We start from the raw sequence: 52841 nt of genomic DNA, 5'->3' as shown, positions 1-52841 counted from the left end.
GGGGCGTTGTAGTTGACCGGCACGTCGTCGAGATAGGTGCCGACCGTCGACTGGGTGCGGCCGGTGAAGGTGCCGTCCGACAGGCCGCGCAGCAGGATCTTGTTGCGCGCCGCGCCCAGGTTGGTGGTGATGAAGCCGGCGGTCTGGCGAGCCACCGAGCCGGTCTCGCCGACGCCGGTGTCCTGCAGCTGCGGCGAGCCGATGACGCTGACCCCGCCGGGCAGGCTGCCCAGCCGCAGGGGGCGCTTGCCGGCGTTGATGATCAGGGGCGCCAGGGGCGCGACCGGCTCGGGCGTGGTGACCGTGGCGCGGGCCGTGACGACGGGCCGGGGCGGCGGTGGGACGGGACGGATAGGCGACAGGCGGACGGTCTGGCTGTCGATGAAGCTATAGGCGCAGCCCTTGCCGGCGATGGTGCGATCCAGGGCCTGGCGCAGGTCGAAAGTCCCCACCAGCGGAACGCCGGGACCCTTGCAGGCCTCGACCCCGCCGATCGTGACGCCCATGCGCACGCCTAGCTCGATCAGGGTCTCGGCGACGGTTGGTTTGCGGATGTCCAGGCGCGCGCGCGTCGGTGCGGCGGTCGCGGCTTGCGCGCTGACGCCTAGACCCAGAATGCTGGCGGCAAGAAGATGCGAAGCCCGTCTCAGGATCGGGCTCGCGGACGAACGTCAATTCGGCGTGGAGGCTTTTCCGCGCAGGACAATCGAATCATCAGTCGGCGTCGCCGAAATCGGCATGAGGCTGGTCAGGCGGCGGACCATCGCATCCTGCCCATCCACGATCAATACGCCGGAGAACTTGAGATTCGCCGTGTTTTCACCTTCGAGGCGAAGCGGACGCTCGAAGTAGTGGTTCATGTCGCTGACGATGCGACCCAGCGACTGGTCGCGATAGACCAGACGGCCCGAGCGCCAGCCTACCTGATCCTCGGCCGCGACGTTGCGGACGACGATGCCGTTGGCGCCTTCGACGTGCTCGAGCATCTGGCCGGGACGCAGGCGCACCGGTGATTCCTCGCCGTCGGTCGAGACCTCGACCAGGCCGCGCAGCACGGTGACGGTCAGCTGGCCGTCGCGGCGGCGGACGTCGAACTTGGTGCCGACCACGCGCACGGTCTCGTCGCCGGCGGTGATCAGGAAGGGGCGGGCCGTGTCATGGGCCACGTCGAACAGGGCCTGGCCGTCGTGCACGGTGACGCGGCGGGCTTCCTTGTCGAAGCGGACCGACAGGTGCGAGTCGGTGTTCAGGTCGATGTGGCTGCCGTCCGCCAGCTGGACCGCGCGGTTCTCGCCCTTGCCCGTAGTGTACAGCGTGTCGGGCTGGGGCAGCAGTTCGCCCCAGGGTGCGACGACGATGGCGACGGCCGCCGCGGCGGCCGCGGCGCCCAGACCGCCCAGCCAACGCCAGTCGATCGTGAAAGCTCGCTTGGCCGCCACGGCGCGCCTCGGTACGGCCAATTCCCCCCGGACGGCCGAACCTCGCTGGAAGATCTCCTCGTCGACGGCCTGGATGGCGTCATACGCCTCCTGCGCGCCGGGCTCATTGAGCCAGGCGTCAAACGCCAGCCAGTCGGTCTCATCGACCTCCGGCCGCTGCAGTCGGGTCAGCCAATCGGCCGCCTCTTGCAGATGTTGCGCTGACCGGCTCATCCGGCGTTGCTCCGACGAGGATCCATCATCCCCCAGACCGTAGACGGCGCCGATGAGCATCGTCCCCCATGTGCGAATGCATAAATCACCGGAGGCGCCTCGTCAGGGTCTTTAAGGCCGAGCTTATGTGTTTTTCGACCGTGCTGACACTGATGCCCATGCGCTTGGCGGTTTCCACGTGGCTGTGGCCATCCAGCTTATGCAGCTGGAAGGCCTGGCGGGTCTTCTCGGGCAGGTCCTCGACCGCCTCGACCAGGGCCTTCAGCCGCTGACGGCCGGCGACGACCTCGTCGGCCGCTGGTTCGTCGGCGACCTCCTGGCCGGCGAAGCTCGTCGTATTGACGCTGCGCCAGTCATTGTCGCGCGTCCCCGACCGCTTCTGGCTGCGCAGGCGGTCCAGCATCAGGTTCTGGCCCATGCGGTGCAGCAGGGCCGAGGGATTGTCGATCGGACCCACGGCCTCCATGCCGCTGATCTTGAGATACAGGTCCTGGATCAGGTCCTCGGCCTCGGCGCGCGAGCCCAGGCGCGCGGCGAAGAAGCGCACCAGATTGGCGCGCTTTTCCTCGTACAGGCCCAGCAGTGCGGCCTTGTCCGAGTCCGCTACGCTCAAAAGATCACCCACATCCGCCAGTTCGCCGCCCCTCAGGGCGCAGCACTATCCATCTTTTCGGCGGAAAGACGATCGTTTGTTCGACCATCCGTCCCCACACCCGGAACGCTGGAATAAGCCACGGCGCGGGCGGGGAAAAGGCGCTTGCGTGGTCCAATGGCGGCGTTTTCCTACCGAAGCTTCGAATTATTTCAGCGCGCGGCAAGGAGGCGCCTCGACGGGCGGCGGATGTCGTGTGGCGAAATGCCGCGGCGGCAGGGCGCGACGGGCGGCGTCTCGCGCGAAGCCTTTGTTAAGGGCCAAATGTCCGAGTTCGGCGCGTCTAGATAATGTAATCCATTGTAAAAACAGGGCCGCAACCTCTGGCCGCGCTTCCCATCCTGCTCTTTAACCTTGTTCAACGCGATTGGGAGCGCGGAACAAGAATGAGCCGGACCAGCGTCATGTCGCAGCCCCCGGGCCGTCGCCGCCGCCTGGCGCCGCTGTTCCTGGCCTTCGCCTTGGCGGCCTTCTTCTGGCTGGTCATCGCCGCGCTCCTGGGCGCCTGGCTAGCGTGACCGGGCGGCCAAGCCGCGCTATCTTCTGAACGATCGTGGTTTTCGGGGGCGAAAAGATCATGCGCGCACCTAAGCTTGTCCTGGCCGGAGCGGCGCTCCTGGCGCTGAGCGCCTGCGCCACGCCGCATGCGGTGGGGCAGGGCGATGTGTCCGCCGTGAAGGGCGCGGCGGTCGCCGCCTTCGCCAGCCAGGCCGACGGCGATGACGCCGCCTTCGCAAAGGCCGTGCAGGCCCAGGCCATCGGTCGCCTTGGCGGGGTGACCGGCGGCTCGCCGGCTTATCTTGTCCAGGTCGGAGTCGCGGTCGCGCCGCCGGCCATGGGCGTCTCCTCCGCCGCTGGCGCCCTGGATACGACCGCGTGGCGCAGCCAGGCCGAGAAGCGGCGCTGGTGGCAGTTCTGGGGCGGCAAGGGTCCGGCGCGCACGGTCACCCTGGCGGTCGTGGACGCCAAGACCGGCAAGACCACGGCCTGGTCGTCGATCCGCGTCCGCAAGGGCGAGGCCGCCGAGGTCGCCGACCTGCTGGTCTACGCCCTACAGGCGCCCGCCAAGAGCTGAGGCCGGTTCCACGCTGAGGCCGTGACGCGGCAGGCGCACGGTGAATTCCGCGCCGACGCCCGGTTCGCTGCGGCACGAGACCTCGCCGCCGTGGCGGGCGACGGCGGCGTGCACGAAGGCCAGGCCCAGACCCACGCCATTGGTCGCGAAGTCGTGGCCGGGGCGCTCGAAACGCTCGAAGGGCCTGAAAGCGGTCGCCGCTTCTTCGCGTGAAAAGCCTGGTCCCTGGTCGGCGATGGCCACATTGGCGGTCGGACCGTTGGGCGATGGCTCTTCGGACAGGGTGACGGTGATGGTCGAGCCCTCGGGGCTGTACTTCACCGCATTGCCCAGCAGGTTGACCAGGGTGCGGGCCAGGACGCTGCGGTCGCCCAGCACCATCAGCGGGATGTCATCGCCGACCTGCTTGATCTTGATCTTGCGCTGCGCCGACTGGGGCCAGACTTCGTCGATGGCCTCGATGGCGACGTCGGACAGGTCGACCGGCTCGAGCGACACCGGCGTCACCTCGGCCCGGGCCAGCTGCACGAAGCCGTCGGCCAGGGCCAGGGTGCGCTTGGCATAGGCCGACACGCGCTGAGCCAGTTCGGGGGGCGCGTCGGGCGTGGTGGCCAGCAGGGCCAGGATCGAGGTCTGCGGCGAGCGCATGTCGTGGGTCAGCAGCTGCAGGGCCTGCTCGCGCTGGCGCATGGCCGCCGTCAGGATCGAGATGTCGGCCAGGCGTACGATCCAGCCGGCCCCGGCGCCGACCTCGTTGGTGCGGAACACGGTCTGCAGCTGGTAGGCGCGGCCGTCGGGCAGGTGCAGATCGATCGGCTCGTGGCGCTCGGTCTCCTGCGGCCAGTCCAGCTCGAAACGGCGCCCCAGCGGCTCCAGGGTGTTGATCAGGTCGGCCAGGGACGCGCCGTGCAGTACGACCTGCGAAGGGCGAAACAGCGTCTGGGCGGCGGCGTTGGCGGCGATCACCCGGCCGCGCGCGTCGGCGACCAGGGTGGCGTCGGGCAGGCTGAACAAGGCGTCGGCCGAGAAGCGACGCAGATCGTCGATGCGGGTGATCGCCTCGCCCAGGTCCAGCGCCTGGCGGGCGACGACGTCGCTCTCGAACTCCTTGGCGGTCTCGCGAGCAGGCGCGCCCCGACCCCGCACGATGCCGCGCACCCGGGCCAGCTCGCGACCCAGGAGATCGTTGACCCGACCCAGCTGCATCCAGCCCCAGACCAGGGCGACCAGCTTCAGGCCGATGACGGTGGTGATCGGCGACAGCCAGAAGTGGCCCAGCCAGAACATCGCCGCCGAATAGGCCAGGCCCAGCAGGCACAGGCCGATGGTCAGCACCAGGTTGGCGCGGGGCGGCAGGACCAGGAAGCCCACCATCAGCAGCCAAAGCAGGGTGAGGCTGAAGGCCACGCGGCCCCACGGTCCGGCCGGCTTGACCATCAGGCCGCTGCGCAGGCCGTCCAGGATCGAGGCCTGCAGCTGCACGCCGGTCATGCTGGCGGCGTCGGGGGTCACCGGGGTCGGGAAGGCGGGGCCCAGGCCCGGCGCGGTCAGGCCGACAAAGACGGTGCGGCCGGCGATCAGCGAGGGCGGCACCTCGCCCTCCAGCACGCTGGCGAAGCTGACATGGCGATAGATCGACGGCGGGCCGGCGAAGGGGATCAGCAGGGTCTGGTCCAGGCCGCGGGTCGGGTCGCGGTCGCTCGGCGCACGGGTGGCGCGGTGGACCACGGTCATGAGGTCGGGGCTGAGATTGGGGCCGTTGGCCTCGAACGGGGCCATGCGGCGCACCACGCCGTCGTCGTCGAACCGCACGTGGGCCAGGCCGACCCCGGCCGCGCCATGGGCGATCTCCTGCGTCGAGCCGACGATGCGCGGCGGCGCGTCCGCCCCGGCGTCCTGCAGGAACTGGGGCAGATAGACCTTGCCCGAGCGGGCGATCGCCTCGCCCAGGGCGCGGTCGTGGGATGCATCGGGCGAGGGCTGGCTGAACAGCACGTCGTAGACGATGGTCTTGGCGCCCGCCTCGTTCAGCCGGTCGACCATCGCGCCATGGACGTCGCGCGACCACGGCCAGGCGCCCAACTCGGCCAGGCTGCGGTCGTCGATGTCGACGATCAGGATCGAGGCGTCGGGTACGCGGCCGTTGGAGCGGGCCAGCACGTCGTACAGCACGTCGTCCACCCGCTTGGGCGGCGAGACGGCGAAGACGGCGAACACCAGGCTGGAGACGATCGCCAGCAGCAGCCACGACAGCAGCCTACCGCCGCCGCGCTGGGCCCTGGCGCCGCTCAGTGTCACTTGCCGATCTGCAGGGTTTGCAGCGCTCCGACCTTCTCGGTCGTCGTCCCGTTCTTGAAGCGGACGGCGACGACGCGCCAGGCATAGGCGCCCGGCGGCAGGTCGGTCAGGGTCACTTGCGGTTCCGACAGGCCCGGCTGGTCGACTAGCGGAACCTTCCGGCCCTCATTGAACAGCTGGAAGCGGTACACCCGCACGCCGTCGCCGGCCGAGCTCCAGCGGAACAGGAACTTGCGGTGCTTGCCCTCGCTGCTGGAGGCGGGCGCGCCGGCGTCCAGGGTGTCGAGGTCGCGGTCGAAGCTGTAGTCGGCCGGGAAGCCTTCCAGCCCGCCGCCGTCCAGGGCGGTCAGGCGGACGAAATAGGTGCCGTTGGCCACCTCGCCGAAGTCGGCGGCCGGCTCCTTGGTCGTGGCCTCGGCGAAGATGTCGACGAAGCCGGCGTCGCGCGACAACTGCAAGCGATAGGACGCCGCGCCCGTAAGGGGCTCGACGGTGAAGTGGACGGTCTTGTCGCCCTGGGTCTGGCCGCCGGCGCCCAGCTTCGGCGCGGGCAGCAGCTTGACGGGCGCGCTGACGCCGCCCGCCGTGGCGCTGACGCCAAAGCCCGCCGGCACGGGCGGATTGGCCGAAGCCACCGCGCCCGGATCGACGCCCACCGCGCCCTTCAGAACCTCGGTCTGGGCCTTGTCGCCATCAGCGCCGACGCGGAACTCGGTGCCGCGCACGGCCGAGACCGACACCGGGGTGCGGACCTCGAACTGGCCGGCCGGATTGGTGGTCGGGGTGGCCGAGATCGTGCCGCGGCCCTGGTCCAGCTGGAACACGCGCTGCGGGGCGTTGTTGATCAGCACCTGGCGCAGCTTGGCGATGCGCACGCGGGTGTTGGACGGCAGGGTGACGCGCGAGGCGTCTTCCAACTCGAAGGTGGCGAAGGCATTGGCGCCGGTGATCACCACCTGGCCCTCGGTCAGGGCCATGCCGACGCGGGCGGGCGCGCGCTGGCCATTGGTCTCGATGAACACCGGACCGGTGAAGGCCGACAGGCTGGCGGCGATCGGCGTCGACTTCAAAAGGTTCGGATCGATGTTAAGCTGCGAGCCGGGGCGCAGGCGCTTGGGCTGCTGCACCTTGTTGGCCTTTTGCACGGCCCGATAGTCGCCGGGCTTGTTCAGATAGGTCCGGCCCAGGCCGATCAGGGTGTCGCCCGGCTTGACCACATAGGCCACCGGCGCTTCGCCGGCCGTCCCCGCCGGATTGGGCCGCGCCTGCGCAGCCGCGCTCGACGCCCCCAGCACCGACGCCAGAAGGATGAGGCTCGCCCCCGCAGCCTTGTTCATAGTCTCAGTCCCCTCCGCCGGCGCCTGCTTCCGCCGTTTCGGGATCGCAGGCCTCCAGACGATAGCCGAAACCGTAGACCGTGCTCAGCCTGAAACCGTTGCTGGGTCTCAGATGCAGCTTGGCGCGCAGGCGCGAGACGTGCGCGTCCAGGGTCCGGGTCTCGAGATCGGGCCGCTGTCCCCAGATCCGGCGCAGCAGATATTCGCGCGACAGCGGACGGGACAGGTTGTTGAACAGCAGGGATGCCAGCTGGAATTCCTTGGGCGTCAGGGCCTCGACGTGACCGTTCCAGCTGGCGGTCTGGGCGCCGGGGTCCAGGCGATACTGGCCGTGCTGCTCGGTCTGCGGCTGGACCGGCGGACGGTGGATGCGGCGCACCACGGCGTTAACCCGGGCTAGCAGCACCTGAGGTTGCAGCGGCTTGACGATGTAGTCGTCGGCGCCGGCGTTCAGACCCGCGACCAGGTCGGCCTCGATCGAGCGGCTGGTCAGCAGCAGCACGGGAGGCGCGGTGGCCGGATCCTCACGCAGCAGCTTCAGTGTCTCCACGCCCGACAGCTCGGGCATGTTCCAGTCCAGGATCACCAGGTCGAACGTCTGCTTGCGCAGTTCGGCCAGGAAACGCGACGGTTGGGTGAAGCTGGTGCAGGTGAAACCCGCAGGATCGAGCACAGAGGCGACAAGCGCATTGTGGCTTTGATCGTCGTCGAGCAGGGCGACTTTCATCTGGTCCATTAAGCTGGGAGGTGGCGCGCCTCGCGGGGGAGCGAGACGCGCCGCGGTCAGCTCACTGTCGGTGGGGCGACGAGAAGGCGACCAGCCATCCATCTGTACCTTGCCCCGCTGCCTGTTGCTCGACTTTGAGCAGCATTTTTACAATGCTTTACAGTCAGGTCGAGGTCTCTTTCACGTCCCTGAGCGGACGATTGAACCCAGATCGAGCGCGAGATCGCCCGTGGGGCGAACTTCCACGCCGGAAAGCCCCAGCCAGGACGCCATAAGGGCTAGCTCGCCCGCCAGCCTGTTAGCGGTCTCACCGTTGGCGTCCGGTTCGGCATGGGCGGCCAGCACCAGCAGCTTGCCGGCCTTGCGGTCGGCTTTCAGGTCCACGCGAGCGGTGATCGCCTCGTCCTGAAGAAAAGGCAGAACATAGTAGCCGTGGGTGCGCTTGTGGGCCGGGGTATAGATCTCCAGTCGCACGCGGACGCCAAACATTCGCTCGGTTCGCTCCCGAAACCAGATCAGGTTGTCGAACGGCGAGAGTAGGGCGCTGGCCTTCACGCGCCGGGGCGCGGGCATGTAGGGCCAAAGATAGGCCGGCTGATCCCAGCCCTCAACTTTGACGGGCGTTAGAATCGTTTCCTCGACCAGCTCAGCCACGGCCTTGCGGGTGTCGGCCACGCCGAGGCGGAAATAGTCGCGCAGGTCCCGTTCGGTAGACACCCCCATCGCCTTGCCGGCAGTCGCGAGCAGGGAACGATGAGCCTCGCCACGATCCGGCGTCGGCGTCTCGCTGACCGCCCACAGCACGCGATCGGGCAAATCATAGACCCGTTCGAAGCTGCCCCGGCGCGTGGCGGTGGTCAGGCGGCCGGTCCAGAACAGGCATTCCATGGCCCGCTTGCCTTCGCTCCAGCCCCACCAGCCGCCAGCGCCCTTCGCGCCCAGTTCCAGCTCCGAAGCCGCCATCGGACCGCGCTCGGTGATGGCCGCCAAGGCCTGCTCGATGAAGTCGGCGTGGCTGTGCAGGAAGGCCGAGACGTTTTTCCAGACACCGACGCCCTGAGCGGCGTCCTCCATGCGCCAGCGCAGCTGCGGATGGATCCACAGCGGCGTCAGCGAGGCCTCGTGCGCCCAGTACTCGGCCAGCGCGCGCTTCTTCCCCCAAGCCAGGTCGTCCAGCAGGGTCCGGTCGTAGGAACCCAGGCGCGAGAAGAACGGCAGGTAGTGCGAGCGCGAGAGAACATTGACCGAGTCGATCTGCACGACGCCCAGGGCCTCGATCGTGGAGAGCAGGTGGCGCCTGCCGGGCGCGGCCGGGCGGGGGCGTCCGAAGCCCTGGGCCGCCAGGGCGATGCGCCGCGCGTCCTTGGCGGAAAGGGTCTCGACCATGCGGGCAGTTGAGCTTGCGTCGAGACGGGGCGCAAGGCAGTGAGACCGCTAACAATCGGGAGCCAGATCATGACCGCCATCGAAAAGGGCCAGGCCCGCCTCGTGCTCGCCCCTGAGGTCGGCGGCGCGATCGCCGCCTTCACGATCGGCGGCCGTGACGTGCTGCGGCCGATGGCGGCCGGCGCGACCGACGCCCTGCTGGCGTCGAGCTTCCCGCTGGTCCCGTTCTGCAATCGCATCCCGAATGGCCGCTTCACCTTCGAAGGCCGCGAGGTCGTGCTGCCGCCGAACCTGGCCGGCCACCCGCACACGCTCCACGGCCAGGGCTGGCGCGCGGCCTGGACGGTCGATAAGGCTGAAGGCGGAGAAGCGGTCCTGTCCTACGACCACGCGCCCGGCGACTGGCCGTGGGCCTACCGCGCCGAGCAGCGCATCGTGCTGTCCGAGACCGGTTTCCGCGCCGAACTGACCGTTAGCAACACGGGTGATACCGCCATGCTGGCCGGCCTGGGCTTCCACCCCTATTTCCCGCGCCGCGACGGCGAGGTGCTGACGGCGGCCAATGACGGGGTCTGGATGATCGACGCCGATGTCCTGCCGACCGTCCACCACGCGGGCCCGTGGGAAGCCGACTGGGCCGCCGGCGCGGCGGTCGAGGGCCATGGCCTGATCGACCACTGCTACACCGGCTGGAACCAGCGGGCGGTGCTGAGCGCGCCGGGGCAGCCGGACACGATCGTCACGGCTTCTCCGGAATGCCGCTGGTTGCACGTCTACGTGCCGCCGGGCGAGGATCACTACTGCGTCGAACCCTGCGCCAGCCGCCCCAACCCGTTCGGGGAAGGGGAGACCGGCATGGTGACGCTTCAGCCGGGCGAGAGCCACAGCATCTGGATGGAAGTCCGCGCCTAAACCCCTCTCTCATGGAGAGAGGGAGGGGCCCGCCGCGTAGCGGTGGGAGGGTGAGTGGGTACGCCGGTCGACGGCGTGCCGGCACTCCGTCGTGCTCCGTAACCACTCACCCCAACCCTCTCTCTAAGAGAGAGGGAGCTTCTTTACGGCGTAATGCCCGCCTGCGCTTTTAGCCTCGCCACCATGTCGCTGGACAGGTAGCCGTCGGCCGGCAGCTGCTGGCTCTGCTGCCAGGCGCGCAGGGCCTTGCGGGTGCCGGCGCCGATGACGCCGTCGGCCGGGCCGGGATTGAAGCCGACGCGGGCCAGGGCGATCTGGGCGGCCATGCGGTCGGCCAGGGCCAGGGGCGTCTCGACCGGCCAGGCGGTGACCAGCGGCCCGCCGCCGCCGAAGCGGTCGGCCAGCAGGCCGATGCCCAGGGCGTAGGACGTCGAGTTGTTGTAGGTGCGGATCGCGAAGTGGTTCGGCAGGGCCAGGAAGGCCGGACCAGACGCGCCCGAGGGCAGGATCAGCACGGCCGGCGAGGCCGCGTCTGCCGCGGTCCAGGGCAGGCCGTCGGCGCGGCGCACGCCCCGGGCTTCCCACCAGGCGGGGATCTGCTTTTCGACCTCGGTGACCGAATAGTCGAAGCCGGCCGGCAGGATCACTTCCTTGGCCCAGCCCACGCCGGGCTTCCAGCCGCCCTTGGCCAGCAGGTTGGCGGCCGAGGCGAGGGAGTCGGCGTCCGAGCCCCAGATGTCGCGCTTGCCGTCGCCGTCGAAGTCGACGGCCGTGGCGCGGTAGCTGGACGGAATGAACTGGGTCTGGCCCATGGCCCCGGCCCACGAGCCCTTGAGCTGGGCGCGGGTGACCTCGCCCGAATCGATGATCTTCAAGGCCGCGATCAACTCGCCCTCGGCCCAGGCGCGGCGGCGGCCGTCGGCGGCCAGGCTGACCATCGAGCGGACGACGTCGAAATTGCCCTGCAGCTGGCCGAACGCCGACTCCATGGCCCAGACGGCCAGCAGGATGTCGCGCGGCACACCGTAGCGGGCCTCGATGATCGGCAGGAAGGCCAGTTCGTCGCGCTTGCGGCGGCCCACGGCGACACGATCGTCGCTGATCACCCCGGCGATATAGGCGCCGACCGGCTTGGAGAACTCCGGCTGGCGGCTGTCCAGGCTGATGACCTTGGGATCGGGGGTGACGCCCGACAGCTCGCGGTCCAGCAGCTGCGGCGACAGGCCTGCGGCCAGGGCGCGACGGCGGAAGTCCATCAGCCAGGTGTCGAAGGCCAGCTCTCCGGCCGGCACGGGCGTGGCCGGAACCTGGGCCGGCGCGCTGGGCTGCGGCTTGGGCGCGGGCGGCGGCGGGGGGCTGACGGCGGTCAGTGGTCCCTGCGGAGAGGTGTCCGCGCAGCCGGCGAGTAAGAGGACGAGAAAGACGCGACGATCCATGGCCATGAGGCGGAAGCTACCGGGGTTCGAGTAAAAGCTTCAATCACAAGCGCGCCAGACGGGTGAAGTTCCGTCGCGGGAATGGCCAAGCTCGTCGCGCTCACGTTATCTGGACGCATGACGGCTATCGACATGACCCCGCCTGGGCGGACGATCAGCGGCGCTCTGTTGCGCGGCGCGGGCGCGATCCTGGTCGCGATCACCTGGATCAGCGCCATGATCTTCGGCGCCTATATCCTGGCCCACTACGGCGGAGCCGTGCAGGACGGAGCCATGGACCGCTGGAACAAGGTCCTGCCGCGCCTGTACGAGCCCGGCGCGGTGGCGGCCATGCTGGGCATTGGCCTGCACTTCGCCGCCGGCGCGGTGCTTTTGCTGGCTGGACCGGTGCAACTGCTGTCAGCGATCCGGGATCGGGCGCCGGCCCTGCACCGCTGGACCGGCCGGATCTACGTGACCTGCGCCCTGGTCGCCGGTCTGGGCGGCCTGTCCTTCATCCTGCTGAAGGGCACGATCGGCGGGATGGCGATGAACATCGGCTTCGGGCTCTACGGCTCCCTGATGGCGATCTGTGCGGCCCAGACCCTGCGCTACGCCCTGGCGCGGGACCTGGACACGCACCGGGCCTGGGCGGTCCGGCTGTTCGCCCTGGCGATCGGCTCGTGGCTCTACCGCATGGACTATGGCTTCTGGTCGCTGCTGGCCAACGACGCCGGCCACACCAAGGACTTCCACGGCTGGTTCGACGTGGTGATGGCCTTCTTCTTCTATGTGCCGAATCTGCTGGTGGCGGAGCTGTTCATCCGCAGCCGAGGCGCTCAGGCCAACGCCTGGGCGAAGGGTTTCGCGGCGCTGGTGCTGCTGGCCGCCGCCGGCTTCGTGGGGCTGGGCACCTATTATTTCACGCTCTATGCGTGGGGACCCGGCATCCTGGCCCGGTTTTCATAAGGGGCGAGGGCGCTCGCGCATTGACTCCTGGCCGCGCCCCACTTATACGCACCGCCTCCGAAACACCCCGGATGTTCCGGCCGTCATCTTGTACGCGCCCGAACCTCTCCGCCGAAGTACAGAGACGGTCATGAAGGTTCGCAGCTCGCTGAAGTCGCTGAAGGGTCGCCACCGCGACTGCAAGATGGTTCGTCGTAAGGGCGTCATCTACATCATCAACAAGACCGACCCGCGCTTCAAAGCCAAGCAAGGCTAATGACGACTGCTGGTCCCAGAGCCGTTCTCTGGGACGTCGGCAACGTCATTGTGCGCTGGGATCCCCGCGCACCGTACGCGAAGATGTTCAAGGAACCGGCCGATCTCGACCGGTTCCTTTCGCATGTCTGCACCATCCCCTGGCACGTCGAGCACGACAAGGGCGTCGGCTTTCCGGAGAACGCCGCGCCGCTGATCGCGCGCTTCCCCGAGCATGCCGACGCGATCCGCGCCTGGGATGAGCGTTTCCACGAGATGCTGTCGGGACCGATCCCCGAGACCGCCGCGGTGATCGACGCCCTGGCCGAGCGCGACGTGCCTCAGTTCGCGCTGACCAACATGCCCCAGAGCAAGTGGCCCGGGGTGCAGGCGATCTCGCCCCGCCACTTCGGCTATTTCCGCGACGCCATAGTTTCGGGCGACGAAAAGGTCATCAAGCCCGACCGGCGGATCTACGAGATCGTGCTGGAGCGCACGGGCCTGCAAGCCTCCGACCTGCTGTTCATCGACGACAGCATCGCCAATATCGAGGCAGCGACGGAGATGGGCTTTCACACCCATCACTTCACCGATCCGGCTGCCTTGCGCGCCGCCGTCGAGCGCCACGGCCTTCTCTAAAAGTGGATACCGGTCACATTGGGCCCTACGTAAGCTTCCCACTTCCGTAGGAGATCTCACATGAACGTCGGTTTTGTCGGCCTGGGGGCCATGGGCGCGGCCATGGTGCGTAACCTGCTGGGCAAGGGCGTGTCGGTGACGGTGTGGAACCGCTCGCGGGCCATTGTCGACGAGCTGGCCGCCGAGGGCGCGATCCCCGCCGCGACCGCCGATGAGGCCTTCGCCGCCGACATCGTCCTCACCATGCTGGCTCATGACAAAGCCATGCGCGAGGTGCTGATCGACAGCGGCGTGCTGGCGCGGGCCAGGAAGGGCGTGGTCCACGTCAATCATGCCACCATCTCGACCGACCTGGCCGCCGAGCTGGCCGGCCTGCACGCCGAGTTGGGTCTCGGCTATGTCGCCGCCCCGGTGTTTGGCCGTCCGCCCGTGGCCCAGGCCGGGGGCTTGAACGTTCTCTCGGCCGGCGCCGCCGACGCCACGGCCAAGGCCCAGCCGGTGCTGGAGATGCTGGCCGCCAAGGTCTGGCCGCTGGGCGAGGACCCCGTTCGCGCCAATGCCCTGAAGCTGGCCGGCAACTTCATGATCGTCTCGGCCATCGAGAGCATGGGCGAGGCGGTCGCCCTCGGCGAAGCCTATGGCGTCGCCGCGCCCGACCTGCTGGACATGCTGTCGTCCACCCTGTTCGCCGCCCCGATCTACAAGATCTATGGCGCCATGATCGCCGAGCGCCGCTATACTCCGCCGGGCTTCGCCGCCGAGCTGGGCCTGAAGGACGTGCGCCTGGTGCTGGACGCCGCCGAGGCCAAGGGCCTGTCCATGCCGCTGGCGGACCTGGCCGAAGCCAGCCTGGAATCGCTGCTGGGCGGCGACGAAAAGAACCTCGACCTGGCCGCTCTGGCCGAGGTTGCACGCGGACGTGTGGAAGGTCGCTGAATCCCGCTTCCCAGGGGCGCGGCTTCGAACTAGGTTCCGCGCCCCAATTCCAGCCCGCGAGACTGCCCCATGGCCGACGACGCCATTCCCCATGCCGACGTTCTGAACAGCACCGCTCAAGGCCAGCTGAAGTCGATCGTCGACCGCGTCGAGCGGCTCGAGGTCGAAAAGGCCGAGATCATGGAGCAGATCAAGGAAGTCTATAACGAAGCCAAGGGTAACGGCTTCGACGTCAAGGTGCTGAAGAAGGTGGTCCGCCTGCGCAAGCAGGACCGCGCCAAGCGCCAGGAAGAAGACGCGATCCTGGACCTGTACCTCTCGGCCATCGGCGAGATCTAAGTTTTTCCGGGTGCGTTGGCGCGTGTGGTCGGGGATAGTCCTCCGCGATGCGCGCCAAGCCGCCCGATCCTAAAGAGCAGGCCAAGAAGGCCGCGCTGAACGCTCTCAAGCGGGCCAAGCGCGCGGCCGAGAAGTCTGGCGTCGAGCTCTCCGAGTGGGAGGGCGAGTTCCTGACCAGCGTCGCCCAGCGTGTCGAGACCTACGGCCGGGCCTTCGCCGATCCCGAAAAGGGCGCGCGCGGCCAGGCCCTGTCGGGCAACCAGACCATCAAGCTCAAGGAAATCGCCCGGAAAGCGAAGGGCGAGAAGAAGCCCATGAGCCGCGGCAAGGGCTTCCAGCGCCGTGGGCGTCCGGAGCCAGAGCCGGAAAGCGACGAAGACTGACAGCGCCACGACCAGGCCGGACGTCCACGCGACGGTTTCGCGCTTAACTCCCCGGGTTTTGGGGAGAAAACACATGGAAACCCGCAAGTCCTGGCGCGACATCGCGTTGACCATTCTGCTGGCCACGGTGGTGGCCGGGACTCTCGACATCACCGACGCCTGCCTCTGGTGGGGGATTACCAAGGGCGTGCCGCCCGAACGGATCTTCCAGTCGGTGGCCAGCGGCCTGTTGGGCAAGGCGGCCTACAAGGGCGGCGCGCAGACCGCGGCCCTGGGCCTCGCTTTGCATTTTGCGATCATGGCGGTGATGGTCGCCGTCTATGTCCTGGCCAGTCAGAGGCTTAAAGTGTTAACGCGCCGGCCTGTGCCGATGGGCCTCGGATACGGGGCCGCGACCTATGTGGTGATGAACTATGTGGTGCTGCCCCTGTCGCAGGTGGGACCGCGCGGACCGTTCGTATTGCCAAGCTTCATCAATGGTCTAGCGGCGCATCTGTTCTTGGTGGGCCTCACTATCGCCTTGATTGCGTCGTCACGAGAAAAGATGACAAGCACAGCCTGAAGTTTGTCCCAAAGGCTTACCAAAAACTGTCGTTCGCCCATTGCTGTTAAGGTCTTGGTAACGCTCCAGGCGGAAAATGTGAATGATTGTAAATAGTTAACAGTTATCCTGTTGTGGGGTTCTAGGTCGCGGCTGCTCACGGCGACCTCAGTCTCGATGCGCGCGGGCGAAAGCCTGGATCGGCCGCCGAGCGGACACCACGGCCCCTTCGGATTAGGGACAATGGCGACGACCTATCAATATCTGCTGCGCCGCAAGGCGGAGCTGGAAACCCGTATGATCGAGGCGCAGCGGCGGGCTCAGGCCCCATTCGAGAGCGAGCTGCGCGCGATCATCCTGGCGCTCGACGCGCTGAAGCAGGCCGGCATGGCCGAGCGGCTGTCGGCGGGGGAACCCCCGTCCTTCGCGGCTCAGTCCTTCGCACCTCTGCCAACGGCGGCGGCCCCGACTCCGGCCAAGCGCGGCCGGCGAGGACGTACGACCCGCGACATGATCCTGATGACCCTGGCCCAGGCGCCGGGCCTCAACGAGGCCGAGATCGCCCGCCAGCTGGATCACCGCTGGAGCCGTCCCGTGACCCCTGTCCAGGTCGGTCGCGAGTTGGAACAGCTGGAAGTCGAAGGCCTGGCCAAGCGGTCGGGCCCCGGCTGGATCCGGCTGGACGATCAGGCCCAGGACGACGAAGAGCGACCGAGCCTCAGCCTGGTCGCTCCGGGTCACTAGCATAATGGACTGTCATCCCGGCCAAGCGCGAAGCGCGCCGAGCCGGGACCGCCGGAAGCTCTGAGCCTGTTGCGGTCCCGGGTCTTCGCCCGGGATGACAAGTTTAAGCGCGGGTCGGTTTCACCGACACCGGCCGGGCCGGCTTCAGCAGCGCCTTCAGGCGCTGCTCGCGCGAGATGGGTCGAAAGATCATCAAGCTCGCCATCAACCCGCTTCCTTCATGTCGACTTCGATGCCCTGCTCGCGGACCTTGCGATACAGGGTCGAGCGGCCGATGCCGAGGCGGCGGGCCACTTCGCTCATATGACCGGCGTAGACGTCGATCGCGTGCTGGATCAGGTCGCGCTCGATGTCTTCCAGCGTCCGCAGGTGACCGCGGTCGTCGAGGATGCGCACCGGAGCCTCGGCCGCCGTCGGGGCGGACATGGCCGCGTGCGCGGCTTGCAGCAGGGCGGCCGGCGGCGGGCTCGGCGCGACCGAGACGGCCTCGATCGGCGCGGCCAGGCCCGAAATGGCCGGGAAGTCGTAGGGCTGAAGATACGGCGCGTCGGCCAGGACGATGGCGCGATAGACCGTGTTCTCCAGCTGGCGGACATTGCCCGGCCAGTCGAAGGCGGTCAGCAGCGCGATCGTCTCGGGCGAGGCGCCGATGACGCGCTTGCCTTCTTCAACGTTGAAGCGACGGATGAACGCCTCGACCAGGGCCGGGATGTCCTCGCGGCGCTCGCGCAGCGAGGGGGCCTCCAGCGGGAAGACGTTCAGGCGGTAATACAGGTCTTCGCGGAAATGCCCGGCCGAGACGGCCGTCTGCAGGTCGCGATTGGTGGCCGAGACGATGCGGACATCGACCTTGATCGAGCGCTTGGAGCCGATCGGATCGATCTCGCCCTCTTGCAGCGCGCGCAGCAGCTTGACCTGGACGTCCAGCGGCAGTTCGCCGACCTCGTCCAGGAACAGGGTGCCGCCGTCGGCTTCCTTGAACTTGCCCAGGTGCTTGTCCGAGGCGCCGGTGAACGAGCCCTTCTCGTGGCCGAACAGGATCGACTCGACGAGGTTCTCGGGGATGGCGCCGCAGTTGACGGCCACGAACGGCTTGCCGGCGCGGTCGGACGAGCCGTGCACCGCGCGGGCCAGCAGCTCCTTGCCGACGCCGCTTTCGCCGGTGATCAGCACGGGGATGCCGCTCTTGGCGGCGCGTTCGCCCATGCGCTTGACCATCGACATGATGGGCGAGCCGCCGATCAGGTCCGCGAAGGTGGTCTTGCCGCCGGCGCGCTTGGTCAGGCGCTCGACCTCGCCCTTCAGGTCGCCCATCGACAGGGCGTTGCGGATCGAGACGGTGATCCGTTCCGGCGAGGCGGGCTTGATGAAGAAGTCGGCGGCCCCGGCCTGCATGGCCTTGACCACGGTGTCGACGCCACCGCTGGCGGTCAGCACGATCACGGGCTGGGTGAAGCCGCGAGCGCGCATTTCCTTCAGGGTGTCCTGGCCGTTCAGGCCGGGCATGACCAGGTCGAGCAGGATCACGTCCGCGGGCGCGCCCGAGGTCAGGTGCGCGATCGCCGCGTCGCCGCCCTCGGCGTGCGAGACCGCGAAGCCTTCGCGCTCGAGCACCGCCTGGATCAGCCGACGTTGTGTCGGGTCGTCATCGACGACGAGGACCGTTTTGGTCATTGGGCACATCCACCATACTGGCCGCGCTCCCGTGGGAGCAGGGCTCTTGTTGGTTCAGAGTGATACAGTAGCCGGGTAAACACCGGCTTTCGGAGACGTGCCCAGAACCTTAAGCTTTAGCCTTAACAGTGTGTTGCGGGGAGGCGGACATGGTCGACACGGAACAACTGCAGGCGCTGGCCCTGGACCTGCCCGAGGTGACCGGCGGGGTGAGCCCGGAAGGCCAGTTCGGCTTCGAGGTCGGCGGCAAGGGCCTGGCCTGGGCCTATCTGGCCCGCCCCGCGCCGAAGGCCAAGCGCGTGCTGGTCCCCGGCGTCGTGGCCATCCGCTGCACGATGGAGACCAAGGAGCTGCTGCTGGAGGTCGGTCCCGACCGGTTCTTCACCGACGACCACTATAGAAGTTATCCGGCGGTGCTGGTCCGGCTTTCCGCGATCGATGCCGGCGAGTTGGCTGGACTCCTGCGGCAGGCCTGGAAGATCGTGGCCCCCAAGGCGATCGCCAAGAAGTACGAGGTCTAGAGGGGCATGTTTGTCGGACACTACGCCGCCGCCCTGGCTGCACGCGCCGTCGAGCCGCGCGCGCCGCTGTGGAGCTATGTCCTGGGCTGCCAGGCCATCGACATCGCCTGGAGCGGCCTGATCCTGGCCGGGGTCGAGAAGGCCAGCGTTGATCCCAGCCTGCCCGGCAGTTCGCTGGTGCTCAGCTACATGCCCTACACCCACGGCCTGCCGACGGCGGTGCTGTGGTCGATCGCGGTCGGGGCGGGGCTGATGCTACTGCTGAAGCTGCCTCGGCGGGTGGGGGTGGTCCTGGGCCTGGTGGTGTTCTCGCACTGGCTGCTCGACTTCCTGGTTCACCGGCCCGACCTGCCACTGCTTTGGAACGGGCCGATGCTGGGCCTGGGCCTGTGGAACTATCCGCTGCCCGAGCAGGTGCTGGAGATGGGCTTGCTGGCCCTGGCCGGCGCGGCCTGGGGCTGGCGGCGCGGCCTGGAGGGACGGGGGTGGAAGGCGGCCCTGGGTTTCCTGACCTTCCTGCTGTTCCTGCAGGTGGTGCCGATGCTGTCGCCGCTGAGCGAAGGGCGGCTGTCGCTGGGCGGTTCGCCCCTGGTCGCCTACCTCGTCACCTGCATCGCCGCCTGGATGGCCGAGCCGACCGTTGCGCAGGGTAGGGCAGGAGGCCTATCTCCTAGGGCATGAACGCCCCCTTCAAGCCCGAAGCCCCGCCCGAATGGAACCTGGCCGACCTGTATGTCGGTCGAGACGATCCGCGCATCGAGACCGACCTCTCCGCCGCCAAGGCCGCCAATGACGAGCTGGCCTCGCTGGAGGGCATGTTCCTGGAGGCCCGCAAGGAGCCCCAGCGCCTGGGCGTGCTGCTGGATCGCGGGATCACGCTCTACGAGCAGGCCACCAACGGCCTGTGGGGCGTGGGCGCCTATGCCGGCCTGGCCGCCTCGGTGGCCCGCGACGACCCGTCCTGGGCCAAGTTCGAGGCCGACCTGCGGGCCCGCTCGTCCCAGATCGCCGCCGAGAGCCTGTTCTTCACGCTGGAGCTGAATCAGCTGGAAGACGCCGAGATCGCCAAGGCGCTGGACGTCCATCCCGACGCTGCCCGCTGGGCCCCCTGGCTGCGCCGCGTGCGCCTGTCGCGGCCGCACGAGCTGTCGCCGGAGCTGGAGCGCTTCATCGTCGACAAGGCCCCGGCCGTCGCCAACTGGGTGCGCCTGTATGACGAGACCCTGGCCAAACTCACCGCCAAGGCGGGCGACGAGACCCTGACCCTGCCCGAGGCGCTCAACCGCCTGTCCGACCCCAGTGTCGAGCGTCGCAAGGCCGCCGCCGACGGTTTGGCCAAGGCGCTGGAAGAGCGCGGCTCGACCCAGGCCCTGGCGCTCAACACCCTGGCCTTCGAGAAGCAGGTCGAGGATCGCTGGCGCCACTATGAGACCCCCGCCCAGTCGCGCCACCTGGCCAACGAGGTCGATGGCGACGCCGTCGACGCCCTGGAGCAGGCGGTGGTCGAGGCCTATCCGCGCCTGTCGCACCGCTATTACGCGCTGAAGGCCAAGGTCATGGGCCTGGACGTGCTGGACTACTGGGACCGCAACGCCCCGCTGACCGCCGCCGCCCCGCGCGCCTATGCCTGGGACGAGGCCAAGGGCATGGTGCTGGAGAGCTTCCAGGACCTGGCGCCCAAGTTCGCCGACGCCGCTCGGGTGTTCTTCGACCGCCCGTGGATCGACGCCCGCCCGCGCGCCGGCAAGCAGTCGGGGGCCTTCGCCCATCCGGTGACCGCCGACCGCCATCCGTTCGTGTTCATGAACTATATGGGCGAGCGCCGTGATGTGCTGACCCTGGCTCACGAACTGGGTCACGCCGTGCACCAGACCCTGTGCCAGCCGTTAGGCACCCTGCTGGCCGACACGCCCCTGACCCTGGCCGAGACGGCCTCGATCTTCGGCGAGGGCCTGGTGTTCGACCGCCTGCTGGCCGAAGCGACGCCCGAAGACCGCAAGGGTCTGCTGGCCGGCAAGATCGAGGACGGCCTCAACACCGTGGTCCGCCAGATCGCCTTCCATCGCTTCGAGCGCCGTTTCCACGAGGCCCGCCTGGAAGGCGAGCTGTCGCCCGACCAGATCGGCGGCCTGTGGCTTGAGGTGATGGGCGAGAGCCTGGGTCCGGCCGTGAAGCTGAACGCCGGCTACGAGCATTATTGGGCCTATGTCAGCCACTTCTGCCACGCGCCGTTCTACGTCTACGCCTATGCGTTCGGGGACCTGCTGGTGCGCGGCCTGATGGAGAAGCGCCGCGAAAATCCCGAGACGTTCGCGCCGCTGTACGAGGACCTGCTCGCGGCGGGCGGCACGCGCACCTATGTCGAGGCCTTGAAGCCCTTCGGCCTGAACCCGAGGGACAAGGCATTCTGGGCCGCCGGCTGCGTGCAGCTGGAACGCCTGGTGGACGAGTTCGAGGCTTTGGTTGGCTGACGATCGGAACGACCCTGAACGCGACCGGCTGTCCGGCCGCCTGTCCCGCTTCGCCAAGGTCGGGGCGGGGCTGTCGGGCGCTGCCGTGTCCTATGGCGCCAACAGAGTCTTCGCCGGCGACGACGCCAATGCCCGTAACGCCAAGGCGCTGAAGGCGGCGCTGGGCGGCCTCAAAGGTCCGCTGATGAAGGCGGCCCAAATGTTCGCCACGGTGCCCGACCTGCTGCCGCCCGAGTTCGCCAAGGAGTTCGCCGAGCTGCAGACCAACGCGCCGGCCATGGGTTGGCCGTTCGTGCGCCGGCGCATGGCCGCCGAGCTGGGCGCGGACTGGCAATCCAAGTTCGCGAGCTTCGAGCACGAGGCCGCCGCCGCCGCTTCGCTGGGCCAGGTGCACCGCGCCGTGGCCCATGACGGCCGGGCCCTGGCCGTGAAGCTGCAATATCCCGACATGCAGAGCGCGGTTGAAAGCGATCTTGGCCAGCTGCGCGCTCTGATCGGCCTCTTCAAGCGCATGGACGGCTCGATCGACCCGTCGGAGATGATCGTCGAGATCGGCGACCGCCTGCGCGAGGAGCTCGACTACGGCCGCGAGGCCAGGATGATGTCGCTGTACGGAAACTTCTTCGCCGGCCGCGACGACATCCGCACGCCGACACCCGTGCCGGAGTTATCCACAGGGCGCCTGCTCTCGATGACCTGGCTGGACGGGCAGGGCCTGCTGGCCTTCAAGAGCGCCCCGCAAGAGGTTCGCGACCGCATCGCCGCCCTGCTGTTCGAGGCCTGGTGGAGCCCGATGACCCATCTGGGCGTCATCCACGGCGATCCGCACCTGGGCAATTACAGCTTCGCGGGCGAGGGCGCGGCGCACCTGAACCTCTTGGACTTTGGCTGTATCCGGGTGTTCCCGCCGAAGTTCGTGGCCGGGGTGGTGCGGCTCTATCGGGCGCTGTCCAATGACGACCGCGCCGAGCAGCTGGAGTCCTACCGCAGCTGGGGCTTCACCGGGCTGAATGACGACCTGGTCGACACCCTGAACGTCTGGGCCCGCTTCATCTACGGCCCGCTGCTGGACGACCGGGTCCGCACCGTCGCCGACGACGTGCCGCCCGGCGAGTACGGCCGCCGCGAGGCCTTCAAGGTGCGCCAGGCCCTGAAGGCCAAGGGGCCGGTGACCATTCCCCGCGAGTTCGTGTTCATGGACCGGGCGGCGATCGGCCTGGGCGCGGCGTTCCTGCACCTGGGCGCTAGCCATAACTGGAAGCAGCTGTTCGAGGCGTCGCTGGAGGGGTTCTCCGAAGAGGCCGTGGCCGAGCGGCAGGCCAGAGCGCTCAAAGAGGTTGGCATCCAATAACCCGATCTTCCCGGCGAAAGCCGGGATCCAGATCCCAAAGCGCTTGGACGGGTTGGAAGAACGCCGCGCCCATGGAACCAGCCCCACCGCTCTTCCATCTGGGCCCCGGCTTTCGCCGGGGAAATCGGATCGGGGGTTATTCATATTCCGATAGCAACCCCTCCAGCCGGCGCTGCTCGGGCTTCATGACCAGGAAGTAGCGGCCCAGGTTCCAGCCGATGCTGGCGACCATGGCGACGCCGAACACGAACAGCATCTGCCAGGTGTCGCGCTCGGTGGCCTTGCCGACGTCGCGCAATTGCCAGACGCCGGCGATCATCGGCGCGAAGAAGACGGGCAGCATCATCCAGAAGATCCTCATATTGGTCCGCGCCCGGCGGTTGGCGGTCAGCATGGCGGCGAGGGTGTCGCGCACCGAGCCGTCCGAACGGCCGCGATGGCGCATGAGGATCGCGACGATCAGCATGGCGACGATGATCAGCCAGCAGACGCCCATCATGGCGAGCCCACCCCACTCGCGGGCAGGGTCCATGCGGCCTGTCGACACCGCCTGCACGGCGATGGCGGTGAAGATCGACATGGCGGTCACGGGCACGGCGAACAGCAGCACCTCGCGGCGGCGGCGGGCCTTCAGCGTCTTCATCACTTCCTCCATCAGATAGGCCCGGGCCTTGTCGTCCGGCGTATTGGCCGGCGAGTTCCAGGCGGCTTCCAGGTGTTCAAACTCCATCGCCGGAGCCCTCCACGAGCTTGGAGACGCGCTGACGGATACGGGTCAGGCGCGCCCCGACATTGGTTTCGGTCAGGCCGTGCAGGCGGGCGATCTCGGCGTACGAAATCCCGTCCAGCGACAGCAGGATCAGCGACCGCTCGACCGGCTCCAGCCGGCGAATGGCCGCGTAGAGACGCTCCAGCAGCGGACCTTGCGGATCGGACCCGGCGTCGCGCATCAGCAGCTCGGCCTCGATCGCGACGCCGCGCAGCCGCCGGCGGGTCTCTCCTCGCCGCCAGGTGAGGGCGGCGTTGTGGGCCACGCGGTAGGCGAAGGCGGCGGCGACGCTCACATCGTCGAACCGGGGCCGGGCTTTCCACAGCGCCAGGGTCAGCTCCTGCAGCAGGTCGTGCTGGTCCGCCGGCTGGGCGAAGGCGCGGGCCGTCCGGTGCAGCATCGGCAGATGCGGCGCCAGCCAGTTCGCGAAATCGTCCTTAGTGCGGCCCATCTGTCCCCCGTTTCGAAAGGTTAGATGCCGGCCGGGGCGTCGTCCTTACGGAAGGCTTTGCTTTTTTCAAACGCTCGTTAGTCTGATCCCATGTCCGACGACCTGACAGACGCCCAGACAGCGGCGATCCCCGAAGGCTTTTCCCAGCTGAACTGGTCCCGAGGTTTCGGCCGCCAGATCGGTCCGCTGTTCGAGCACCGCGAAGGGCCCGGCCTGGCGCGCCTGGCCTTCCGGGTCGAGGAGCACCACACCAATGGGCTTGGAAACTGTCACGGCGGCATGCTGATGAGCTTCGCCGACATGGCCTGGGGGCGGATCATCTCGCTGCAGAAGTCCTACAGCTGGGTCACGGTGCGGCTGATGTGCGACTTCCTGTCGGGCGCCAAGCTGGGCGACTGGGTGGAGGGCGAGGGCGAGCTGATCGGCGAGGAGGATCTCCTCTTCACCGTGCGCGGCCGGATCTGGGCGGGTGATCGGACGCTGATCACCGGCACTGGCGTCTTCAAGGCGCTCTCCCCCCGCAAGCCGCGTCCGGGCGAGCTGAACTACAAGGAGGGCGCCGATGGCTGACGACCAGGCCTCGCCGTCCTCGCTGCTGGCCCCGTTCGCGGGGGAGCCGCCGCCCGCGCCGGCCTGGTTCGACGCGGCCATCGCCCATGAGCCCGAGCGCTCGAAGATCGCCGTCGAGGGCGCCGACATCGAACTCCTGACATGGGGCGAGGTCGGCAAGCCGGGCCTGCTGTTCCTGCACGGCAACGGCGCCCATGCCGACTGGTGGAGCTTCATCGCGCCGTTCTTCGCGAAAGACTGGCGGGTGGCGGCGATTTCGTGGTCTGGCATGGGCGGCAGTGACTGGCGCGAGGCCTATAGCGCCGAACTGTTCGCGGCCGAGATCTTTTCGGCTGTCGAGGCCGCTGGCCTCGAGGCGGGCGGTGTGAAGCCGATCGTCGTCGGCCACTCGTTCGGCGGTTTCCCCACCCTGTACTGCGCGGCGCGTCATCCCGAGCGCCTGCGCGGGGCGATCATGGTCGATAGCAGCATCCAGCCGCCCGAGAAACGCTGGAAAGGCCCGCCGCCGCGCTCGGGCCTGGGCCAGCGGGTCTATCCGACCCTGGAGGAGGCCCTGACCCGCTTCCGCCTGGCCCCGCCGCAGCCGTGCGAGAACCTCTACATCGCCGACTACATCGCCCGGCGCTCCCTGAAAGAGGTCGAGGGCGGCTGGACGTGGAAGTTCGACCCCGACCTCTGGCACAATTTCCGGATGCCGGACTTGGGGCTGCTGTTGCCGGAGATCGCGTGTCCGGCCGCCTTGATGTGGGGCGAGCGGTCGAACCTGATGCATGCCGACACGCTGGATTACATGCTCGCACAGATGCCGAAGGACGTGCTGCTGCTGCCGCTGCCGGACGCCGATCACCACGTGATGATCGACCAGCCCCTGGCTTTCGTGGCGGGGTTGCGCGGGCTGCTGGCGGGGTGGGCCTAGAAAACCCTCTCTCATAGAGAGAGGGAGGGGCCCACGCCGCAGGCGTGGGAGGGTGAGAGGTTTCACCGCTGGCCGGAGAAGCCCTATCGGCGCTTGGTTCTGCGAGACTATAACCTCTCACCCTCCCACCGCTTCGCGGCGGGCCCCTCCCTCTCTCAAAGAGAGAGGGTTTTCGCGTTGAGATCCCGCTTGAGCACCACCCCAGGCCCTGTCCTCGTCTACGCCCCCGATCGCGGGATTGGCGACTTGATGTGGCACCTGCCGACGATCCGGGCGATCGCGGCGACGACGCCGGAGGGCAAGGTCGTGCTGGTCGCGCGGCCGTCCAGTCGGGCCTCGGAGGTGCTGAAGGTCGAGCCCAGCGTCGAGCGCGTGCTGCACGCCCCGCATTACAAGGACAAGCTGAAGGGCGTGCGCGAGACGCTGGACTTCTACCGGCTGTGCAAAGCCGAGAAGCCGCGCGCCGTCTGGATCCTGGAGAAGATCGACCGCCCCGCCATCGCCGCCTTCCTGGCCGGTGTGCCCGAGCGGCGGGGCTTTGGCCTGGGCCACGGCCAGGAGAGTTTCCTGACCACCGGCCCATACCTGCCCAAGGCCATGCGGCCCGCCCATCGGATCGACAAGCTGGAGGCCTTCGAGAAGGCCCACGGCCTGGTCGTGACCAGCCGCGAGCCCCAGCTCAAGCTGGATCCCCAAGCCATCGCGGCCGTGAGTGCCAAATACGCTGATCGGCCCGGCCCGTGGCTCAGCCTCGGCATTGGCGCCAGCGAACCCGCCCGCACCTGGCCGGCCGAACGTTTCGCGGAGGCCGCCCGGCAGCTTTCCGACCTCTTCGGCACGGTGTTCTGGGTTGGTGGACCGCATGAGGCCGAGACCGCCAAGGCCGCGATCGGCGACCTGCCAGGCAATGTCGTGGCCTGCGATCTGCCGCTGGACCAGTCGGCGGCGTTGATCTCGCTGTCGGCGGGGTTCCTGGGCAACGACTCGGGGGCGCTGAACGTCGCCGCCGCCGTCGGCACGCCGTGCGTGGGCCTGATGGGCACCGCGCCCGTACCCGCCTATTCAAAGTGGCTCTCGCGCCTGGACGGCGGCGGAGGTCGAATCGCGGACATCACGACAGATCAGGCCGTCGAAACCGTACGCAGCCGGTTCCTTAAGGAAGGCTGGGGCAATTCGCCCGCTTGAGCCCTGGACGCCCCCGTTGTATCGGGCGGGCCTCGGTAATTCCGTTTTCTTTTAAGGACGACACATGGCCGGCGACTATCACCGCGGTGAAATGGATATCCAAGAGCAAGCTGCCACCTACGAGGCCTTCGGCAAGATGACCAAGTGGGGCTCGCTGGCCGTCGCGGTCCTGCTGCTCTTCATCACCCTGCTGTTCTGCACGCCGGCTGGTTTCATTGGTAGCGCTATCGCCGCCGTGGTGCTTACGGTTCTGGGCGTGGTGTCCCTGAAGGAAAAGCCCGCTCCGGCCCACTGACACCGGTGGCCATCGGCATAATTTTTCCCTGAACAGCACGTCGTGCCTCGACAAGAGGCAAGACTATCCCCTACAGAGCGCCCCATGCTGATGCGCAAACAGCGCTCTGGGGAGGGGTATGCCGATGGCTGTCATCGCCGTCACGAAAGAAACCCGCGCGAACGAGACGCGGGTCGCGGCCACGCCTGAAACCGTCAAGAAGCTCGGCGCCGCCGGCTTCTCGGTGGTCGTGCAGGCGGGGGCGGGGACGGCCGCGTCCTATCTCGACGCGGACTACGAGGCGGCGGGCGCCAAGATCGCCAAGACCGCCAAGGACGCCCTGAAGGACGCCGACGTGCTGTTCAAGGTGCGCGCGCCCGAGGCCGCCGAGATCGCGGCCCTGAAGAAGGGCGCCATCGTCGCGGCCGCCCTCAATCCATACCAGGACAAGGAAACGCTGGACGCCCTGGCCAAGGCCGGCGCCACGGCGATCGCCATGGAGTTCATCCCGCGCATCACGCGTGCGCAGGTGATGGACATGCTGTCCTCGCAAGCCAACCTCGCCGGTTACCGCGCCGTGATCGAAGGCGCCGAGGCTTATGGCAAGGCCCTGCCGATGATGATGACCGCCGCCGGCACCGTCGCCGCGGCCAAGGTGTTCATCATGGGCGTGGGCGTCGCCGGCCTGCAGGCCATCGCTACGGCTCGTCGCCTGGGCGCGGTGGTCACCGCCACCGACGTGCGTCCGGCCACCAAGGAGCAGGTCGAGTCGCTGGGCGCCAAGTTCCTGGCCGTCGAGGACGAAGAGTTCAAGAACGCCCAGACCGCCGGCGGCTACGCCAAGGAAATGTCCAAGGAATACCAGGCCAAGCAGGCCGAGCTGGTATCCTCGCACATCGCCAAGCAGGACATCGTCATCACCACGGCCCTGATCCCGGGCCGCGCGGCGCCCAAGCTGGTCAGCGCCGCCCAGGTGGCGTCGATGAAGGCTGGCTCGATCCTGGTCGACCTGGCCATCGAGCAGGGCGGCAATGTCGAAGGCGCCAAGCTGAACGAGACCGTGGTCACCGCCAATGGCGCCAAGATCCTGGGTCACGCCAACCTGCCGGGCCGCATCGCCGCCGACGCCAGCGCGCTCTATTCGCGCAACCTGGTGGCGCTCTCGACCCTGTTCACCACGAAGGAAGGCGCGTTCGAGCCCAACTTCGAGGACGAGATCCTGCAAGCCGCCGTCGTGACGCGCGGCGGCGAGATCGTCCATCCGAACCTGAAGACCGCCTAAGCGCACCAACAGAAGGGAGGCTCCCATGGAAGCCGTCGACCCCACAGTGTTCCGTCTGGCGATCTTCGTGCTCGCCATCTTCGTCGGCTACTACGTCGTCTGGAGCGTGACGCCCGCGCTGCACACGCCGCTGATGGCCGTGACCAACGCCATTTCGTCGGTGATCATCGTCGGCGCCCTGCTGGCCGCCGCGGCGCATGGCGCCAATTCCGACCTGGCCGGCGGCGCCATCGCCGGCTCGACCTGGATCTCCAAGGGGGCCGGCGCGATCGCCGCGGCCTTCGCGGCGGTCAACATCTTCGGCGGCTTCTTGGTCACCCAGCGCATGCTGGCGATGTACAAGAAGAAGTCGAAGTAAGCGGCCGGGATAGGGGGACCATCATCATGAACGCCAATCTCGCCGCCATCCTGTACCTCGTCTCCGGGGTGCTCTTCATCCTCGCGCTACGGGGCCTCTCGAGCCCTGAGACCAGCCGCAAGGGCAACACCTACGGCATGGTCGGCATGGCCATCGCCGTGGCCACCGTGCTGGCAACCCTGTGGACCCAAGGCGCGCTGGACGCCGTCACCCTGGGCCTGATCATCGGCGGCGTCGCCGTCGGCGGCGGCGTGGGCGCGGTGATCGCCCGCAAGGTGCCGATGACCTCGATGCCGCAGCTGGTCGCCGCCTTCCACTCGCTGGTCGGCATGGCCGCCTGCCTGGTGGCCGTGGCCGCCATCTACACGCCCGCCGCCTATGGCATCGTGGGCGAGGACGGCCATGTGCATCTCAACAGCCTGATCGAGCTGTCGCTGGGCCTGGCCATCGGCGCCATCACCTTCACCGGTTCGGTCATCGCCTTCGCCAAGCTGAATGGCAACATGGGCGGTGCGCCGATCCTGCTGCCGGCCCGTCACCTGCTGAACATCCTGATCGCGGCCGCCATCGTGGCCCTGATCGTGGTGCTGGTGATCAGTGGCGGCGAAGCCAAGTGGGCCTTCTGGGGCATCTTCGCCCTGAGCCTGCTGATCGGTGTCACCCTGATCATCCCGATCGGCGGCGCGGACATGCCCGTCGTGGTGTCGATGCTGAACAGCTATTCCGGCTGGGCGGCGGCGGCCCTGGGCTTCACGCTGGAAAACACCACCCTGATCATCACCGGCGCCCTGGTCGGCTCGTCGGGCGCGATCTTGTCCTACATCATGTGCAAGGGCATGAACCGCTCGTTTGTCTCGGTGATCCTGGGCGGCTTCGGCGCCGACGCCGCGGCCGCCGGCCCCGGCGGCAAGGTCGAGACCCGTCCCGTCAAGCAGGGCTCGGCCGACGACGCGGCCTTCATCATGAAGAACGCCAGCAAGGTGATCATCGTCCCGGGCTACGGCATGGCCGTCTCCCAGGCCCAGCACGCCCTGCGCGAAATGGCCGACAAGCTCAAGGAAGAGGGCGTCGAGGTGAAGTACGCCATCCACCCCGTCGCGGGCCGGATGCCGGGCCACATGAACGTGCTGCTGGCCGAAGCCAACGTACCTTATGACGAGGTCTTCGAGCTGGAGGACATCAACAGCGAGTTCTCGACCGCCGACGTGGCCTTCGTGATCGGCGCCAACGACGTCACCAACCCGGCCGCCAAGACCGATCCGACCAGCGCCATCTTCGGCATGCCGATCCTGGATGTCGAGAAGGCCCGCACGGTCCTGTTCGTGAAGCGCGGCATGTCCTCGGGCTATGCCGGCGTGGAGAACGAGCTGTTCTTCAAAGACAACACGATGATGCTGTTCGCCGACGCCAAGAAGATGGTCGAAGGCATCGTGAAGGGGCTCTAGGGCGTCTTCATCACCGCTAGAACGACGAAGGCCCCGGGCGATGTCCGGGGCCTTTTTTCGTATCAGGTTATGAGGCGTTTCAGCTTCGCGATGCTGATGCGCCTTTGTCCGTTCTTCTGCTTCGCTCCGGCCGCTTCCCACGCTGGATGACCGTCACCGTCGTAGACCACCTCCGCATGCTCGGCGTCGCGTACCCTTAGAACGACCAATCGATCGCACGTGTCGTAGAGCGACACGGATTTCCCGCCTGTCAGCTTGATTTGTACATCGCGTCCTGTGCGTGGATCATGGGCGTCATGACTGGGGTGCGATGCAGGGTGAAGAACGAGGCTCAGAGCCTCAGCGGCTATGACCTCGCCAATGGAACCGACGAGGTGTCCATCGGGCGTGAACTTGCGGCCCGGATAGAGCTTTTCCAGGTCTTCAACGGCCTTGAAGATCGCCGCGACGGGCGAGGGTAGCCTGATCAAAAGCGGCTCGTTGCCGCCACGAAGCAGGCCGCTTTGCACCAGCCCGATGCGCATGTTGCTGGGATCGACATCGTAACCATTGGGCCAGGTTGGCGCGCCTGCTTCTAGGAAGACGCGGCTGAAGAATCCTTCGTCGCGTAGCGGTTGGACCATCTCGGCACTGGACATCACCGTTTTGCTGAAGTCGCAGATCCCAGACGAGCCGTCGGAGAAGGCAACGTTCAGCCGATAGCCTTGAAGGGCCTTGATGCTAACGGCGCGGACAAATTTGAAAGCCGCTGGGAGGTCTGTATTCGCTGCCATGGTGCAATCCAGGCGTTAGTTTTCTTGCCTGCGCAATCCCCCTAACGAAACAGAGGCCCCAGGGTTACCTGGGGCCTCTGTCGCGGGGTGCGGGGAGGTGGGGCGTTTTGGGGTACGCGGTACTGAAGTTCGTGGGGCCGAAGATCACTGGGCGGCGACTTCGACCGGGGCGGTGTTGGCCAAGGCCAGGGCGTTACGTTGGCGCTGCGACAGCTGGCGCTCGGCGTCCTGATGGGCTTCGGTCATGCAGGCGCGGACGGTCGATTGCAGCTCGCCGCGGTTCATCTTGGCGCGGCAGACGGTTTCGCCGGCGGCTTGCAGGCGAGCCTTGAAGATCTTGGCGTCGGCGGGCTTGGCCAGGTTCAGGTCGGCGAAGGAGACCGTGACGGTGGGGTCGCCGGGCTCGGCGGCGTTGGCGGCTTGGGTCAGGCCCAGGACCGGGACGGCGGCCAGGCTCAGGCTGGCGACGGTGGTCAGGCTCATGATGAACTTGCGCATTTCGAAGATCCCTCTGGTTGGGCGCTGTTCTTGTGCGCCGATGAATATTGAATAATGTCCAGAGTTCTCGAAGTCCCGTTACGTCTCCTTCATGACGTGTAATTAAAGAAGTGACGCGCGTTTAATGATATGAACTTGGCGTAATGTTCAATGTCTATTTCTGTAATGGACTCCGCGATACGCCGCGTGGTTAGTGAATGGTTAAGCTGCGCCCTGTTTTCGCCTCACGCGACCTTCATAGACCGCCGCCATTCACCAAGCCGAAAGGTCAGGTGTGAGAGTAAAGCCGCCTGCGCGCGGTCCTCTCGACCTGACCGAACGTCGAAGAGGAAGCGGTTTGATCTCCAAGAGCCTGGCAGTCCCGCCCCAGCATCTGCGCGTCGCGTTCTTCACCATGCTGGGCGTCGCCGCCATGGCCGGAACCCTGAACGGGGCTCTGGCCCTGGGCGACTGGGTGGCGCGCACCGCGCCCGTCGCCGATCCGACCCCAGCCATCGTTCCCATCGCGCCGCCGGTCGAAGAGGCCGAGCCCGAGACGCCGCCGCCCGCCTTCCAGTTCGCCGCGCCGCTGCCCGGCCGGGTGATCAACTCGCCGTTCGGCCTGCGCCAACTGCCCTGGGAAGAGAACGGCCGTCTGCATGAGGGCGTGGACATCGCCGCGCCCGGCGGGGCGGCGGTCAAGGTCGCCGCCGACGGCGTGGTCAAGGCCACGGGCCTGTCGCCCAGCTACGGCCGCTACGTGCTGGTCATGCACAAGGGAGGGCTGACGACCCTCTACGCCCACCTGGCCAAGCCGGCGACGGGCGTCAAGCGCGGGACCTATCTGCATCGCGGCGACACAGTCGCCTTCGTCGGCAATTCGGGCCGCTCGACCGGCTCGCACCTGCACTTCGAGATCCGCAAGGGCGACAAGGCCCTGAACCCGACCTTCTTCCTGGACCGCAGCTTCGCCGACGCCTCGGACCTGCCGCTGAAGGCCGCCGGCCGGGTCTCGCGCAAGGTGCACAAGGCCACGGTCTCGAAATGGCCTCCGGGTGTTCTGGCCAAGGCCGGGGCCGCTGGCGGCGTCAAGGTCGCCCGCCTGAAGAACGGCCGCGTTCGCGCCACCATTCCGGTCGCCACGGTTCCGGCGCCGGCCGTCCAGGCGGTGAGCGCATCGGTGGGTTCGAGCACTTAAAGCTCCGTCGTCGGTGCAACGCGCCTCGACGCGTCACAAAGCGTCACTACATTGAACGCCATGATCCAGTTTCTCGGTCGCGGCGTCGCGGGCTTGGCCCTGCTTTTGGTTTCGTACATCGCCGTGGGCGGTATCGTCAGCGCCACCGGCGCCCCCAAGATGCGGGGGCAGATGGTCGAGATCGAGCCGGGGCGCATGCTGCGGCTGGTCTGCGAAGGGCCCAGGAGCGATCGTCCCGTCATCTGGCTGGAGGCCGGCGCCTTCGGTTTCGCGGCCGACTGGGGCGGTACGCAGGAAGCCCTGACCGCCGCCGGCTGGCGCTCGTGCGCCTATGACCGCGCAGGCATGGGCTTTTCGCCCAAGGGCCCCAGCCCGCGCGACGGCATCGCCATCGTCACCGACTTCGAGAAGCTGGTCGCCGCGTCCGGCGAGACTGGTCCCTACATCCTGGTCGGTCACTCGATGGCCGGCCTGCGCCTGCGCGAATATGCCGGGCGTAATCCGGACAAGGTGGCCGGTATCGTCCTGGTCGACGCCGCCACGCCCGAGGCCGCCCAGAACCCGTCCATGCAGGGCTTCATCAAGACCTTTGCCAGGGCCTCGAAGTGGGCGGCTCGCGGGGCCTCGCTGGGCCTGTACAAGCCGCTGGTTCACACCCGCCTGGGCGACAAGATCGACCTGCCGCCGGCCGCCAAGGCCGAGAAGAGCTGGGCCTTCGCCAACGGTCGTCATAACCGCACGGCGGCGGAGGAGGTCGGGTTATGGAAGCAGGCCTCGGACCAGGCCGCCCAGCAGCCGGACTTCGATCCCAAGTGGCCGGTCGCCGTGGTCACCGCCGGTCCGGTGGCGGGCCGCGAGCTGCGCAAGGAGATGCAGGCCGGCCCGGCGCGTCGTTCGCAGCACGGCATGGTCGACCATGTCGAGGCCGCCAGCCACACCCTGCTGATCGGTCGGCGCTTCGCCGACCACATCGTCCGGGCCGTCGCGTTCGTGGCCGACGCTTACAAAAAGGGCTGATACAACTTTCGAGAGGTCCGATTCGGAGGTCGTCCAATGGTCAACGCGGTCACCCTGGAGGGCGTCAGCAAGACCTATGACGAGTTCCACGCCGTGCGGGACGTCAGTTTCGAGGTCCCCGCCGGCCGGATCACCGGCTTCCTAGGCCCCAACGGCGCGGGCAAGACCTCGACCATCCGCATGATCCTGGGCCTGCTGCCGGCTAGCGCGGGCAAGATTACGGTGCTGGGCGAGAACGACGCCACGAGCGTTCGCTCGCGGATCGGCTTCCTGCCCGAGGAGCGCGGCCTCTACAAACGCATGACCCCGATCGACGCCATCGCCTTCTTCGCGGGGCTGAAGGGCGTGCCGGAGGTCGAGGGGCGCAAGCGGGCCAAGGCGATGCTGGAGGCGCAAGGCCTGGGCTACGCCATGAAGAAGCCGATCAAGGAGCTGTCCAAGGGCATGGCCCAGAAGGTCCAGCTGATCTCGGCCCTGGCGCACGAGCCGGAACTGGTGGTGCTGGACGAGCCATTCTCGGGCCTGGATCCGGTCAACCAGCAGGCCTTGGAGGCGATGATCCGCGAGATCGCCGCGCGCGGGGCGACGGTGTTGTTCTCGACCCACGTGATGCAGCACGCCGAGCGGCTGTGCGACAAGGTCGTGCTGATGGCGCGCGGCCGGAAGGTGTTCGACGGCGATGTCGCCACGGCCCGCTGCGCCGCGCCTCGGGCGCTGGTGCTGGAGGGCGATCTTTCGGCCGAGCAGGTCATGGCGCTGCCGGGCTTGGGCGCGGTGACCTCCGAGGCGCTGCCCGACGGCGGCTGGCGGCACGTCGCCGTGCTGTCGGAGACGAGCGGCGGCCATGACGCCCTGAAGGCCGCCTTCGCCCGTGATCTTTCCTTGCGAAGGTTCGAGCTCAAGGAACCCAGCCTGCATGACGCCTTCATCGTCCTGACGGGAGGCCAGGCATGAGCCGTCTCTTGAAGATCGCTCGCCGGGAATACCTGGCCTATGTCCGCACCGTCGGCTTCTGGCTGTCGATCGTGGCCCTGCCGCTGGTGATCGGGATCACCGCCCTGGCGCCGATGATGATGATGAAGTCGGCCAAGCCCGAGCGCCTGGCCATTGTCGATCTGACCGGCCAGACCATGGGCCCCGCCCTGGCCAAGGCCATCGTCCAGAACCAGAACCGTGATGCGGCCCGGGCCCTGCGCGCGGCGGCCCTGTCGGCGGGCGGCCCCAAGGCGCAGGAAGAGGTCCGTAAGGCCCAGGCGCAGGGTGGAGACGCCGCCGGCCGCGAGGTCCTGGCGCGCTACAATCCTTCGGCCGCCGCCCGCTACAAGCCGCCCCGCGCCAAGGTCATCGTCCTGCCGCCGCCTGTCCAGGCTCAGGAGGCGGCCGACCCGCGCGCGGCTGGCCTGATCGCGCGTCGAGAGGTGGGCGAGAAGCGGCTCGATTCCGTACTGATCCTCAGCGGCCGCGACGACGCCATCGTCATGGACCTGTGGAGCCGCAACCTGGCCGCCCCGGTGCTGGAGAACGATCTGAAGACCGCCGTTGGTGAGATCATGCGCGAACGCGCCCTGGCCCGCGCCGGCGTCTCGGCCCAGACCCTGAAGGCCGCCGACGACCTCAAGCCCGCCTTCAACAGCCTGTCGCCCAAGGCCGCCTCGGGCGAGAAGGTCAGTCTGCGCGACCGCCTGCCCACCATCGTCGGCTTCGCGGCCGGCATGCTGCTGTGGTCGATGATCCTGACCGGCGCCAGCATCCTTCTGAACAGCGTGATCGAGGAGAAGTCGTCCAAGATCCTGGAGGTGCTGCTGTCCTCGGCCTCGGTGCCCGAGATCATGGGCGGCAAGATCCTGGGCGTGGCGGGCCTGACCCTGACGGTCTTGAGCGTCTGGGCCATGGGCGGCTGGCTGGCCCTGCTGAACTTCGCGCCCGGCCTGGCCGGTGACCTGGTGGCCGTGCTGCTGGGCAAGGGCCTGCTGTTCTATTTCGGCGCCTATCTGGTCGGAGGCTACCTGATGTACGCGGCGCTGTTCGCCGGCGTCGGGGCCTTCTGCGAAAGCCAGCGCGACGCCCAGACCCTGCTGGGGCCGATCATGATGGTGATGACCATCCCGGTGGTCTTCATGGGCCAGGCGATCCGCTCGCCCGAGGCGCCGATTCTCAACGCCCTGTCGTGGATCCCGCCGTTCACGCCGTTCCTGATGCCGGTGCGCATCGCCAGCGATCCGCCGCTGGTCCAGGTGATCGGCACCACGGCGCTGATGGCCGTGACGGTCGTCGGCATCATCGCCTTCTCGACGCGGGCTTTCCACGTCGGCGCGCTGGCGACGGGCAAGATCGACTTGAAGACCTTGATCGGCCTGATCGTCAGGAAGCAGGCGGGCTAGGGCCCAGAAACGACGAAAGCCGCGCGGATCGCCGCGCGGCTTTCGAAATCTTCAGCGAAGAAGAGCGGGTCTTACCGGCTCGGCTTCTTCGGCATCGGCAGCAGGCCTTCGCGCTGAGCGCGCTTGCGGGCCAGCTTGCGAGCGCGACGGACGGCTTCAGCCTTTTGGCGAGCGCGCTTTTCCGACGGCTTCTCATAGTGCACGTGCCGCTTCATTTCGCGGAACGAGCCTTCGCGTTGCATCTTCTTCTTCAGGGCCTTCAGCGCCTGATCGACGTTGTTGTCGCGGACGAAAATCTGGACCAGGGGTATCTCTCCATTCGACAGCCCGACCAATTTCCCAAGTCCCTCTTGAGGGGCCGGGCGGGCGAACAAAACCGGGTAACCTGGAAGGGGTGCTCCCAGGCGATGAGGCGGGGCTGATAGCAGAGCAGACGGCCTCTGTCCATGCGCGACGCGGCCTAAACACCGGTGTAGACTCGGATTTATGAACCAAACCGCCGACTCCACCCGTCAAGCTTCCGGCCGGACCTGGGCCGACGACGCCGAACAGCGCGTGCTGGATGAGGCCGTACGCCTGGCGCCAAAGGCCGGCTGGAACGCAGGGCTCGTCTCGCGAGCCCTTGCGGCGGCGGGATTCAGCGACGCCGAGGGCCAGCTCTTGCTGCCCGAAGGCCCGCGCGACCTGGCCGCCTTGCTCTCGCGACGCCATGACGCGGCGGCGCTTGGGCGTCTGAAAGCGTTCGATGTCTCGGCCCTGAAGATTCGTCAGCGAATCCGTGAAGGCGTGGTCGCCCGCCTCGACGCGGCTCAGGAACATGCCGACGTCATGCGTCCGCTGGCCGCCTTCCTGGCCTTTCCGACCAACCTGGCGCTGGCCCTGCGGCTGACCTGGGAATCGGCGGACATGATCTGGCGCTGGGCTGGGGATACGGCCACCGACGAGAACCACTATTCCAAGCGGGCGATCCTGTCGGGGATCCTGATCTCGACCCTGGCGGTCGACCTGGCCTCGGGCCGCGCCTCGGCCCTGACGCACCTGGACGCTCGCATCGACAACGTCATGGCGTTCGAGAAGTGGAAGGCGGGCCTGAAACCCATGGACCTGGCCAGCGAGGTCGTCGCCGCGCTGGCGCGGATGCGGTACGGGAAGTAACCGCCCTCAGAATTCACTCCATTGCCTTCCTCGCCCTTGTGGCGAGGACCCATGGCGCGGCTGGGCTCGACGTTGGATTTCAGTGCGCCGCAGCGTGGGCGCGCTCCGTTCAGATCAAAGCCGGCTGAACGATGGGTCCTGGGCACAAGGCCCAGGAAGGCGATGTTTTGTAACGAGAGGGCTGTAACTCAGCCCCCGAAGGCGGCCGTGAGGCGGTCGAAGTGGGCCTGAACGGGACGCGGGGCCTCTTCGTTTGGCGATTCCACGTACATGCGGCGATCCAGATGGCGGACGCGCTCGTAAAGGCGCTCGCTGCGAGTCAGCAGGTGGGTCAGACCGAAGGGCAGTTCCTCGATGGCCGCCGGCTCGCCCGTGGCTTCCTCGCCCAGGCGGTAGGATTCCGCGCAAGCGGCTTCCGGCGGCATCTCGCCCTCGCGCACGGCGCGCTGCACCAGCAACCACGAGGCCACCTGCATCAGGCGGGTGGTCAGGCGCATGCTCTCGGTGGCGTAGCCCAAGGCGGCGTTGCGCGAGAGGATCTTGCTGTCATGCCGGCCAGCGCCATCGAGATAGGCGGCGGTCTCTTCGACCAGCTGCATGCCTTCCTCGAACGTGCGGTCGAACAGTTCCGATCGCGCGAAGTCCTGGATCACTCCGGCGCGCCAAGGCGTGTCCGCGAACGCGTTCACTTCGGTCATAGCTACTCAATGCCCCTTCGAAAGGCCGCGAGGACGTCTCGCCTTTGCGACGGAGCTGCAACGCCCGTGCCAAGACCAACCGTCCCGTTTCGCGACCCGCCCCCTTTCGAACCGACGACACTCTTACTGTTGAGTTGCGTCCGAAAGCGGATGAACGCTTAAGACGCCAGTAACCTCACCGAAACCTTAAAAGAGCTTTTAGTCCAGGCGACCAAACAGCGCATTCGCCGCGTCGCGACCCGCCTTTTTCTTGCTCAGCTGGGCTTTCGTGCGTTCGATTTCGGCCTGCAGGGCCTCGATCCGCTCCTCCAGTTCCGCGACGCCATAGACCTCCAGGTCCTCGTGGGTCGTCTCGTTCAAAGCGCGTCCGCTGAAGGCGCGGGCTTCCGCAGGCTCTTCGAACATCGGCTTTTCTCCCTTTTCCGGGCGATATCTGACGCCTACCTACGTCCCAAGGCAAGCTTCACGAGGTTTGAGGTCCATGACGCAGACGATGACGGCGATCGCGATCGAGGGTGGAAAAGGCCCGGCCGAAGCCCTTCACCCCGTCCAGCTAGAGCGTCCCGCGCCGGGACCGGGCGAGATCCTGATCAAGGTCGCCGCCGCCGGCGTGAACCGTCCTGATCTGCTGCAACGCATGGGTTTCTACCCGCCGCCGCCCGGCGCGCCGGCGACCCTGGGCCTGGAAGTGGCGGGTGAAGTGGTGGTCGCGGCGGGGCGCTGGAACGTCGGCGACAAGGTCTGCGCCCTGGTCGGCGGCGGGGGTTATGCGGACTATGTCGTGGTCGACGCTCGCCACGCCCTGCCGATCCCGGGCGATCTGGACCTGATCCACGCCTCGGCCCTGCCCGAGACAGTCTTCACCATCTTCGCCAACGTGTTCGAGCATGGCGCCCTGAAGGCCGGCGAGACGCTGCTCGTTCATGGTGGAACGTCCGGAATCGGAACAACGGCGATCGCCATGGCCAAGGCGGCGGGCGCCAAGGTCATCGCCACGGGCCGTGGCCCCGACAAGAAGGCCAAGGCCCTGGCGCTGGGCGCCGACATCGCCGTCGATACGAAGACCGAGGACTTCGCCGAGGTGGTGAAGGCCGCCGGCGGCGCCGATGTCGTGCTCGACATGGTCGGGGCCAGCTACTTCGAGAAGAACCTCGATGCGCTGAACGTTGGCGGCCGCATCGTCTACATCGCCAGCCTTGGCGGGGCGGTGCTGGAAGTCCCGGTCATGAAGATCATGCAGAAGCGCGCCGTCATCACCGGCTCGACCCTGCGCCCCCGCTCGGCCGACGAAAAGGCCCGCCTGGCCGCCGAGGTCGAGCGCGTCGCCTGGCCCTGGGTGGCGGCGGGCAAGCTGAAGCCGATCGTCGACGAGACCTTCCCGCTGACCGACGCGGCCAAGGCGCATGCGCACCTCGAGGCCGGGGAACACGTGGGCAAGGTGGTGCTGACGGTCTAGCGATCATGCGCTGGTATGACGGACTGGCCATCGTGCTCTTCGCGCTCGCGGCGATGGGCGCCTGGATGGTCAACTTGGTCCAGAACGACAAGAAGATCTGGTGGCTGGCATGGACAGCCGCGCTGGCCCCGGTGTGTTTCTATGTTGTCGCGCGAAGCGGTGGGTCCGCGGAGGCGGCGCTGGCGGCCGGGATCCTGGGCGGTCCGGCGCTTGCGGCATGGATCGCGTTTGTGCCTCGGCTTCGTGACGTCGTGGCGAACTGGCTTGATGGAGAGCCCTGAAATCTCGGGATCTACTTGATCCCCGTTCCCTTTTTGCGAGAAGGGGATTATAGCTTTTGCCACATCCCGCCCGGCCGAAAGGCCGGGCGCCGTCATTTCTGGAGGACCGATGTCCGACATCCTGATGCCCAAGGCGACCGCCGTCTGGTTGGTGGACAACACCTCGCTCAGCTTCGAGCAGATCGCCGATTTCTGCGGCCTGCACCCGCTGGAAGTGCGCGGCATCGCCGATGGTGAAGTGGCGCGCGACATCCGCGGCGCCGACCCGATCGGCAATGGGCAGCTGACCCGCGAAGAGCTGGACAAGGCCCAGGGCAATCCGGACTACCGCATGAAGGCCCAGGTGAGCCGTCACGCCGAGCTGCTGAAGCCGGCCAAGAAGGCCCCGCGCTACACGCCGGTCTCGCGTCGCCAGGACCGCCCGGACGCCATCGCCTGGTTCCTGCGCCACCACCCCGAAGTGACCGACGCCCAGATCTCGAAGATCCTGGGCACCACCAAGGCCACGATCGAGCAGGTTCGCGCCCGCACGCACTGGAATGCCGCCAACATCAAGCCGGTCGACCCGGTGACCCTGGGCCTGGTCGGCCAGCTGGAGCTGGACAGCCTGGTCAAGAAGGCCGCCGAGAAGAAGGCCAAGGACGACGCCAAGCGCGGCATCGTTCCGGAAGACCCGACCCTGCGCCCCGCCTCGGAAGGCGGCCAGTTCGAGCCGGAGGTCGAGGAAGAGGAAGAAGACTTCCGCGCGCCCCGCGGCGACATCAAGGCCGAGGACGTGTTCGGCAAGTCGTCGGGCTATGTGGACGAGGAAGACGAGGACTAAGGAAGTTCCGTTTCCCCGGCGAAAGCCGGGGCCCAGCCCGAGCCGCTTGGGCTGATTGGATGAACGCCGAGCTTCTGGAGCCCGCTCCAGCGCCTTTCCATCTGGGCCCCGGCTTTCGCCGGGGAGACGGGATTGGGGTATAAAAAGCAGAGGCCCCGCTCCTTGCCGGAGCGGGGCCTCATGTTTTTCGGCTGCTGTCTCAGCAGCTAGTGAAGTCGCGCCCTAAGGCCCTCGATCTCCTCCTTCAGCCGAAGCTTCTGCCGCTTGAGCTCCATAAGCATCGTTGCGTCGCTACCGGGTCGATTGGTCTCCTCCTGGATCTTGCGATCAAGGTTCTCGTGACGGGACCCAAGCTCGCGGATACGGGATTCGATGGCCATGGCTCTCGGCTCCATTGCTGTTGGAGAAGAAAGTGAACACCCGCTGCGCGGCGCTGTCAGATCACATATGATTGCAAGCGGCCCCGCTTGACGTGGCCCAGTTTGCTCCCAAGACGGACGAAAATTCACCATGACGGATGCTTCGAAGACCGTTGATCGCCAAAGGCTGGTGGTCGGGATCACGGGCGCTTCGGGCGTCGTTTATGGCCTCAGAACCCTGGATGCGCTGCGCGAACTGGGGGTCGAGAGCCATCTGGTGGTGTCCAAATCGGCGGCGCTGACGCTCGCCCAGGAAGCAGATCTCAGCGTCGCAGAGGTCAACGCCATGGCCGACATCGTGCACCGCACGGCCGATGTCGGGGCCTCGATCGCGTCGGGTTCGTTCAAAACCTTGGGCATGATCATCGCCCCCTGTTCGGTCCGGACGATGAGCGAAATCGCCACCGGCGTAACGTCTTCGCTGCTGACGCGGGCCGCTGACGTCACGCTGAAGGAGCGCCGCACCCTGGTGCTGATGGTGCGCGAGACGCCGCTGCACCTGGGCCACCTGCGCACCCTGACCAAGCTGGCCGAGATGGGCGCGGTGATCGCCCCGCCGCTGCCGGCCTTCTACGCCAAGCCCACGACGATCGCCGAGATGGTCGACCAGTCGGTCGGCCGGGCGCTGGACCTGTTCGACCTCTCCTGGACGCCCGTGAAGCGCTGGGGCGAGGACCTGCCGACCCTCGCCGGCAAGGGGGAAGGTTAACGGCCGTGCGGTTCTGGGATTGGGCGCTGGAGGTCTATGCGCGACAACCTGTCGCGGACGCTTGCCTGCACCTGCAGGACGCCCACGGCCAGAACGTCCCCTGGTTGCTCTGGGCCGCCTGGATGGCTGGGGAGGGGCGCTCCGCCGACCTCGAGGACGCCGCCCGGATGATGCGCGCCTGGGACGCCGAGATCGGCGCGCCGCTGCGCGGCGTCCGCCGGGCGCTCAAGCCTGCTCGCCCGCCCGTCGACGAGACCGCCAAGGAGGCGTTGCGTGACGCCGTGAAGGCCGTCGAGCTGAAGGGCGAGCGCGTGTTGATGGAAAGCCTGGAGGCTTTAAGCAGTCCGCCGGGGGCCCCGATCCCGATCCTGGACGGCCTGATCGCCGCGGCTGAAGCGTCCGGCGACCCGCCGCGCCGGAGCGCGCTCGAAAAGCTCGCCGAGGCCCTTGCTAAACCTTTGGGCTGAGCGCCTTTACCCGCTGTCAGCCTTTGCTATCTATCACCCCTTGAGAGGGGGCCCACCGAGATGACGTCCATGAACGACGATGATCCGTCGGAAGATACCGACATCGCGATCGAACGTCGCCTCGCCGACCTGCGCGAGGAGCACAAGGACCTCGACGACGCCATCCAGGCGCTGGAAGAACGCTACCAGCCCGACATGCTGCAGATCGCGCGCCTGAAGAAAAAGAAGCTGATCCTCAAGGACGAGATCGGCCGGCTGGAAGACCAGCTGACTCCTGACATCATCGCCTAGTTTCCGGGTCTAGCCGGCGACCGCCTTCACGCACGCCGCCCGCGCCTGGTCCGTCAGGTCCATGGGCATGGCGATGCGTTGGAAGCCCACTGTCGTCTTGCCGGCGGGCAGGTAGCGGATCACCCGCTTGCCGCTGGCGTCCTCGACCGCCTGGCCGGTTTCGACCGAGCCGTCGCCCTCCTGACCCGCGGCGCGGCCCAGATATTTCTGGCCGTCGCGCAGGCCCGCCGCCCAGGCCGGACCGTCCGGGACGACGCCGGTGACGATCCGGGTCTTGCGGGTCGCCGCCTCGTCGAAGCCGGGATGGTAAGCGGGGCGGATCACCGTCTCCACCGTCAGGCAGCCGCCGAAGGCGTCGGGCGGCAGGGCGATAGGCATGCCGCGCGTGATGTAGCGGTCGAGCTCGGGCGTCACGTCGATCCCGGTTCGCGCCTCGGCGATGCGCGGGAAGAGGTTGGCGGCGGCGAAGTCCCAGTCGGCCCGGTCGCGGCCCTTGGCGTCGTCGCGCATGGCCAGCATCACCGGATCCAGGCCCCCCTTCGCCTTCAGTTGCGTCTCCATCAGCACCGCGAACAGGGCGCCGCGATGGTAGGGCAGCTTTTGCACGGTCTTGTCGCTCCAGAAGCGGGCGACGATGTTGGCGTTGGGCGCGGCCCGCAGCGGTGACAGGCCATACGCCTGTAGAGCCTGGTTCCAGTCCTTCACGAAGGCCTCCAGGCTGACGAAGCCCGACCGCAGCGACAGACGGCGGGCGTAGTAGTCCGTGAAGCCCTCGCTGAACCAGTAGCCGGCCGGCTCCTGCGGGCCGCTCTTCGACCCGCCCAAGCGGTTGGCGTTCCAGGTGTGGAAGTACTCGTGGGCTAGGAACAGCTTGTACTGGTCCAGCGGGACGTTGCGGGTCGAGATCACCGCGAACGCGTCGCCGAGGCCCGTGCCGCGATAGGACGTCCAGCCCTTCGGGGCGTCCTGGTCGGTCAGGGTGATCAGAAAGGACTCCTTGCCGTCGCCCCAGAAGGCGCGGCTGTCGGCGATGGTGTGGGCGGCCATGTCGGCGAAGGCCTCGGGCGTGAAGGCGAACTGCCCTCGCGCGGCCAGGCGCAACGGCGCGCCGGCGGCCTGGCGCGTCAGGATGGTCAGGTCCTTGTAGGCGACGGCGACGCTGGCCAGCAGGTCGTCCAGCTTGCCCGGCGCCTTGATCAGCGGTTCCAGATCCGAGGCGAAGACCAGGTCCGAGCCGGCCGGGTCCCACGCGAAGCGCGCCCGGTCGTTGTCCCGCCCCTCGGGACGGATGAAGACGGTGTGGCCAATCACATAGAAGCCGGCGGGGCCGACGATTGGCTGTCCATAGTTGACGCTGTCGACCGGTGGCTCGCCGTCATAGGCGCTGACCACGCGATAGCGCACCGTCAGGGGCGCGCCGGGCTTGGAGCGGACGACCCAGGTCTTCTCGTCGTGCACCGACAGCGTTCCACCTGTGACGACCGGGTCCTTCACGAAGCGCCACAGCTTCTCGCCGCCGCCCCACGCGTCGGGCAACTCAAGCCGTGTCTCGCCATCGGCGTCGGCGGGCAGGGTCAGGGTGATCGACAGCGCCGTGATCTTGCCGCCCTCGACGACGGGCGACAGGCGGTACGCGTTGATGGGCGTCGCGGCCCAGGCGGGCGCGCAGACGAGGGCGGCGGCCAGGCCGGCCGCCAGAATCTTGATGATCACGTGAAGGCTCCCCGAACCGACGCCACCTTAGGGGCGAGGGTCAGGAGCGGTCAGCTTAAAGTTCTGTCAGCATCAGGCAGCTCAGGCCGCGATGCGGGCGGCTTCCAGCTCGCGCACCGTCTGCAGCAGGCGGCCGGGGGTGATCGGCTTTTCCAGGCGCGCGTCGGCGTGCTGGTCGTCCTTCAGCAGGCGGGCGTCGCAGGCCGAGGCCATCAGGGTCACCGCGTTCGGGCGCGCCCGGCGCACGGCGCTGACCAGCTCGCCGCCGCTCATGCGCGGCATCGAGTGGTCGGTGATGACGAGGTCGGGCGCGAAGCTGTCCAGAGCCTCGAACGCCTCCTGGCCGTCCTGGCACAACAGGACGTCGAACCCTGCTTCGGTCAGGGTGATCTCGTAGATCATCGAGAGAACCGGATCGTCCTCTGCGACCAAGATGCGCTGCATGTAACCCGCCCAGTCATGCTTAACAGACTATGAACGTGTTACCGCACCCACCGGGTTCCAGTCGCCGTGCGATAAGGTCGCATGACTGACGGTTGTCTAACCAACAGCCCTACGCTTGCGGACGAACATCGCCGCGTCGGCCTCGGCCAGGGACACTTCGGGATCGGCGCCGGGCTCGATCTCGCGCACGCCGTACGAGACGTGCAGCGGGGCCGACCATTCGCCGAACTCCACGGGCTGGCTGCGGATCGCCTCGGCCAGGCTCTGGGCCTTGGCCAGGGCGGTTTCCTTGTCGGCCTGGGCCAGCAGCACGGCGAACTCGTCGCCGCCCATGCGGCCGACCAGGTCGCTCTCGCGGACATTGGCCAGCAGCCGCTTGGCCACCGCCTTCAGCGCCTCGTCGCCGGCGGCGTGGCCGAAGCGGTCGTTGACGCTCTTGAAGTTGTCCAGGTCGAAGAACACCAGGCTGGCCGACGAGCCATAGCGCTGGGCGAAGGCCGAGACGCGCTTGGTCTCGCGCAGGAAGGCCCGGCGATTCAGGACTGGGGTCAGGGCGTCCATGTCGGCCAGGCCCTGCGCCTCGTTCAGGCGCAGCTTCAGCATGGCGACCTCGTTCCGCAGGTCGTCGATCTCGGTCATCAGGGTCTGCAGCGCCTCGATGACCTTGGGCGACATGTCCGCCTCGGTCAGGCCCAGGAAGGCGGCGCTGTCAGGCGCGGCGACCTCGCGGGCCACGACCTGGTTTCCGGCGCGCACCAGGGCGCGCTTGCGGATGGCAGCGAAAGGTTCGGTCCGGGCGCCGGTGATCTTCATGGCCTACAAGGGAATCGAAATGGCACAGCTCCACCATGGTTAACGGGAACGGCGTTCGACGCAATCGGGGGTGCTGATTGGTCACACGCGCAAAGGGTCGCATGCTCGACCTATGGGTGATTGAATGAGCAGTCCGTAGGCGGTTTGTGTCGTTTTGGGCTTGCGCGGATGGGGGGAGACGCATACGGGGCGGCCTTCATTCACCGCGCCAGGGACGACGCGATGACTTCGACCACCCCGCCCGTCGCCATCATCATGGGCAGCCGTTCGGACTGGCCGACCATGAAGGGCGCGGCCGACGCGCTGGACAGCCTGGGCGTGGCCTACGAGGCCAAGGTCGTCTCGGCCCACCGCACCCCCCAGCGCCTGTTCGAGTTCGCCACCGGCGCCGAGGCGGCCGGCTACAAGGTGATCATCGCCGGGGCCGGCGGCGCGGCGCACCTGCCGGGCATGGCCGCCTCGATGACCAACCTGCCGGTGCTGGGCGTGCCGGTCCAGTCCAAGGCGCTGAGCGGCCTGGATAGCCTGCTCTCGATCGTCCAGATGCCGGGCGGCATCCCGGTGGCGACCCTGGCGATCGGCGAGGCCGGGGCCAAGAACGCCGGCCTGCTGGCCGCCCAGATCCTGGCCCTGTCTGACAAGGCGCTGGGCGAACGCCTGGCCGCCTTCCGCGCCGCCCAGACCGAGAGCGTCGTCGAGAGCGTCGAGGACTAAAGACCTATGGCTGAGTTCCCTCTCGTTCCCGGTTCGACCATCGGCATCCTCGGCGGGGGGCAGTTGGGCCGCATGCTGGCCCTGGCCGCCGCCCGCCTGGGCTTCGACGTGGTCATCCAGGACCCGGAGGAGGGCTCGCCCGCCGGCCGCGTTTCCGCTCGCCAGATCGTTGCTGCTTATGACGATCGCTGGGCCCTGAAGCGCCTGGCCGAGGCCTGCGACGTGGTCACCTACGAGTTCGAGAACGTGCCCGCCGACACCGTGTCGGAACTGGCCGCCCTGGGCGCGATGGTTTCGCCGGGCGCCAAGGCCCTGGCCGCCGCCCAGGACCGCGTGGTCGAAAAGAGCTTCCTGGCCGAGATCGGCGTGCCGACCGTGGCCTTCGCCCCCGTCCATGACAGCGAAAGCCTGGCCGCCGCCCTGGCCAAGATCGGCGCCCCGTCGCTGCTGAAGACCCGCCGCGAAGGTTATGACGGCAAGGGTCAGGCCTGGATCCAGAAGGCCGCCGACGCGGAAGCCTCGTTCGACAAGATCGGCCGCCAGGCCGCGATCCTCGAGGCCCCCGCCGACTTCGGTCGCGAGCTGTCGGTGATCGCCGCGCGGGGCCGCGACGGCGAGATCGCCTGCTATCCGGTCGCCGAGAACCACCACGAGGGCGGCGTCCTGCGCCGCACCGTCGCCCCGGCCAAGATCACCCAGGCCACCCGCGACCAGGCCGAGAAGATCGCCGCCAAGATCCTGACCGCCCTGGACTATGTCGGCGTCATCGGCGTCGAGCTGTTTGAACTCTCCGACGGCAAGCTGCTGGTCAACGAGTTCGCCCCGCGTGTCCACAACACCGGCCACTGGACCCAGGACGGCTGCGAGGTCGACCAGTTCGAGCAGCACATCCGCGCCGTCGCCGGCTGGCCGCTGGGTCCGACCGCCCCGCACCACCATGTCGAGATGACCAACCTGCTGGGCGCCGATGTCGACGCCTGGAAGAAGCTGGCCGCCGAACCCGAGACCCGCGTCCACCTCTACGGCAAGGGCGAAGCTCGCGCCGGGCGCAAGATGGGCCACGTGAACCGGCTGCGCCCCCTAAGAGACTAAGAGGGCGGGACTAGCCACCGGCGCTCGGCAGCCTAAGGTGGAGCTTTCCGCCTTGGAGCCGCCGATGTCTCCCATCCTCGAAACCGAACGCCTGATCCTGCGTGTGCCCCAGCAGGCGGACTTCGACGCCGGCTGGGCCGAGTTCCACGGCGACGTCGAGTGCATGCGCTATTTGAACGGCGCCATGCCGCGCAGCATCGCCTGGCGCACCCTGGCCCAGGTGGTGGGCATGTGGCCGCTGCGGGGCTTTGGGACCTTCTCCATCATCGAGAAAGAGACCGGCCGCTGGGTCGGACGCTCAGGTCCGTGGGAGCCCGAGGGCTGGCCGGCGCGGGAGGTGGGCTGGATGCTGCACCGCTCGGCCTGGGGCAAGGGCTACGCCACCGAGGCGGCGAGCGCGGGGATACGGTTCGCGTTCGAGGAACTGGGCTGGCCTTCGGTCGCCCACATGATCCATCCCGACAATGTCGGCTCGCAGGCGGTGGCGCAGCGGATCGGGTCGCGGATGCTGGAGATGGTCAGCCTGCCGCCGCCGATGGATGCGGCCGGACCGACCCAGATGTGGGGGCAGAGCGCCGACGATTGGCGTGCGGCTCAGTCGTCCTCGTCCGGCGCGGCCAGGTCGGCGGCGTCGAAGTCGTAGTCCAGCAGGTCGCCAGGGCGGCAGTCCAGGGCCGCGCACAGGCGGGCCAGGGTGCGGAAGCGGATGCCCTTCACCTTGCCCGAGCGGAACAGCGACAGCTGGGTCTCGCTGAGGCCGACCTCCTGGGCCAGGTCGCGAGCCTTGAGGCCCTTGGCGACGATCAGGGCGTCCAGGGTGACGCGAACGGGCATCAGATCATCTCGTCGAGTTCGGCCTGCGCCGCCAGGGCCTGGTCCATCACGCGACCCAGCAGGAACAGGGCGCCGCCGATCATGCCCAGCGTCATGCCGGCCACGTCGAAGTCCAGATAGCTGCGCTTGTCAGCCCCGACCAGCCGCATCAGGTTGATGACCACGAAGACATTGGCCACGCCGCCGATCCCTAGGGCCAGGCCGACGCGGCGCAGGGCCGAGGGCAGGGCGGCCTGTAGCAGCCGGCCCTTGGCGACCTCGCCCAGCGCCTGGCCGATCGACCACACCCCGAACAGGTAGCAGGCGGCCGGGATGTACTGGATCGTGAAGGCCAGCATCTGGTTGGGCGTCAGCGAGGGCCGGTGCAAGGCCATCAGCAGCAGCGGCGCGACCCAGACCATGAAGGCCAGCAGCAGGCCGACGCTAATCACCATGAACATGGCCAGCGCCCGGAACTGGCGGCACATGCGGCGGAATTTTTCGATGTCCTTTGTGCCCACGGCGCCCCTCCGATCCTGTCCCATCTTTAATCTTGACTTAAAGACGATCGCTTCGCAACTTTATATCTAACTTAAACGAATGGAGCGCGACGGCCCATGCCCGCCGCTATCGAGACCGAAGGCCTTTCCCGTCGTTTCGGCCTCCGCCTGGCGGTCGACGCCGTGTCGATGACCGTGCCCGAGCGGGCCGTGTACGGCTTCCTGGGCCGCAACGGCGCGGGCAAGACCACGACGCTGAAAATGGTGCTGGGCCTGATCCGGCCGAGCGCCGGCGTGGCCAGGGTCTGCGGCCTGGACGTCGCCCGCGACCGCATCGGTGCGGCCCGCAAGATTGGGGCGCTGCTCGAGGCGCATGGCTTCTACGGCAACCTGACGGGCCGCGAGAACCTGGCCCTGACCGCGACTCTGCTGGGCTTGCCCGCCCGCGAGATCGACCGCGTGCTGGCGGTGGTCGAGATGACGGCCGACGCCGGCCGCAAGATGGCCGGCTACTCGCTGGGCATGCGCCAGCGCCTGGGCCTGGCGCGGGCCATGCTGGGCGCGCCGCCGGTGCTGGTGCTGGACGAGCCGACCAACGGCCTGGACCCCGACGGCATCGCCGACATGCGTCGTTTCCTCAAAAGCCTGCCCGAGCGCACCGGCGCCACGGTGCTGCTGTCCAGCCACCTGCTGGGCGAGATCGAGCAGACCGCCACCCATGTCGGCGTCGTCAACGACGGCCGGCTGGTGCTGGAGGGCGAGCTATCGCGGCTGAAGGCCGACCTGGCGCCGCAGATCCTGCTGCGCACCGGCGACGACGCCAAGGCGGCCCAGCTGCTGGTCGGTCATGATCTGTCACCCGTCGCGACAGAGGCGGGGCTGGCGGTTCCTCTACGCCCGGGCGAGAACGCCGACCGGACGACCGCCGCGCTGAACCAGGCCCTGGTCCAGGCCGGCCTGCCGGTCTTCGCCATCGGCCCGCGTGATCGGTCGCTGGAAGACATCTATCGCCAGGTTTCCGCTCCCCAAAGCCAAGTCGAGGTCGTCTGATGCTTGCCGTCCTGTCTGTCGAACTGCGCAAGCTGAACCGTTCGCTCGCCGCCGTCCTGGCGCTGGCCGCGCCGACCCTGATCGCGGTCTTCGCCTTCTTCGTCCTGCTGCGCGGGAGCAAGCCGCCGCCCTGGGAGATGCTGCTACAGGCCTCGACCGGCATCTGGGCCTACTTCATGCTGCCGATGAGCGTGACGGCCCTGACCGCGCTGGTCGCCCACATGGAGCATGGACCCCGCGCCTGGGACCACCTGCGCGCCCTGCCGGTTCCGCGCTGGCGGCTCTATGCGGCCAAGGCGATCTGCGTGGTCGGGGTCGTGGCGATCATGACCGTGCTGAACCTCGTATTCACCCTCGCCGCCATCCACCTGGCCGGCGCGATAAAGCCCGCCGTGGCGCCGGTGGGTGAGCCCGACCTGACGCGGTTCGCCGTGCTGAACGCCAAGGTGCTGGCGGCGGCCGTGCTGGTGATCGCCATCCAGCTGTGGATCGCCCTGCGCTTCGCCAGCTTCGTGCCGGCCCTGGCGGTCGGCATCGGCGGCACCTTCTTCTCGGTCGTGGCGACCTCGGCCAAGGAGGGCGTGTTCTTCCCCTGGCAGATGCCGGTCAACATGCTGGCCAAGGAGGCCTGGCGGGTCGAGACCGCCTTGGCCTTGGGCGGCGGGCTGGGCCTGCTCGCCCTGGCGGCCGCCATCGCCCACCTGGCGCGCCGCGAGGTGTTGTAACGCCGCGCCGGGCTCTCTAGGACCATCTCCTGACGAACAGGGGACGCCCATGGCCGAGCAGCAGCTCATCGGATTGATCGGCGGCATGAGCTGGGAAAGCTCGGCCCAGTACTATCGGCTGATCAATGAGGCGGTGCGCGAGCGGCTGGGCGGCGTAGCCTCGGCGCGGACCCTGATGTGGTCGTTCGACTTCGCCGAGATCGAGCATCTGCAGCATGCCGGCCGCTGGCCCGAGCTGTCGCGACGCCTCGCCGACGCGGCGCGGGCGCTGGAGGCCGGCGGGGCCGACTTCCTGGTCCTGTGCACCAACACCATGCACCGCGAGGCCGACGAGATCGAAGCGGCGGTGCAGATCCCGTTGCTGCACATCGCCGACCCGACCGGCGCGGCGATCAAGACCGCCGGCGTGACGACTGTGGGCCTCTTGGGCACGGCCTTCACCATGGAGCACGACTTCTATCGCGGCCGACTGGAGAAGAAGCACGGCCTGACCGTGCTGACCCCCGACGCCGACGACCGCGCCGCCGTGCATCGGATCATCTACGAGGAACTGGTCGCCGGCCGTGTGCTGGACGCCTCGCGTGAGGTCTACAAGGCCGTGATCCAGCGGCTGGTCGAGCGCGGCGCGCAGGCGGTGATCCTGGGCTGCACCGAGATCATGCTGCTGATCGGCCAGGAGGACAGCCCGGTCCCGGTGTTCGACACCACGACTCTGCATGCCATGGCCGCCGTCGACCACGCCTTGAAAGGCGCCGGCTAGCCGATAGGGTGCCGCTTCGCTCTAGTTGCGGAGTTTCCCCTATGCGTCTGCGCCTCGCCCTGCTCGCCAGCCTGTCCATCCTGGCGGCGAGCCCCGTCCTGGCCCAGACGGCGTACGAGTCCGTCGATCCCTTCATCGGCACGGGTGGCGATGGCCATACCTTCCCCGGCGCGGTCGTGCCCTTCGGCATGGTGCAACTGAGCCCCGACACCGACATCCTGCCGTTCAAGCAGAGCTATGCGCGCGCGGCCGGCTACCGCTTCGGCGACCCGACCATCCTGGGCTTCTCGCACACTCATTTCTCGGGCGCGGGGCACTCCGACCTCGGCGACATCCTGCTGACCCCGGTCTCGGGAGAGGCCAAGCTGGAGCCGGGCCAGATCGACAAGCCGGGCTCGGGCTATCGCTCGCGCTACAGCCACGCCAGCGAGGTCGCCCAGCCGGGCTACTACGCCGTCACCCTGGACGACAGCCACGTGCGGGCCGAGTTGACGGCGGGTCTGCGCACCGGCCTGCACCGCTACACCTTCCAGAAGGGCGACCGCGCCCAGGTGCTGATCGACCTGCGCAGCTCGATCTACAACTATCCGGGCAAGGTGCTGTGGTCGCGTCTCCGTGTATCGCCGGAGGGTGTGGTCACCGGCTATCGCGAGACGCGCGGCTGGGCGCCGGGGCGCAAGCTGTTCTTCGCCATCAAGTTCGACCGTCCGCTGGTGGGGCAGTCGTTCAACAACACCGAGGCCGATATCCCCTACAAGGGCTTCGCCCAGCCGGGCCGCACGCCCAATGACCGGGCTCAGATTCAAGGGCGGGCGCTGGTCGGGGTCTTCGACTTCGGCCAGATCGACGGGCCGCTGACCGTGAAGGTGGCGCTGTCGTCGGTCAGCGAGGACGGCGCGATCGCCAACCTGGCCAGCGACGAGCCGGGCTTCGATTTCGACGCCCAGCGCGGACGGGCCAAGGCGGCCTGGGAGAAGGCCCTGGGGGCGGTCGACATCCAGGCCCCGGCCCCGATGAAGAAGACGCTCTACACGGCGCTCTATCACACCCTCCTGGCCCCCAGCGTCTTCGCCGACGCCGACGGCCGCTACCGAGGTCCCGACGACCAGGTGCACGAGGGTCAGCTGGACGGGCGGAAGTTCACCTTCCACTCGACCTTCTCACTGTGGGACACCTTCCGGGCCGAGCATCCGCTGCTGACCCTGGTGCAGCCGGCCGACTACACCAACGACGTGGTCAACTCGCTGATCGCCTCGCAGCGCCAGAGCCCGTACGGCATCCTGCCGGTCTGGCAGTTCCACGGCCAGGAGACCTGGACGATGATCGGCTACCACGCCGTGCCGGTGATCGCCGACGCCTGGATGAAGGGCATCCGCGGCTATGATGGCAAGGCGGCCCTGGACGCCATGGTCAAGAGCGCGACCTATGCCCCCTATGGCGGCCTGGGCGATTACATGACGCTGGGCTACGTCCCGATCGACAAGGAGCCGGAGGCGGCGTCCAAGACGGTCGAATACGCCTACGACGACTGGACCATCGCCCGCATGGCCCGCGCACTGGACAATGACACGATCGCCAAGACCTTCGAGAAGCGCGCCGGCTATTGGCGTAACAGCTTCGACCTGAAGACCGGCTTCCTGCGGGCCCGCAAGAGCGACGGGACCTATCGCGAGCCGTTCAACCCGACCGCCATCAATTACGGCTCGGACTATACCGAGGGCAACGCCTGGCAATATTCGTGGTTCGCGCCGCAGGACCTGGGCGGGGTGGTCGCGGCCCTAGGCGGCGACGCGGCGACGGTCAAGAAGCTGGACGCCATGTTCGACTTCGACAATTCCAAGATCGACTACAGCCACGCTGAGGACATCGCCGGCCTGATCGGCCAGTACATCCACGGCAACGAGCCCAGCCACCACGTGGCCTATATGTACGACTACGCCGGCGCCCCGTGGCGGACGCAGGGCCGGCTGACCCAGATCATCAAGAGCCAGTACAAGCCCACCCCGGACGGCCTGTCGGGCAATGACGACCTGGGCCAGATGTCGGCCTGGCTGATGTTCACCAGCCTGGGCTTCTATCCCGTGACCCCGGCCTCGAACGAGTACGCGATTGGTCGGCCATTTGTGGACAAGGCGGCGCTGAACCTGCCGAACGGCAAGCGCTTCACGGTGCGCGCCGAGGGGATGCCCGACGCCAAGCCCTACGTAGGCAAGGTCACCCTGAACGGCAAACCCCTGACCCGCGCCTTCCTGCGCCACGAGGAGATCATCGCCGGCGGCGAACTGGTCTTCACGATGAGCGCGACGCCCAACAAGACCTGGGCGACGAAGGTCGCGGACCGGCCGACGTCGATGACGGCTTACAGGTAGTTCCCAGCATCCGACTTCCCGGCGAAAGCCGGGACCCAGATTCAGCCTGAGCGGTTTGGCTGTTCGCGCCCCTGACCGCAGCCTGGATAGCGACGGCTCGTGGGCTCGATCTGGGCCCCGGCTTTCGCCGGGGAGATCGGAGTTTTGTAGCTAGTAAGGCAGCTGATCCGGCGGCGGCTGTCCCGGTGTGCTTGGCG

64 protein-coding genes (2 of these 64 only partly in view) are annotated in these 52841 nt (G+C 67.8%); 40 read left to right on the top strand and 24 right to left on the bottom strand.

Features of this window, described 5'->3' with window-relative positions; translation table 11 throughout:
- The 3 genes from J7528_RS25130 to J7528_RS25120 form a co-directional block, all read right to left on the bottom strand.
- Positions 1-506, bottom strand: the 5' portion of a protein-coding gene (locus J7528_RS25130) for a TonB-dependent receptor (protein WP_291880315.1). It extends 1753 nt beyond the left edge of the window; 506 of the gene's 2259 nt are visible here — the first part of the coding sequence; its start codon is at positions 504-506; its stop codon lies beyond the left edge, outside the window.
- Positions 507-671: 165 nt separating this feature from the next.
- Positions 672-1652, bottom strand: coding sequence for a FecR domain-containing protein (locus tag J7528_RS25125; protein ID WP_291880313.1), 981 nt, complete (start codon positions 1650-1652; stop codon positions 672-674).
- An 85-nt stretch (positions 1653-1737) separates the two neighbouring features.
- Entirely contained in the window at positions 1738-2265 is a 528-nt protein-coding gene (locus J7528_RS25120) for an RNA polymerase sigma factor (protein WP_291880311.1), read from the bottom strand.
- 425 nt (positions 2266-2690) lie between these two features.
- Between J7528_RS25120 and J7528_RS25115 the strand changes: the two genes are divergently transcribed.
- Both J7528_RS25115 and J7528_RS25110 read left to right on the top strand, forming a co-directional pair.
- Positions 2691-2822 carry a hypothetical protein gene (locus tag J7528_RS25115; RefSeq protein WP_291880310.1) on the top strand — a complete coding sequence of 44 codons (132 nt, stop codon included), beginning with the start codon at positions 2691-2693 and terminating at the stop codon, positions 2820-2822.
- A gap of 59 nt (positions 2823-2881) precedes the next feature.
- Positions 2882-3379 carry a hypothetical protein gene (locus J7528_RS25110; RefSeq protein WP_291880309.1) on the top strand — a complete coding sequence of 166 codons (498 nt, stop codon included), beginning with the start codon at positions 2882-2884 and terminating at the stop codon, positions 3377-3379.
- On the opposite strand, the gene J7528_RS25105 is transcribed toward J7528_RS25110, so the two are convergent.
- The 4 genes from J7528_RS25105 to J7528_RS25090 all read right to left on the bottom strand — a co-directional run bounded on the left by J7528_RS25105 (position 3356) and on the right by J7528_RS25090 (position 9127).
- The gene (locus J7528_RS25105; protein WP_291880308.1) at positions 3356-5677 is read right to left on the bottom strand and encodes a CHASE2 domain-containing protein; all 2322 of its coding nucleotides are present in this window, start codon (positions 5675-5677) and stop codon (positions 3356-3358) included. The two genes, J7528_RS25110 and J7528_RS25105, sit on opposite strands and share 24 nt — an antisense overlap.
- Complete coding sequence (locus J7528_RS25100) at positions 5674-7014, bottom strand: FecR domain-containing protein (protein ID WP_291880307.1); 1341 nt, start codon at positions 7012-7014, stop codon at positions 5674-5676. Before J7528_RS25100 ends, J7528_RS25105 begins: the two co-directional genes overlap by 4 nt.
- Before the next feature lie 4 nt (positions 7015-7018).
- Positions 7019-7843, bottom strand: coding sequence for a response regulator transcription factor (locus J7528_RS25095; RefSeq protein WP_291880305.1), 825 nt, complete (start codon positions 7841-7843; stop codon positions 7019-7021).
- A 78-nt stretch (positions 7844-7921) separates the two neighbouring features.
- A complete protein-coding gene (locus tag J7528_RS25090) occupies positions 7922-9127 on the bottom strand; it encodes a winged helix-turn-helix domain-containing protein (RefSeq protein ID WP_291880304.1) in 1206 nt (401 codons plus the stop codon).
- Between the two features lie 69 nt (positions 9128-9196).
- Between J7528_RS25090 and J7528_RS25085 the strand changes: the two genes are divergently transcribed.
- Positions 9197-10039, top strand: a complete 843-nt coding sequence (locus J7528_RS25085; RefSeq protein ID WP_291880302.1) for an aldose 1-epimerase — start codon at positions 9197-9199, stop codon at positions 10037-10039.
- A 143-nt stretch (positions 10040-10182) separates the two neighbouring features.
- Here J7528_RS25085 and J7528_RS25080 read toward each other — a convergent pair whose 3' ends face one another.
- The gene (locus J7528_RS25080) at positions 10183-11481 is read right to left on the bottom strand and encodes a lytic murein transglycosylase (RefSeq protein ID WP_291880300.1); all 1299 of its coding nucleotides are present in this window, start codon (positions 11479-11481) and stop codon (positions 10183-10185) included.
- 75 nt (positions 11482-11556) lie between these two features.
- On the opposite strand from J7528_RS25080, the gene J7528_RS25075 reads away from it, so the two are divergent.
- The 8 genes from J7528_RS25075 to J7528_RS25040 all read left to right on the top strand — a co-directional run bounded on the left by J7528_RS25075 (position 11557) and on the right by J7528_RS25040 (position 16239).
- Positions 11557-12423, top strand: coding sequence for a DUF2306 domain-containing protein (locus J7528_RS25075; RefSeq protein WP_291880298.1), 867 nt, complete (start codon positions 11557-11559; stop codon positions 12421-12423).
- 130 nt (positions 12424-12553) lie between these two features.
- On the top strand, positions 12554-12679 hold the full coding sequence (ykgO, locus tag J7528_RS25070; protein WP_004616427.1) for a type B 50S ribosomal protein L36: 126 nt from the start codon (positions 12554-12556) through the stop codon (positions 12677-12679).
- Positions 12679-13296, top strand: a complete 618-nt coding sequence (locus J7528_RS25065; protein ID WP_291880296.1) for an HAD family phosphatase — start codon at positions 12679-12681, stop codon at positions 13294-13296. Before ykgO ends, J7528_RS25065 begins: the two co-directional genes overlap by 1 nt.
- A gap of 60 nt (positions 13297-13356) precedes the next feature.
- Positions 13357-14232 (top strand): NAD(P)-dependent oxidoreductase, encoded by an 876-nt coding sequence (locus tag J7528_RS25060; protein ID WP_291880295.1) that lies wholly within the window; start codon positions 13357-13359, stop codon positions 14230-14232.
- Positions 14233-14301: 69 nt separating this feature from the next.
- Positions 14302-14571: a DUF2312 domain-containing protein gene (locus J7528_RS25055; protein ID WP_223393029.1), complete on the top strand. Its 270-nt coding sequence runs from the start codon at positions 14302-14304 to the stop codon at positions 14569-14571.
- A gap of 47 nt (positions 14572-14618) precedes the next feature.
- Entirely contained in the window at positions 14619-14954 is a 336-nt protein-coding gene (locus J7528_RS25050; protein WP_291880292.1) for a hypothetical protein, read from the top strand.
- Positions 14955-15027: 73 nt separating this feature from the next.
- A complete protein-coding gene (locus J7528_RS25045; protein WP_291880290.1) occupies positions 15028-15516 on the top strand; it encodes a hypothetical protein in 489 nt (162 codons plus the stop codon).
- 222 nt (positions 15517-15738) lie between these two features.
- Entirely contained in the window at positions 15739-16239 is a 501-nt protein-coding gene (locus J7528_RS25040) for a hypothetical protein (RefSeq protein WP_291880288.1), read from the top strand.
- A gap of 103 nt (positions 16240-16342) precedes the next feature.
- Here the strand turns inward: J7528_RS25040 and J7528_RS25035 are convergent, their stop codons facing one another.
- Together J7528_RS25035 and J7528_RS25030 are read right to left on the bottom strand one after the other, a co-directional pair.
- Positions 16343-16432, bottom strand: a complete 90-nt coding sequence (locus J7528_RS25035; protein WP_291880286.1) for a hypothetical protein — start codon at positions 16430-16432, stop codon at positions 16343-16345.
- A gap of 11 nt (positions 16433-16443) precedes the next feature.
- Positions 16444-17913 carry a sigma-54 dependent transcriptional regulator gene (locus J7528_RS25030; protein ID WP_291880285.1) on the bottom strand — a complete coding sequence of 490 codons (1470 nt, stop codon included), beginning with the start codon at positions 17911-17913 and terminating at the stop codon, positions 16444-16446.
- A gap of 149 nt (positions 17914-18062) precedes the next feature.
- Between J7528_RS25030 and J7528_RS25025 the strand changes: the two genes are divergently transcribed.
- The 4 genes from J7528_RS25025 to J7528_RS25010 are packed head-to-tail and all read left to right on the top strand — an operon-like array spanning position 18063 to position 22256.
- Positions 18063-18434: an MmcQ/YjbR family DNA-binding protein gene (locus tag J7528_RS25025; RefSeq protein WP_291880284.1), complete on the top strand. Its 372-nt coding sequence runs from the start codon at positions 18063-18065 to the stop codon at positions 18432-18434.
- Positions 18435-18440: 6 nt separating this feature from the next.
- Positions 18441-19115 carry a hypothetical protein gene (locus J7528_RS25020; protein WP_291880283.1) on the top strand — a complete coding sequence of 225 codons (675 nt, stop codon included), beginning with the start codon at positions 18441-18443 and terminating at the stop codon, positions 19113-19115.
- Entirely contained in the window at positions 19112-20905 is a 1794-nt protein-coding gene (locus tag J7528_RS25015; RefSeq protein ID WP_291880280.1) for a M3 family oligoendopeptidase, read from the top strand. Before J7528_RS25020 ends, J7528_RS25015 begins: the two co-directional genes overlap by 4 nt.
- Positions 20898-22256: an AarF/UbiB family protein gene (locus J7528_RS25010; protein WP_291880278.1), complete on the top strand. Its 1359-nt coding sequence runs from the start codon at positions 20898-20900 to the stop codon at positions 22254-22256. Before J7528_RS25015 ends, J7528_RS25010 begins: the two co-directional genes overlap by 8 nt.
- A gap of 136 nt (positions 22257-22392) precedes the next feature.
- Here the strand turns inward: J7528_RS25010 and J7528_RS25005 are convergent, their stop codons facing one another.
- Positions 22393-22986 (bottom strand): hypothetical protein, encoded by a 594-nt coding sequence (locus J7528_RS25005; RefSeq protein ID WP_291880276.1) that lies wholly within the window; start codon positions 22984-22986, stop codon positions 22393-22395.
- On the bottom strand, positions 22976-23476 hold the full coding sequence (locus J7528_RS25000) for an RNA polymerase sigma factor (RefSeq protein ID WP_291880275.1): 501 nt from the start codon (positions 23474-23476) through the stop codon (positions 22976-22978). The genes J7528_RS25005 and J7528_RS25000 overlap by 11 nt, the downstream gene beginning before the upstream one ends.
- 90 nt (positions 23477-23566) lie before the next feature.
- Between J7528_RS25000 and J7528_RS24995 the strand changes: the two genes are divergently transcribed.
- From J7528_RS24995 to J7528_RS24965, 7 genes are all read left to right on the top strand, one after another.
- The gene (locus J7528_RS24995; RefSeq protein WP_291880273.1) at positions 23567-24046 is read left to right on the top strand and encodes a PaaI family thioesterase; all 480 of its coding nucleotides are present in this window, start codon (positions 23567-23569) and stop codon (positions 24044-24046) included.
- Entirely contained in the window at positions 24039-24962 is a 924-nt protein-coding gene (locus tag J7528_RS24990) for an alpha/beta hydrolase (protein WP_291880271.1), read from the top strand. The genes J7528_RS24995 and J7528_RS24990 overlap by 8 nt, the downstream gene beginning before the upstream one ends.
- 249 nt (positions 24963-25211) lie before the next feature.
- On the top strand, positions 25212-26147 hold the full coding sequence (locus J7528_RS24985) for a glycosyltransferase family 9 protein (RefSeq protein ID WP_291880340.1): 936 nt from the start codon (positions 25212-25214) through the stop codon (positions 26145-26147).
- A 64-nt stretch (positions 26148-26211) separates the two neighbouring features.
- Positions 26212-26442: an aa3-type cytochrome c oxidase subunit IV gene (locus J7528_RS24980; RefSeq protein ID WP_291880269.1), complete on the top strand. Its 231-nt coding sequence runs from the start codon at positions 26212-26214 to the stop codon at positions 26440-26442.
- Between the two features lie 118 nt (positions 26443-26560).
- Complete coding sequence (locus tag J7528_RS24975) at positions 26561-27703, top strand: Re/Si-specific NAD(P)(+) transhydrogenase subunit alpha (RefSeq protein ID WP_291880267.1); 1143 nt, start codon at positions 26561-26563, stop codon at positions 27701-27703.
- A 25-nt stretch (positions 27704-27728) separates the two neighbouring features.
- Positions 27729-28061, top strand: coding sequence for a proton-translocating transhydrogenase family protein (locus J7528_RS24970; protein WP_291880266.1), 333 nt, complete (start codon positions 27729-27731; stop codon positions 28059-28061).
- A gap of 26 nt (positions 28062-28087) precedes the next feature.
- Positions 28088-29506, top strand: a complete 1419-nt coding sequence (locus J7528_RS24965) for an NAD(P)(+) transhydrogenase (Re/Si-specific) subunit beta (protein ID WP_291880264.1) — start codon at positions 28088-28090, stop codon at positions 29504-29506.
- Positions 29507-29568: 62 nt separating this feature from the next.
- Here J7528_RS24965 and J7528_RS24960 read toward each other — a convergent pair whose 3' ends face one another.
- Positions 29569-30279 carry a DUF2442 domain-containing protein gene (locus J7528_RS24960; RefSeq protein ID WP_291880262.1) on the bottom strand — a complete coding sequence of 237 codons (711 nt, stop codon included), beginning with the start codon at positions 30277-30279 and terminating at the stop codon, positions 29569-29571.
- Between the two features lie 144 nt (positions 30280-30423).
- Positions 30424-30777 (bottom strand): UrcA family protein, encoded by a 354-nt coding sequence (locus tag J7528_RS24955; protein WP_291880261.1) that lies wholly within the window; start codon positions 30775-30777, stop codon positions 30424-30426.
- Positions 30778-31114: 337 nt separating this feature from the next.
- Here J7528_RS24955 and J7528_RS24950 point away from each other — a divergent pair, with 337 nt between their 5' ends.
- The 4 genes from J7528_RS24950 to J7528_RS24935 are packed head-to-tail and all read left to right on the top strand — an operon-like array spanning position 31115 to position 35352.
- Positions 31115-31954 carry a M23 family metallopeptidase gene (locus tag J7528_RS24950; protein ID WP_291880260.1) on the top strand — a complete coding sequence of 280 codons (840 nt, stop codon included), beginning with the start codon at positions 31115-31117 and terminating at the stop codon, positions 31952-31954.
- A 60-nt stretch (positions 31955-32014) separates the two neighbouring features.
- Positions 32015-32971, top strand: coding sequence for an alpha/beta fold hydrolase (locus tag J7528_RS24945; RefSeq protein ID WP_291880259.1), 957 nt, complete (start codon positions 32015-32017; stop codon positions 32969-32971).
- A gap of 36 nt (positions 32972-33007) precedes the next feature.
- Positions 33008-33925: an ABC transporter ATP-binding protein gene (locus tag J7528_RS24940; protein WP_291880257.1), complete on the top strand. Its 918-nt coding sequence runs from the start codon at positions 33008-33010 to the stop codon at positions 33923-33925.
- Positions 33922-35352, top strand: a complete 1431-nt coding sequence (locus J7528_RS24935; RefSeq protein WP_291880255.1) for an ABC transporter permease — start codon at positions 33922-33924, stop codon at positions 35350-35352. Before J7528_RS24940 ends, J7528_RS24935 begins: the two co-directional genes overlap by 4 nt.
- Before the next feature lie 71 nt (positions 35353-35423).
- Here the strand turns inward: J7528_RS24935 and rpsU are convergent, their stop codons facing one another.
- On the bottom strand, positions 35424-35657 hold the full coding sequence (gene rpsU, locus J7528_RS24930; RefSeq protein ID WP_096053900.1) for a 30S ribosomal protein S21: 234 nt from the start codon (positions 35655-35657) through the stop codon (positions 35424-35426).
- A 181-nt stretch (positions 35658-35838) separates the two neighbouring features.
- Here rpsU and J7528_RS24925 point away from each other — a divergent pair, with 181 nt between their 5' ends.
- The gene (locus J7528_RS24925) at positions 35839-36507 is read left to right on the top strand and encodes a COQ9 family protein (RefSeq protein WP_291880254.1); all 669 of its coding nucleotides are present in this window, start codon (positions 35839-35841) and stop codon (positions 36505-36507) included.
- A gap of 188 nt (positions 36508-36695) precedes the next feature.
- Here J7528_RS24925 and J7528_RS24920 read toward each other — a convergent pair whose 3' ends face one another.
- Both J7528_RS24920 and J7528_RS24915 read right to left on the bottom strand, forming a co-directional pair.
- Entirely contained in the window at positions 36696-37205 is a 510-nt protein-coding gene (locus J7528_RS24920; protein WP_291880253.1) for a DUF1465 family protein, read from the bottom strand.
- 198 nt (positions 37206-37403) lie between these two features.
- Entirely contained in the window at positions 37404-37610 is a 207-nt protein-coding gene (locus J7528_RS24915; RefSeq protein ID WP_291880251.1) for a DUF1192 family protein, read from the bottom strand.
- Between the two features lie 76 nt (positions 37611-37686).
- Between J7528_RS24915 and J7528_RS24910 the strand changes: the two genes are divergently transcribed.
- The 3 genes from J7528_RS24910 to J7528_RS24900 all read left to right on the top strand — a co-directional run bounded on the left by J7528_RS24910 (position 37687) and on the right by J7528_RS24900 (position 39765).
- A complete protein-coding gene (locus tag J7528_RS24910) occupies positions 37687-38661 on the top strand; it encodes an NAD(P)H-quinone oxidoreductase (RefSeq protein WP_291880249.1) in 975 nt (324 codons plus the stop codon).
- Between the two features lie 5 nt (positions 38662-38666).
- Entirely contained in the window at positions 38667-38942 is a 276-nt protein-coding gene (locus tag J7528_RS24905; protein ID WP_291880248.1) for a hypothetical protein, read from the top strand.
- Between the two features lie 109 nt (positions 38943-39051).
- The gene (locus J7528_RS24900; RefSeq protein WP_291880246.1) at positions 39052-39765 is read left to right on the top strand and encodes a DUF1013 domain-containing protein; all 714 of its coding nucleotides are present in this window, start codon (positions 39052-39054) and stop codon (positions 39763-39765) included.
- A gap of 206 nt (positions 39766-39971) precedes the next feature.
- Here J7528_RS24900 and J7528_RS24895 read toward each other — a convergent pair whose 3' ends face one another.
- Positions 39972-40145 (bottom strand): DUF465 domain-containing protein, encoded by a 174-nt coding sequence (locus tag J7528_RS24895; protein ID WP_291880244.1) that lies wholly within the window; start codon positions 40143-40145, stop codon positions 39972-39974.
- 130 nt (positions 40146-40275) lie between these two features.
- Here J7528_RS24895 and J7528_RS24890 point away from each other — a divergent pair, with 130 nt between their 5' ends.
- Genes J7528_RS24890 through J7528_RS24880 form a run of 3 tightly spaced genes read left to right on the top strand, consistent with a single transcriptional unit; the run spans position 40276 to position 41651 of the window.
- Positions 40276-40893 carry a UbiX family flavin prenyltransferase gene (locus J7528_RS24890; protein WP_291880243.1) on the top strand — a complete coding sequence of 206 codons (618 nt, stop codon included), beginning with the start codon at positions 40276-40278 and terminating at the stop codon, positions 40891-40893.
- A gap of 5 nt (positions 40894-40898) precedes the next feature.
- The gene (locus J7528_RS24885; RefSeq protein ID WP_291880242.1) at positions 40899-41360 is read left to right on the top strand and encodes a TIGR02444 family protein; all 462 of its coding nucleotides are present in this window, start codon (positions 40899-40901) and stop codon (positions 41358-41360) included.
- Between the two features lie 60 nt (positions 41361-41420).
- On the top strand, positions 41421-41651 hold the full coding sequence (locus J7528_RS24880; RefSeq protein ID WP_291880241.1) for a DUF465 domain-containing protein: 231 nt from the start codon (positions 41421-41423) through the stop codon (positions 41649-41651).
- Positions 41652-41660: 9 nt separating this feature from the next.
- Here the strand turns inward: J7528_RS24880 and J7528_RS24875 are convergent, their stop codons facing one another.
- The 3 genes from J7528_RS24875 to J7528_RS24865 all read right to left on the bottom strand — a co-directional run bounded on the left by J7528_RS24875 (position 41661) and on the right by J7528_RS24865 (position 44621).
- Positions 41661-43364, bottom strand: coding sequence for a M61 family peptidase (locus J7528_RS24875; protein ID WP_291880239.1), 1704 nt, complete (start codon positions 43362-43364; stop codon positions 41661-41663).
- An 81-nt stretch (positions 43365-43445) separates the two neighbouring features.
- Complete coding sequence (locus J7528_RS24870) at positions 43446-43808, bottom strand: response regulator (RefSeq protein WP_291880237.1); 363 nt, start codon at positions 43806-43808, stop codon at positions 43446-43448.
- A 96-nt stretch (positions 43809-43904) separates the two neighbouring features.
- Complete coding sequence (locus J7528_RS24865; protein ID WP_291880236.1) at positions 43905-44621, bottom strand: GGDEF domain-containing protein; 717 nt, start codon at positions 44619-44621, stop codon at positions 43905-43907.
- A gap of 222 nt (positions 44622-44843) precedes the next feature.
- Between J7528_RS24865 and purE the strand changes: the two genes are divergently transcribed.
- The 3 genes from purE (at position 44844) to J7528_RS24850 (ending at position 47070) form a co-directional block, all read left to right on the top strand.
- Positions 44844-45335 carry a 5-(carboxyamino)imidazole ribonucleotide mutase gene (purE, locus tag J7528_RS24860; RefSeq protein ID WP_291880235.1) on the top strand — a complete coding sequence of 164 codons (492 nt, stop codon included), beginning with the start codon at positions 44844-44846 and terminating at the stop codon, positions 45333-45335.
- A gap of 6 nt (positions 45336-45341) precedes the next feature.
- Positions 45342-46427: a 5-(carboxyamino)imidazole ribonucleotide synthase gene (locus J7528_RS24855; RefSeq protein WP_291880234.1), complete on the top strand. Its 1086-nt coding sequence runs from the start codon at positions 45342-45344 to the stop codon at positions 46425-46427.
- 64 nt (positions 46428-46491) lie between these two features.
- A complete protein-coding gene (locus J7528_RS24850; protein WP_291880233.1) occupies positions 46492-47070 on the top strand; it encodes a GNAT family N-acetyltransferase in 579 nt (192 codons plus the stop codon).
- On the opposite strand, the gene J7528_RS24845 is transcribed toward J7528_RS24850, so the two are convergent.
- Positions 47022-47261 carry a helix-turn-helix transcriptional regulator gene (locus J7528_RS24845; protein WP_291880232.1) on the bottom strand — a complete coding sequence of 80 codons (240 nt, stop codon included), beginning with the start codon at positions 47259-47261 and terminating at the stop codon, positions 47022-47024. The genes J7528_RS24850 and J7528_RS24845 overlap by 49 nt on opposite strands.
- Entirely contained in the window at positions 47261-47761 is a 501-nt protein-coding gene (locus J7528_RS24840) for a DUF2975 domain-containing protein (protein WP_291880230.1), read from the bottom strand. Before J7528_RS24840 ends, J7528_RS24845 begins: the two co-directional genes overlap by 1 nt.
- 96 nt (positions 47762-47857) lie before the next feature.
- Here J7528_RS24840 and J7528_RS24835 point away from each other — a divergent pair, with 96 nt between their 5' ends.
- From J7528_RS24835 to J7528_RS24820, 4 genes are read left to right on the top strand one after another with little or no spacing between them, the layout of a single operon-like run.
- Entirely contained in the window at positions 47858-48790 is a 933-nt protein-coding gene (locus tag J7528_RS24835) for an ABC transporter ATP-binding protein (protein WP_291880228.1), read from the top strand.
- A complete protein-coding gene (locus J7528_RS24830) occupies positions 48790-49515 on the top strand; it encodes an ABC transporter permease (protein WP_291880226.1) in 726 nt (241 codons plus the stop codon). Before J7528_RS24835 ends, J7528_RS24830 begins: the two co-directional genes overlap by 1 nt.
- A gap of 49 nt (positions 49516-49564) precedes the next feature.
- On the top strand, positions 49565-50275 hold the full coding sequence (locus J7528_RS24825; protein ID WP_291880224.1) for an aspartate/glutamate racemase family protein: 711 nt from the start codon (positions 49565-49567) through the stop codon (positions 50273-50275).
- Positions 50276-50316: 41 nt separating this feature from the next.
- On the top strand, positions 50317-52644 hold the full coding sequence (locus J7528_RS24820) for a GH92 family glycosyl hydrolase (protein WP_291880222.1): 2328 nt from the start codon (positions 50317-50319) through the stop codon (positions 52642-52644).
- A gap of 150 nt (positions 52645-52794) precedes the next feature.
- Here J7528_RS24820 and J7528_RS24815 read toward each other — a convergent pair whose 3' ends face one another.
- Positions 52795-52841 carry the final stretch of a PBP1A family penicillin-binding protein gene (locus J7528_RS24815; protein WP_291880221.1) on the bottom strand. The gene runs 2173 nt beyond the window's last position, so only the last 47 of its 2220 coding nucleotides appear in the window; the start codon falls outside the window, past its right edge — the gene reads right to left on this strand; it ends in the stop codon at positions 52795-52797.

This window comes from Caulobacter sp. (genome assembly GCF_017744445.1).
Lineage (GTDB): Bacteria > Pseudomonadota > Alphaproteobacteria > Caulobacterales > Caulobacteraceae > Caulobacter.
The sequence above is the reverse complement of the archived record's forward strand: the minus strand, read 5'-3'. Positions and strand labels throughout refer to the sequence as shown.

Excerpts from the sequence above, each read along its gene's own strand:
- J7528_RS25125 (WP_291880313.1), bottom strand. The coding sequence starts at position 1,652 with ATGAGCCGGTCAGCGCAACATCTGCAAGAGGCGGCCGATTGGCTGACC.
- J7528_RS25115 (WP_291880310.1), top strand. The coding sequence starts at position 2,691 with ATGAGCCGGACCAGCGTCATGTCGCAGCCCCCGGGCCGTCGCCGCCGC.
- J7528_RS25110 (WP_291880309.1), top strand. The coding sequence starts at position 2,882 with ATGCGCGCACCTAAGCTTGTCCTGGCCGGAGCGGCGCTCCTGGCGCTG.
- J7528_RS25100 (WP_291880307.1), bottom strand. The coding sequence starts at position 7,014 with ATGAACAAGGCTGCGGGGGCGAGCCTCATCCTTCTGGCGTCGGTGCTG.
- J7528_RS25095 (WP_291880305.1), bottom strand. The coding sequence starts at position 7,843 with ATGGATGGCTGGTCGCCTTCTCGTCGCCCCACCGACAGTGAGCTGACC.
- J7528_RS25090 (WP_291880304.1), bottom strand. The coding sequence starts at position 9,127 with ATGGTCGAGACCCTTTCCGCCAAGGACGCGCGGCGCATCGCCCTGGCG.
- J7528_RS25085 (WP_291880302.1), top strand. The coding sequence starts at position 9,197 with ATGACCGCCATCGAAAAGGGCCAGGCCCGCCTCGTGCTCGCCCCTGAG.
- J7528_RS25080 (WP_291880300.1), bottom strand. The coding sequence starts at position 11,481 with ATGGCCATGGATCGTCGCGTCTTTCTCGTCCTCTTACTCGCCGGCTGC.
- J7528_RS25075 (WP_291880298.1), top strand. The coding sequence starts at position 11,557 with ATGGCCAAGCTCGTCGCGCTCACGTTATCTGGACGCATGACGGCTATC.
- ykgO (WP_004616427.1), top strand. The coding sequence starts at position 12,554 with ATGAAGGTTCGCAGCTCGCTGAAGTCGCTGAAGGGTCGCCACCGCGAC.
- J7528_RS25065 (WP_291880296.1), top strand. The coding sequence starts at position 12,679 with ATGACGACTGCTGGTCCCAGAGCCGTTCTCTGGGACGTCGGCAACGTC.
- J7528_RS25060 (WP_291880295.1), top strand. The coding sequence starts at position 13,357 with ATGAACGTCGGTTTTGTCGGCCTGGGGGCCATGGGCGCGGCCATGGTG.
- J7528_RS25055 (WP_223393029.1), top strand. The coding sequence starts at position 14,302 with ATGGCCGACGACGCCATTCCCCATGCCGACGTTCTGAACAGCACCGCT.
- J7528_RS25050 (WP_291880292.1), top strand. The coding sequence starts at position 14,619 with ATGCGCGCCAAGCCGCCCGATCCTAAAGAGCAGGCCAAGAAGGCCGCG.
- J7528_RS25045 (WP_291880290.1), top strand. The coding sequence starts at position 15,028 with ATGGAAACCCGCAAGTCCTGGCGCGACATCGCGTTGACCATTCTGCTG.
- J7528_RS25040 (WP_291880288.1), top strand. The coding sequence starts at position 15,739 with ATGGCGACGACCTATCAATATCTGCTGCGCCGCAAGGCGGAGCTGGAA.
- J7528_RS25035 (WP_291880286.1), bottom strand. The coding sequence starts at position 16,432 with ATGATCTTTCGACCCATCTCGCGCGAGCAGCGCCTGAAGGCGCTGCTG.
- J7528_RS25030 (WP_291880285.1), bottom strand. The coding sequence starts at position 17,913 with ATGACCAAAACGGTCCTCGTCGTCGATGACGACCCGACACAACGTCGG.
- J7528_RS25025 (WP_291880284.1), top strand. The coding sequence starts at position 18,063 with ATGGTCGACACGGAACAACTGCAGGCGCTGGCCCTGGACCTGCCCGAG.
- J7528_RS25020 (WP_291880283.1), top strand. The coding sequence starts at position 18,441 with ATGTTTGTCGGACACTACGCCGCCGCCCTGGCTGCACGCGCCGTCGAG.
- J7528_RS25015 (WP_291880280.1), top strand. The coding sequence starts at position 19,112 with ATGAACGCCCCCTTCAAGCCCGAAGCCCCGCCCGAATGGAACCTGGCC.
- J7528_RS25005 (WP_291880276.1), bottom strand. The coding sequence starts at position 22,986 with ATGGAGTTTGAACACCTGGAAGCCGCCTGGAACTCGCCGGCCAATACG.
- J7528_RS25000 (WP_291880275.1), bottom strand. The coding sequence starts at position 23,476 with ATGGGCCGCACTAAGGACGATTTCGCGAACTGGCTGGCGCCGCATCTG.
- J7528_RS24995 (WP_291880273.1), top strand. The coding sequence starts at position 23,567 with ATGTCCGACGACCTGACAGACGCCCAGACAGCGGCGATCCCCGAAGGC.
- J7528_RS24990 (WP_291880271.1), top strand. The coding sequence starts at position 24,039 with ATGGCTGACGACCAGGCCTCGCCGTCCTCGCTGCTGGCCCCGTTCGCG.
- J7528_RS24985 (WP_291880340.1), top strand. The coding sequence starts at position 25,212 with ATGTGGCACCTGCCGACGATCCGGGCGATCGCGGCGACGACGCCGGAG.
- J7528_RS24980 (WP_291880269.1), top strand. The coding sequence starts at position 26,212 with ATGGCCGGCGACTATCACCGCGGTGAAATGGATATCCAAGAGCAAGCT.
- J7528_RS24975 (WP_291880267.1), top strand. The coding sequence starts at position 26,561 with ATGCCGATGGCTGTCATCGCCGTCACGAAAGAAACCCGCGCGAACGAG.
- J7528_RS24970 (WP_291880266.1), top strand. The coding sequence starts at position 27,729 with ATGGAAGCCGTCGACCCCACAGTGTTCCGTCTGGCGATCTTCGTGCTC.
- J7528_RS24965 (WP_291880264.1), top strand. The coding sequence starts at position 28,088 with ATGAACGCCAATCTCGCCGCCATCCTGTACCTCGTCTCCGGGGTGCTC.
- J7528_RS24960 (WP_291880262.1), bottom strand. The coding sequence starts at position 30,279 with ATGGCAGCGAATACAGACCTCCCAGCGGCTTTCAAATTTGTCCGCGCC.
- J7528_RS24955 (WP_291880261.1), bottom strand. The coding sequence starts at position 30,777 with ATGCGCAAGTTCATCATGAGCCTGACCACCGTCGCCAGCCTGAGCCTG.
- J7528_RS24945 (WP_291880259.1), top strand. The coding sequence starts at position 32,015 with ATGATCCAGTTTCTCGGTCGCGGCGTCGCGGGCTTGGCCCTGCTTTTG.
- J7528_RS24940 (WP_291880257.1), top strand. The coding sequence starts at position 33,008 with ATGGTCAACGCGGTCACCCTGGAGGGCGTCAGCAAGACCTATGACGAG.
- J7528_RS24935 (WP_291880255.1), top strand. The coding sequence starts at position 33,922 with ATGAGCCGTCTCTTGAAGATCGCTCGCCGGGAATACCTGGCCTATGTC.
- J7528_RS24925 (WP_291880254.1), top strand. The coding sequence starts at position 35,839 with ATGAACCAAACCGCCGACTCCACCCGTCAAGCTTCCGGCCGGACCTGG.
- J7528_RS24920 (WP_291880253.1), bottom strand. The coding sequence starts at position 37,205 with ATGACCGAAGTGAACGCGTTCGCGGACACGCCTTGGCGCGCCGGAGTG.
- J7528_RS24915 (WP_291880251.1), bottom strand. The coding sequence starts at position 37,610 with ATGTTCGAAGAGCCTGCGGAAGCCCGCGCCTTCAGCGGACGCGCTTTG.
- J7528_RS24910 (WP_291880249.1), top strand. The coding sequence starts at position 37,687 with ATGACGCAGACGATGACGGCGATCGCGATCGAGGGTGGAAAAGGCCCG.
- J7528_RS24905 (WP_291880248.1), top strand. The coding sequence starts at position 38,667 with ATGCGCTGGTATGACGGACTGGCCATCGTGCTCTTCGCGCTCGCGGCG.
- J7528_RS24900 (WP_291880246.1), top strand. The coding sequence starts at position 39,052 with ATGTCCGACATCCTGATGCCCAAGGCGACCGCCGTCTGGTTGGTGGAC.
- J7528_RS24895 (WP_291880244.1), bottom strand. The coding sequence starts at position 40,145 with ATGGCCATCGAATCCCGTATCCGCGAGCTTGGGTCCCGTCACGAGAAC.
- J7528_RS24890 (WP_291880243.1), top strand. The coding sequence starts at position 40,276 with ATGACGGATGCTTCGAAGACCGTTGATCGCCAAAGGCTGGTGGTCGGG.
- J7528_RS24880 (WP_291880241.1), top strand. The coding sequence starts at position 41,421 with ATGACGTCCATGAACGACGATGATCCGTCGGAAGATACCGACATCGCG.
- J7528_RS24870 (WP_291880237.1), bottom strand. The coding sequence starts at position 43,808 with ATGCAGCGCATCTTGGTCGCAGAGGACGATCCGGTTCTCTCGATGATC.
- J7528_RS24865 (WP_291880236.1), bottom strand. The coding sequence starts at position 44,621 with ATGAAGATCACCGGCGCCCGGACCGAACCTTTCGCTGCCATCCGCAAG.
- purE (WP_291880235.1), top strand. The coding sequence starts at position 44,844 with ATGACTTCGACCACCCCGCCCGTCGCCATCATCATGGGCAGCCGTTCG.
- J7528_RS24855 (WP_291880234.1), top strand. The coding sequence starts at position 45,342 with ATGGCTGAGTTCCCTCTCGTTCCCGGTTCGACCATCGGCATCCTCGGC.
- J7528_RS24850 (WP_291880233.1), top strand. The coding sequence starts at position 46,492 with ATGTCTCCCATCCTCGAAACCGAACGCCTGATCCTGCGTGTGCCCCAG.
- J7528_RS24845 (WP_291880232.1), bottom strand. The coding sequence starts at position 47,261 with ATGCCCGTTCGCGTCACCCTGGACGCCCTGATCGTCGCCAAGGGCCTC.
- J7528_RS24835 (WP_291880228.1), top strand. The coding sequence starts at position 47,858 with ATGCCCGCCGCTATCGAGACCGAAGGCCTTTCCCGTCGTTTCGGCCTC.
- J7528_RS24830 (WP_291880226.1), top strand. The coding sequence starts at position 48,790 with ATGCTTGCCGTCCTGTCTGTCGAACTGCGCAAGCTGAACCGTTCGCTC.
- J7528_RS24825 (WP_291880224.1), top strand. The coding sequence starts at position 49,565 with ATGGCCGAGCAGCAGCTCATCGGATTGATCGGCGGCATGAGCTGGGAA.
- J7528_RS24820 (WP_291880222.1), top strand. The coding sequence starts at position 50,317 with ATGCGTCTGCGCCTCGCCCTGCTCGCCAGCCTGTCCATCCTGGCGGCG.